We start from the raw sequence: 51,669 nt of genomic DNA, 5'->3' as shown, positions 1-51,669 counted from the left end.
GCTGGCTGCCTAATAAAAATTTTTATTCAGTTTACAAGTAATTAATATTCAATTCCAGCTTTTTGGGTACACACCAGCACCGAATCCGGCAGCTTGGCTTTTAGTTTGCAAATTAAGCTTTGGCATCCCATTCCAAGAAGAACTCATTTAAAAAGTCTTCCATGATCTGCTGACGATGAGCGGCTATTTTGCGAGCCGTTTCTGTATTTAGCATGTCTTTGATCTTCAGCAGTTTTTCGTAAAAATGATTAATGACAGTCTCATCGCGTTCCGTGCGGTATTCTTCACGATTCATGTGTTCACGCGGCTTGATCAGCGGGTCATAGATGCGCTCGCCATGGCTGCCACCGTAATAAACAGCTCGCGTAATGCCAATACTGCCCAGACCATCCAGCCAGTCGGCATCCTGCACGATCCGTCCTTCGCGCGATAAGGTTGGTCGTGCATCGCCCAGCGTATCGGCAAATGACATATTGGAAATGATATCCATGATTGCTTGAATCTGTTCATTAGTTAGATCAATGCGTCGCAAAAAATCCTCTAATTCTTCCTCGGCTTCTTGCACGCTGATTACCAGTTTTTCATCAATCGTATCATGAAGGTAGGCCGCGGCAACGGCAATAAACTCATTGGCAGCCTCGGTTTCGATCAGCTTTTTGGTCATCCGTACCACGCGCATGATATGGTCAAGACCATGACCGGTACTGTCGCTGCCCAGTTTTTGAATGGTATAGCGTTTGATGGCCTCCAATTGTGCTGCTTGTTCCATAAATCTTTCCCTCTTAAATAAATAATAAAATCGCAATTGTCACCATTCGATCGTAAGCCAATTTAAACGGTTTGACAAGTAGAACCTTGAATTGAGGCAACGAGATTGGCCAGCTGTTAAATTGGTCTAAGAAACGTTTTACAGTATTTGCTTCGTGCAAAATCTGTCTGGTCATCTAAAATGGAACTAATAGCTGTTATGAGGAGTGAACATTTTGAATCTATTGTTTTCAATTGATGATCGATTTTGGCGTCAAATGCTGACGGTCCTGAATTCGATCCGACTCAATTCACAATCGCGCCAGATTGACGTGTATGTGATTCAATCACAAAAACTGGCCCATACCAAGGAAATCAAGCAAATCTGCGAGCTATGGGGAATGCATTATCATCCAATTGTGATTAAAGACGAGGAATTTGACCAGGCACCGGTTACCGACCGTTATCCTAAGACCATCTATTATCGTCTACTGGCTCATCAATACCTGCCAAAACAGCTGCACCGCATTCTATATTTAGATGCCGACGTATTGTGCATTAATGATGTTGGATCGCTTTATGATACTGATTTAGATGGCTACCTGTATGCTTCGGCAATTCATACCGGCTTAACTGGCACAACAGAAGTCATCAATAAGATTCGGCTGCAGAATTTTGACGCGGATGGCTATTATAATTCCGGAGTGTTATTGATGAACCTGGATCTGATTCGGCAGCGAGTTCATGCCGAAGACATCTACGAATACATCCGCGAACACGTCTTGCTGCTGCCTGACCAGGACGTGTTGAATGCGTTATATGGCAAGGATATCAAAACGGTTCCCGATCAGCTTTATAATTTTGATGCCCGTAAAGGCCAGACCTATGAGACGATCAGCTTTGGCGAGTGGACGCTGGACTGGGTCATCAAACATACGGTAATTCTGCACTATTGCGGTCGTCATAAGCCATGGCTCGTTGATAAGAATACGGGACGCTACACGGCGCTTTATAAGAATTATTTTCAAATGACGCAGCGGGTGCTCAAGCAAGTGGCCATCAGTCAAAATAATCCGACTGTCACTGTTCTACAGCCGGATTAGCGATGGTTTGCAACTATTCGCAGCGATAAAAGACCAATCACTGACGCTTTTAAGGATGATAGAACGGAATTGGCTGTTGGAAGACTAAAAATTTGTATTTATGCTTACAAAAAGTTAGTATAAACTAATGGTAAACCACTAGTGCAGCTGAAAGGAGATTGCAATGAAAGTTTTTATCGCTGGAGCTACGGGACGAGTGGGGCAAGCTGTAGTTACCGAACTCCAAAAAGCAGGTCATGAAGTAGTCGCGGGGGCTCGCCACCCAGAAAAGATCAATCAATCGGACGTGCTAAAAGTGAAACTAGATCTGCACGCCTCCGTTACGGAACTGCAAAAAGCACTGGGTCAAGTGGATGCGGTAATTTTTACAGCGGGATCTCGTGGCAAGGATCTGCTGCAAGTTGATCTAAACGGCAGCGTCAAACTGGCAGAAGCAAGCCGGCAAAATGGCATCAAACGCTTCATTCAGCTGAGCTCTGCGTTCGCGCTTGAACAGGATAAATGGGCGGAGATTCCGGCCTTAAAAGCCATTACTGATTATAATATCGCCAAGTTCTATGCGGATCGCTGGCTGATTGATCATCCGGGATTGGATTGGACGATTATCCAGGCGGGAATCTTGGATGAACGTCCAGCTACGGGGATGGTTGCTTTGAATGATGGCAATTCAGGACATAACGCGATTCCTGATGTTGCTACCGTATTAGTAAAAACCCTTAAACATTCGAATACGATTGGCAAGGTGATCATGATGCACGACGGCAACCAGCCAATCGATACCGCATTAAGCAGTTTAAAGTAGTCAGATCGCCATAGCTGTTTTTGTGAGTAGCACGGTATTACCTGGGAGCTCTGATTATGGATGTATATTCGTTAGGGCGATTCTTGATGGAACAGCGATTCATTCTTGATTGTGCGTTGGCTTTACAGGAAACCGGATTTAGGATCATGAACGTTCACCCAGCTATCAGTGTTTCTGTCGGCTCGGTTAGGCAGATAATTGACAGATTACGCGACGTGTCAATACTGTTCGATCCAGAGAAGGGAGATTCGTGACTGTTTTACCTATGATTTTGAATTTTTTAGCCGATAGTAGGTAGTTGCATAATCGTTTTGAAGTGCAAGACAAAATCCGGACAAACTTTTAAAATTAAGCTGCCAGTTGTTCATTCCGATATTCAACGATGCGCTCAGGATTGCGGCCAAGAGTATTCAAAACTTAGATGTCATAAGGTCGCATCGTCATTCCTTGTGATGCCGTGCTGTTTATTTGCCCCATAAAAACTTGATCAAGATTGCGTCGACTTGTGGATTGCGGTGCAAGAGCTCATGTTTGGCATTGGCCCCCGTGATGCGCTGTTCCTGATATGATTTGGCCCGACCAACGACTAGGTACTTCAAGGCTTTGGATGATTTGTTGTCTACCTGACTGTCGGTGCCATCGCCCAGATCGCCATAGATGTTTAAGACACGGGCGGTGGTGGGATAGGTACGGCGCAGTTTTTTGAGTTTCTGATAGGATTTAGTGGCTGGCGTGGCTTCGCCGGTCTGCTCGTTATACTGCAGGTTAGCGGGTTGATTCCAGCCAATCACGCCATCAAAGGTACCCGCCATGGCGACTTCTTTTTGCAACTTAGGAAACTTAGAATTATTGGCGTTTTGCAGCAGACAATAAAGAAACGCCATGTTGCCCATGGAATGCGCCTCAACCTGGTATTTTTTAAAATGATAAGTTTGGCAGACCTTTTGAATAGCAGCGGCAACGTAATGACCGTCTGTCGTGTAGTTTGAGTTTTCATTGTCAATCAGATTGACTTCAATAATTGGATTGATTGCACCATGGGGAATCTTTCCTTCCAGATCAACGCTGCCATTTTGCGCGACATTGGCCACGATGACGGTTTTGGTTACGCCGGCATCAATCGCGGCTTGAGCCATGTGACGTTCGGCATGCGCCCCGCTGCCCCAGCCATGAAAGAAAAAGGTTGGCGTAGTTGACTGAACGTATTTTTGAGAATTCAGTGCGGTTGCTTTGACCGATGAAACCATGGTCATCATCAGACAGATTGTCAGCATAATTTTAAGCCAGAATTTATATTTCAAGTTCGTCGCCTCGTATCAATGTTGATGATGTTATTCTAAGTCGCTTTGGTGAATTTGACCATTTTATTGTCAATTTTCTGCAAAATATGTTAAATTGATTAACGCTTGATATTTTAAGGAAAGAAGGTTGTGCTATGCATATTGAAAAAGCCGAAATGAAGGATCTGGACCGCATTGTCGAAATTCTGCGTGATGGCCGCAATCAGTTGGCGGAAAGTGGAATTGATCAATGGCAAGGCGATTATCCAAACGTTGAACATATCCAAGAAGATATCGAACATGGCTTTGCATACCTGGTACATTCCGACGATCATGAAACGGTGGGAGCTTTTGCAATCGTAACAGCGCCTGACCATTCTTACGATGAATTGGATGGCAAATGGCTCGTTGATACTGATGACTACCTGGTTATTCACCGAGTTGCCATTCACTCTGACCATGCCGGCAATGGCTACGCTTCCGGTTTATTTAAAAACGTAATCGACTACGTTAAGGAGAATCCAAAGGGCATCAAGTCACTGCGGATCGATACTCACGAAGACAACCAGCCAATGCAGCATCTGATTGAAAAGTACGGCTTTACGCGCGTGGGAACTCTGCATGGCGTTTATCGTCCTGAAGAAACCTCATACGTCTACGAAATGCCAATTCAAGAAAAGTAAATAAGTATGATAAAATCGACTCAATAGGTCATACCGATCATTGAAGTCGTTTTTTATTTTGAGGTGAAAGAATGGATGCAAACGCTCAGTTAACGGATCAGCAACGAGTTGAACTGGCCGGTTTGGAATATCAGCCATTAGGTGTTGGCGACCATGTTAGATTATCTAATGGTAAGCGAATTGGCCGTGTTAAACGAGCATTTTATAAGCAGGATGGTCTGCGAGGGACAATTATCGTCAACCATCATCAAGACCATAATGAGATAACGGTGCTTTTTCGGGGGTCATCTGGCTTAAGACATGGTAACCCAACGACTTGGTCTAATGAATGGCTGGCCACTAATCTGCCGATTGGTCGCTTAATCGTTGAGCATCGTGTTGGCGAGATCCCTTCCCAGCTCAAGTCGGCAGCAGGTTTGTTGAACCATTTGATGCAGCAGGATTTAACGGCACATTACTATATTTATGGTCATTCGCTAGGTGCAATCAATGCCCAGTATGCCCTTGCCAATTGCATCTACCCAGCCAGTCTAAACGAAGCCTGGCTTTACGAGGGACCAAACGTTTATTGGCTGCTTAACGATCAGCAGAAAACACAGGCGGCCGTTCTTCGTAACAAAATCAACAATTACGTTGATTCGTTAGATATTGTGACGCTAGGCTATACTGATCTGCATCATGCCATTGGTCGCGTTCGCTATGTGCAATCGATTCTGCTTGATCCGATCAGTCAGCATATGTGGGGCGGGTATCAGTTTGATCAAAATGGCAAACTTTATACCAAGCCAGTAGCGGAATACCGTGAAAAAATCGATCGTGAACTGATTGAACATGTTAGCCAGGCCAGCAGCAGTTGGCATCAGTGGCGCCAGGAACAGGCAAAAAAACGGCAGGAATTGAATCGCTGGCTGCCTTATCGCTAGTTCGCTTCTTGACAGTATCAGTCTGATCTTGTAGCAGTGCCGAAATCAAAAATCTCCGACTAATGTCTGCGGTTAATGCTGCGGATTGCTGGCTTGCTTGATCAAAATCAGGCAACAACCGTATCTTGCTGGCATAATCGTGTTGACGTCAGTTTGGCAATAATGCATAAAATGTCTTAATAATAAAAAGTCCCTGTTAATCAATAATAGCTTGCGTTACAATTAATCTCTGTAATTAATTATTCACAGGGGAGAGGAAAATATGCAAGCATCACCACCGGCAACGCACCAAGAAACCGTGCGCTTTGCTTTTAACAGTTCGTTACCGATTTTTTTCGGTTATGTTATCTTAGGAACCGGCTACGGATTATACATGCACAACCTGGGCTTTGACTTTTGGTTTCCCACGATAATGGCAGCGGTAGTATATGGGGGCTCCGTTGAATTTATCCTGGCTTCCATGCTGGTTCAGAGCTTTCTGCCGGGCAATGTTGTTTTGATAACTTTGGTTGTTGGCTTTCGACAGTTCTTTTATGGCCTTTCAATGCTGAAAAAGTATCGTGGTGCGGGCTGGCGCAAGTTCTTTTTGATCTATGGCTTGACCGATGAGACTTTTGTCGTCAACTATAGTCTATCGATTCCTAAAGAGTATGATCGCTACTCAGTCTACACGCTGATTTCGCTGTTTGATCACAGCTACTGGATCTTGGGCGCTTTTTTAGGCGGCGCGCTGGGCAGTTTGGTCGGCAAACAGATTCCCGGAATGGATTTTGTTATGACGGCGCTGTTTATTGCCCTGGCTGTTGATCAGTTTCAAAAGGAAAAGGACCATCTCAGTTCAACCAGCGGCGTGATTGTGACGATTGCCTGCCTTTTGGTGTTTGGCAAGACTTACTTTTTAGTAGCTACCTTGCTGGTTTTGGTAGTTGAATATGCGATTATCTACTGGCGCCGAGAAAAAAGGGGAACTAAAAATGACGCTGACTGAGCAGATCATCTGCATTGCTTTAGCCGCGCTGGCGAACTTTGCCACCCGGTTAACACCATTTCTGCTTTTTAGAACGGAAGCCGCCACGCCTGATTTCGTAACGGGACTGGGCAAGTTTTTACCGGCCGCGATCATGGGGATGTTAGTCATATACTGCTACCGCAACGTCAATTGGCTTGGCGGGACGCATGGCCTACCGGAAGTCATTGCTGGTGTGGTGACGGTGATCGTACATTTATGGAAGCATAGTCTGTTTTTAACCTTGATCGTAGGGACGCTTTGTTACATGCTGCTGATCAACTTTGTCTTTTAAAGAGCAAGCTGAAAAGGCCACAGAAAAAATGCTGTCGCAGGCTTTTGATGAGTCGGCGACAGCATTTTTGTTTTATTATAATTTGCGCAGCCAGGCCGCTAGATTATTTGCTTTAAACTGACGGGACCCGTGAGTCGTGATGTGAAAGCCATCAGTGACCTGCAGCCGGCCAGCCCATTTAACGAAATTTTTTTGATAATGGTCAGAATCGCTCCAGGCAGTCGAAAATGGTGCAATCAAACCTTGATATCCTTGAATGGTTCTCAAAAACTCAATCACTGGTGCCGCTACGTTGTCGTTCCAGACTGGGCCACCGACCAGAATAACATCATATTGATTCAGTTTTGGTAAGGAATTGGTGAGTGTGGGGAGCTGGTGTTGCGTTAGCTGCTTTTGGTAGATTCGATCAGTAGCTTCCATATTATTTGGATAGACGCTGTCGGCTACGTGCAGACGCAACGCGGAAGCCTTAGTCGCATCTTGAATTAATTTAGCAAGTTTAGTGGTATTATTGAATTGAGAATAATAAACAATGAGTGCTTGTTTGACCATCATTTACCGCTCCTTTAATCGAGTTTTCCACTCTGATTATAGCAATGATCGTTCAGCACACTCAAATAAAAGGAAGTGACAATGATGAAAAACGGTTCAAACATCAGTGAAAAAGCGCTCAATGTTTTTTTGTGGTTCATCGTGCTTTCAATGCTGATCTCGTTGGCGCTTACGACCAAAACGGCTTTGACGGCGACAACCACTAAAGCTGCGGGAGCGGCCTGGTTTCTGGATATTGAGATCGTGGCTGGCCTGTTGATCGTTATGCTGCCTAAGTTTTTGGCGCTTAAATTAAAGGTTTATCTGCCACCGCTGCTCTATAGCCTGTTTTTGATGTTTATCTATGGGGCAATCTATCTGGGGACGATTTATCATTTTTATAGTATTCCGTACTGGGACAAGGGCCTTCATCTAATCAGCGGTGCACTGCTGGCTGGCTTTGCGTTGTCGGCTTTTGGTGGTTTGATTCCTAATGAGGGGATTAAGCATATCCCACCGTTTTTTATCAGTATGTATGCGACAGCGTTTGCGGTTTTTTGCGGCGTTTTATGGGAATTTTACGAATTCACCTGCGACTCGTTTGGCATGAATCTACAGCGCTACATGAAAGATGGTCATTTACTGATGGGACGGGCTGCCTTGATGGATACGATGGGGGATTTATGCGCGGATTTCATCGGGGCCTTGATTTTTGCGGTGATTGCCTACGTAAGGCTGCGTAAGGATAGTCGCTGGATTGAGAAGTTCTTCTTCCACCGTAATCTATAATCGATTTAAGCAGTTGCTGAATATGCGGTTGAGGCTTATTAAGTCGTCAACCGTATTTTTTGTACTCTTTTTGGAACAATCAATCCATAAATTATTGACAGTTGGATCCGCTTCCGAGTTTGCGGTAGCATGACAAAATGCACTATAATACTTCTTATGTATCTTAATTGGTTTTAAGAATTTTTTAGTGAGAGGTAATATTATGCTGCGCGGCAAAAAAGGCTTGCTGTTGTTGATCGGTATCGTTTTGGCGGTTGCCGGTGGGAGTGGCTACTGGTATCATCAGCAGCATTCAGCACCGACAACGGTTCAACAAACTTCACAAAAAACGCGGGTCTTGAAACGGCGAGTAACTTTGGTCGCAATTGGGGACTCGCTGACGCATGGTCAAGGCGATGATAAAAACGAACAAGGCTATGTTGGCCGGATTAAAAACAAACTGCAAAAACACTACCATAATCGCGTGACTACGTATAATTATGGGGTAACTGGCGATCGGTCCGACCAGATGCTCAAGCGGCTTAACGAACAGCCTGAAATGCGGGCAAATCTAAAAAAAGCCGATGTGATCGTGATGACGGTTGGTGGCAATGACTTGATGCAGAAGTTGGAGAGCAACCTGCTGAGCAATTCAACCAATAAGATCGAGAGCAATATTGAGCAGGCAGGCACGACCTATCAGCAAAAGCTAAACGAATTGCTGACCGCGGTTCGCAAACAGAATGCTACCGCACCGATTTTTATGTACAGTATTTATGATCCGGTCTATACTTATTTCCCAGACGTCTCGGTTATCAATGAATCAGTCGCCAAATGGAATCAGATTACGCAACAGACCGTGGCACAATATGGTCCGTCCTATTTTGTTGATATTAATCATTTAATGTCATATGGGCAATATAAAACGGTTAAGCAGCGGCAAAAACTTTCACAGCAGGCCCAAAAAGCTAACAGCGATCAGGTTACCCAAAAACAGGTCATTGCGATTATGAATAATGATACGCATAATCTAAACAACTACATCTCAACTGAAGACAATTTTCACCCTAACAGCAAAGGCTATGATCGGATGACCGATGCTTTGTACAAGGTGATGCTGCAGCATGATGACTGGGAATATCAGCAAAAGTAGGATGATTTGAATGAATATGGAAGACAAAATTAAAAAACAATACAATGGCTGGAAGGCTGCTTTTTGGGTTTTGGTAATCGTCTTAATCGGCTCGCTGTTGACGATAGTTCATCTAGCCAGCGCACCGGTTAAGACGCCGGCTGAAACGGCAGCACCCAAAGCCAGCGATACGTCACTGGAATTGGTTTTGAATCAAAAGCAGGTCAATGCCTTAGCCAACAGCTACATTAAGAAAATTCAGAAAAAGTCCAAAAAGCCGCAATATCGCTTTATCGTTGGCAATCAGTACGCAACGGTGATCGGGCACGCTAAGTTTTTGGGGGTCAACGTGCAATACTCGATGAACTGCATTCCGGTTAAAACCAGCGAGGGCAATATTTTGTTGAAAGCCAAGGGACTGGCGGTTGGGCGGCTTAACCTGCCAATTGGGTTCGTCATGGGCTATATCAAAAAGAACTATCAGTTGCCAAACTGGGTCTACATCAACCAAAAGAAAAAGACGATTTTGCTGGATCTGAACAAGTACACCAAGAATAAGGCGGTACATGCGCAGGCCGATGAGATCAACATGGCTGACGGGGAATTTAAATTTTTGATTACCGTGCCGCAGGATAACTAACAGGGGGGAGACAGATGTTTCGTGAAAGCTTCTATCATTTTTTGATGACCTTAAGGCAGCCAAATCAGCCTACTGAGGTTGAACAGTTTGCCAACAATGCTTTTTTGGACTCAACATTTCCTAAGCAGTCCCAAGACTTTGATGAAATATCTCATTATTTGGAAGAAAATGCCGATTATCTGCCAGGAATGACAATTTTTGACGAGGCCTGGCAACTCTATCTAGAAAAAATGAATTAGAATTTAGGAGGAACTAAAATGGCAACAATTCAATGGTTCCCTGGTCACATGGCTAAAGCATTGCGCCAGATCAGAGAACAGATGCCTTTGGTCGATATCGTATTTGAACTGGTTGACGCGCGGGTGCCTTATTCCTCGCAAAACCCTGAAGTGGACCTCGCAGCTGGCGACAAGCCGCGTCTTTTGATTTTAACCAAAACCGATTTGGCGGATCCAGAAGTCACCAAAGAATGGCTGCAGTACTTTAAGGATCATGGGCAGCCGGTACTGGCATTGGACTCGCGCGCCCGCAGCGTTGCCAAGACGGTTACCAGCGCGGCTAAGCAGGTATTGGCTGAAAAACTGGCAAACGAGCAGGCTAAGGGAATGAAAAAACGGGCTATTCGGGCGATGTGTGTCGGCGTGCCAAATGTCGGCAAGTCAACGCTCTTAAATCATCTGGTCAAAAAGAACGTCGCAGCGACCGGCAATCGGCCAGGGGTGACGACTGGTCAGCAGTGGCTGCGCTCATCGGCTGAATTGGAGCTGTTGGATACGCCAGGTGTTTTGTGGCATAAGTTTGCGACTGAAAAGGAAGGCTTAATGCTGGCACTTTCTGGCGCGATCAAGGACAGTCTGTTTGCCAAGGATGACGTTGCGCTGTTTGCATTGCAATATCTACGGGCCAATCGGCTGACTGAGTTGAAGCAGCGCTATCACCTGACGGATGCTGATGTGGACGAAAGCGTGCCGAATCCGGATCTGCTGCTGACGATTACTAAGAAGATGGGCTTTCGTGATGACTACGATCGCGGCAGTGAGCGCTTGATTTTTGATCTCCGAAAAGGCAAGCTGGGTACGATCTCTTTAGAGAAGCCAGCTGACATCAATGACGAGGGCCTCAATGAGTAAGTTGAGCATCAAAGAGATCAAAGAACGCCTAAAAGACGTACAAGCGCTTGATGATCCATTTGTCCAGTCGCTGCAAGCTGATGAGCGTAAAGGCGTTCAAACCGCACTGGAACAGCTGAAACGCCGCTTGGAGCGTCAGGCAGCCAGTTATGCGGCATTTAAGAAGCGTTTTTACTATGAAAATGAGTTGTGGCAAAAAGGACATCAATATGTTGCTGGCATCGATGAGGTGGGGCGTGGTCCATTGGCGGGGCCGGTCGTTACGTGTGCGGTGATTTTAAAACCTGATTTTGATCTAATCGGAGTTACCGACTCTAAGCAGCTGACTCGCCATGAGCGTGAGCAGCTGTATCTGCAGATCGTCAATGAGGCTTTGGAAGTCAGCATTGCCGTTAATCCATGTACGGTTATCGATCAGCTTAACATTTATGCAGCCACGCAGCAGGCAATGATTCGTAGCGTTGAGTCATTGTACCATCGGCCGTCTCATCTGATTGTTGATGCTGTGCCGCTTGCTATTGATATTCCACAAACAACCTTAATCAAAGGTGATCAAAAAAGCATCAGTGTGGCCGCTGCCAGTATTGTAGCCAAGGAGTATCGAGATCATTTGATGAAAGACTATGACCGGCTCTATCCAGGCTATGGTTTTGCTGAAAATATGGGATACGGGACCAAACAGCATCTGGATGGACTGGCCAAACTGGGTCCATGTCCAATTCATCGTCACTCGTTTGCACCGGTTCAAAAATATTTGCATTAGCAGCTAAGCAATAAGTCAAATGAACAGCACCGGCTTGAGTTTGCGGAACTTGAGCCGGTGCCTTTTTGCATTATTTTGCTGAAAACAGCCAGTCAGGCAGTTCTTCTAAGATGTCCTGACTGCATAGAATCGGTCGCGCCCCAGCAGCAATCAATTCGTTGGTTCCAATTGACATTGGCGAATCGATTGGGCCGGGAACTGCGCCAACATTGCGATTATCCTGCAGCGCCAGGTTGGCCGTGATCAGACTGCCACTGCGTCGACTGCCTTCAATCACCAGACAGGCATGACACAAACCGGCAATGATCCGATTGCGTTCGGGAAAATTGCTCGGGTAGGGCGTGGTTGCAAGCGGATATTCGGTTAGTAAAAGTCCATACTGTGCGATTTGTTGTTGTAAGGTCGCGTTGCAGCGTGGATAGCTGCCATCCAGACCGGTGCCAATCACGGCAATTGCAGCCCCACCATCCAGTAGCGTAATCTGGTGAGCCAAGCCGTCAATGCCTTTGGCCAGACCACTGACGATTGCGGCTTGACTGCTGATAACGCCTGGCAATAATTGATTAATCGCTCGTTTACCATATGGAGTGGCGTTTCTTGATCCAACCACGGCTAGGCAAGGGTACTGCAATAGTTTTAGATTACCATGATAATACAGGACCAATGGCGGATCATAAATTTCCCGCAGGCGTTGCGGATAGAGCGCATCAAGTGGTGTTATGAATGGCATTAGCAGGTTTTGCTCAGTTTGACGCCGCAGTTTCTGGCTAGACCATTCATCAAACCACTGCATTCGTTTATTAAAGGTGATATTCAAGTGATCAGTCAATTTAGCAAGATTGGTAATTTGTTTTTGCTGAATAGCAGCCATCAAAAGTCGATATTTCATGCGCCGGCTCAAGCAGCTGCACAGACTCAGCTTTAGGATAAATTCACGCAGATGCATCGTTCTTCCCTCCTCATTATTGCTATATGCCAAAAGTTTAATCTGACACCAAAAATCCCGGCATTAATTTTTGAATTATTTTTTCGGTAAAATGATTTTATCGTTGCCTTGATTTTTTTAATAAACTCGATTATATTGATACGCTAGTTAGACCATTTTCTTTTTTGAATTAATCAAGGTCTATCTGATCGGTTCATTGCTGATTGAAATCAGTCAAGACGGGTTTGACCGTACAAGAAGCTATATAATAGTATAGAAGGTAAAACCGATCAAATTCATCATGATAGGAGCCTAATGATGGCAACTAAAACTGTAAAAACTACTACTAAAACAACTTCGGCCAAGACTAAGACTACGAAAACGGCCACTAAAACAACTAAGAAAACGACTGCCAAACGGCCTAAGACCGAGAAAAAACTGGTAATCGTCGAATCGCCTTCCAAAGCTAAAACGATTGGCAAGTATCTGGGGCGGACCTATAAAGTCGTTGCCAGTCTAGGACATGTTCGTGATCTACCAAAGAGTCGGATGGGGGTTGACATTGAAAACAACTACCAGCCTGATTACATCTCGATTCGTGGCAAGGGTGACGTGATTAAGGAACTGCGCAAGGATGCCAAACAGGCCAAAGCCGTCTATCTGGCATCTGACCCGGACCGGGAAGGGGAAGCGATTGCTTGGCACGTTGCCAATCTTTTAAAACTAGATACTAAAGACAAGAACCGGGTTACCTTTAACGAAATTACCAAAGACGCCGTTAAGGAAGCCTTTAAGGAACCACGTGAAATCAACATGGACCTGGTTGACGCGCAACAGGCACGGCGGGTTTTGGATCGTCTGGTAGGTTATTCAATCAGCCCGATTCTTTGGAAAAAGGTCAAAAAGGGATTGTCTGCCGGACGCGTGCAATCGGTTGCTCTATACTTGATCATTCAAAGAGAACAGGCGATTCGCGATTTTAAGCCCGAAGAATACTGGACGATTGATGGTCAGTTCAAAAAGGGCCGTGACGAATTTGCGGCATCTTTTTATGGCGAAAACGGCAAAAAAGTCGCGCTGCCTAATAACGAAGCCGTTCAAAAAGTATTGGCCAAGATTGATCGTCAGACGCCATTTACGATTGATGACGTTGTTCGTAAAGAACGTAAGCGGATGCCACAGCCGCCATATACTACTTCCACCATGCAGCAGGATGCCAACCGTCGTCTCAATTTCCGCACGCGCAAGACGATGATGGCCGCCCAACAGCTGTATGAAGGGATTACGCTCGGTCACGGCAGCGCAGTCGGTCTGATTACCTACATGCGTACCGACTCAACACGGATTGCTTCAATCGCCAAGCAGGAAGCCTCCCAGTTTATTCATGAAAACTATGGAGAACAATATGCCGCAATCAAGCCAGTTAAAGGCAAGTTGCCAGAAGGGGCCCAAGACGCGCACGAAGCGATTCGGCCAACTTCGGTCAATCGTACGCCCGCGGAGATGAAACAGTATCTGACGGCTGATCAGTTTAAACTCTACAGTCTGATCTGGAGTCGGTTCGTGGCCAGCCAGATGACGCCGCAGATTATTGATACGATGGCTGTTTCACTGAGTCAAAACGGGGTCGATTTCCATGCCAACGGATCCAAGGTTAAGTTTGACGGCTTTACTAAGGTTTACAAGCGCGGTCAGGAAAAAGACAATGTTTTGCCAGATCTGAGTCAAGGTGATCAAGTCCAAATAATCAGCGATGACCCAGCCCAGCACTTCACGCAGCCGCCTGCTCGCTATACGGAAGCGGCCTTGATCAAGACGCTGGAAGAAAACGGGGTCGGCCGTCCTTCCACGTACGCACCAACACTGGATACGATTCAGCGCCGCTACTATGTTCGGTTGGTATCGCGTCACTTTGAACCAACCGAGCTGGGCGAGATCGTCAACCAAATCATTGTTAAGCAGTTCCCAGAAATCGTTAATGTCAAGTTTACGGCCGAGGTTGAAGATGACTTGGACCGTATTGAAGAGGGCAAGGAAAACTGGGTCAAGGTGGTTGACAAGTTCTATCAGCCATTCTCTAAGGAAGTTCAAGCTGCCGAGGAACAGGTTGCCAAAATCGAGATGCATGATGAACTGGCGGGCAGCAATTGTGAGATCTGTGGTGCGCCAATGGTCGTTAAAATGGGACGCTATGGTAAGTTTCATGCCTGCTCGCGCTTTCCGAACTGCCGCAACACCAAGGCAATCGTCAAAGATATCGGCGTAACCTGTCCTAAGTGTGGGCAAGGGAACGTGGTTGAGCGCAAGTCTAAGAAGAATCGGGTCTTTTATGGCTGTTCGCGCTATCCGGAATGTGATTTCGTTTCATGGGACAAGCCAATTGGCCGCAACTGTCCAAAAGACGGTCATTTCTTGATTGAAAAGAAGGTCAAGAAGGGCAAGCAGATCGTTTGTCCTAATGGCGATTACGAAGAATCAGTCCAAAATTAAAAGATAGCCTTGCGAAAGCCCTCTCAATCTGTTATTGTGCAGATTAGAGGGCTTTTGGCATATACCATTGTCCGTTGAGAGTTTGAAAGGATGACGAGAGATGATTCAGATTGAAAACGAACAGCTGACGGTTCAAATTGATCCATTGGGCGCGCAGATGCACAGCATTAAACGCAATGCAGAGGGATTGGAATATTTGTGGCAGGGCGACCCAGCTTCTTGGAAACGGCAGGCACCGGTTCTGTTTCCATTTGTCGGCCGGCTCAAAGATGATCAATACGAATATCAAGGCAAAATCTATCATCAGACGCAGCATGGCTTTGCTCGCGATCGGGAGTTTCAGATCGTGGAACAAGACAGCGATAAGGTTGTTTTTGAGCTGCGCGATGATGAAAAAACGCGGGCAGCCTTCCCGTTTGCCTTTGTCTTAACGGTTGCCTACCAGCTGGATGGGGATCGTTTGCTGGTCAGCTATCGCGTTGAAAATCCAAGCAATGACCAGACGCTGATTTATGCCTTGGGTGCGCACCCTGGTTTTAACGTACCAGTTGATGAGCAGGGCAGTTTTGAAACGACTCAGTTCAGCGTTTCGCCGGCGATTGACTATCAACAGGTTAAGCTGGTAGCGCCTGGTCCATTTAATGACCTGGAACATCCAGAAGTTCTGCACATGCAGCAGCCTATCGCGCTTGATCATGAACTATTTGCTGAGGATGCCTTGATCTTTGCAACCAAGGGCATGCCATTTACGGCCACGCTGACGGAACCGCAAACCGGTCATGGGGTTCACGTGCAGGTAAATGGCGCGCCGTTTGTCGGCGTCTGGTCGCCATACCCAGCTCAGGCCAACTTGGTATGCGTTGAGCCGTGGTGGGGCATTGCTGACAGTATTCATAGTGATGGCAGACTTGAAGACAAGCAGGTCATGAGTCGCCTGGCACCTGGCAAGCATGAAGACTATGCTTTTGCCATTCAGCCATTCTAACAACATTCAAAGACGTGGTGAATTTGATTTGCCACGCCTTTTTGATTTTCAGCTAACTTCTGATTCACTATTGGAAAATATAATTTATACGTAAACTTTAGGAAACATTCGCTGGGCTGTTTGCTTATAAAAAGCCTATATACAGCTGTTAATGGTGATTATCAACTGATTAAATTAAAGAAAATTAGAAAAATTCTTGTTGAAATTATACTTAATGATGTTAAAAATAAATTTGAACGTTGTTTTTATTTAAGAGTAAAATCATTGAACTCACATTAAAAAGAGTATAAAAAAGCTTATTGTCAATTTTTAGAATATTTTAGTAAGCGATTAACAATTTGATTTAAATCCAAACCACAAATCCTCACTTCATTGTTAATAAAGGAAAATAGCAGTAGTATCTTGTTGATATCTGGTCTTTTAGTAATGATTTTTGGAATGGGTATCAAAAATTGACTAATTGATAAGGACTTTGAAGTGGGGAGGTCATTTGATTGGTTTCGAAAAATAACTATCAACAGATTACAAAAAAACTTTATGTTGAGAAACAGCATTGGGGACTAAGAAAGTTGAGCATTGGGGTAGCTTCAGTTTTGTTAGGAATGGCAATTATGGCACCAGAAGCCGTTCATGCCGATAATAAGACTACTACTCTAACGAATGGAATGGCCACTACCAGCGAAACTGCTTCTGATCAAGAGTCGCCGGCATCACAAACTACGGAAAACAATAACTCGGTAGTTTTGAAGACGAGTAGTGTTGCACCAGACAGTACCGTTAAGCCAAGTAGCGAAGTGCAGAATTCTTCAGCACCAACTAGTAATGAAAAAAACGAAGCAAATTCTGATCCGGAAGATGAGCCAACTGCGTCAAACAGCAGTGAATTAAACGTTAACAGTCTTACGGAATTGAATTTAAACGTTAACAGTCTTACGGAATTGAATCAAGCAACTGGTGCGGCGTTGAATACCAATCTGACGCAAGCAAGTGATGATTCAACGATCGTGAAGCCGTCAGCACCGATTACTGATGATTCGTTTAAGGGTCAAACGCTAGAAGGTAACAAAGCACTGATTGGCACTGGCAAACCTGAATCAATTCAACTTAATGATAATGCGTCACTAAGCATTAACAATAATGTTTTATTTGCAGGTGATACTGATAAAAAAGCTACTTTAACTTTTAGTGCTTCTGGATCGGCTGGCAGTAGCTACCAGATTGTTATTGATAAAAACCATGGGATTATACTGACTGATCAGGATATTGCTAAATTACCGTCAGCATACGGCACAACGGTGTTTGAAGAAACAAATGATCAATACATTATTACTGATCATTTCACAAATAATGGTAATGGCGGTACGATCAGTCAAGACATTTTTTTAAAACCAACAGATCCAAATATTGTATTTTCTTATGGTAAGACAATTACTAATATATCGTTAGTTAAGAACGATGATCCCAATAGCATCAAGACTTTAGCCGTAAGCGTAATTGCTCCTGAGCAGGACCTGAACGAGGTAGATTTAGATGCTGGAAACTTAGTTTATAACAATCGTAATGTTGAATATTCCGGTAACATATATCTGCTCAAATCAGGAACAACGTCTGATTCGTTGTTAAATCAGAATTTTGAAGAGCTCATAGTACAGTTGCCTGATTTATCGTATTTTACGCCAAGCACCTTAACTCTACAGAATGATAAAAGCGTGTCAGTGCGAGTTGTTGACGGAAAAGCAACGTTTGAACGCGATCAGCTGGATGAGTTGCTTGATGATGACACTTACACTAATTTTAAATTAATATTGCAAGGTAAGTTTAACGTACCGCAAGACCAGTTTAAGGATTCAAAATATGACGTTTCTGAGAATAGCAACTACGGTTTAAATCTGATATATAAAAATGGTTATGGCAGTATTAATGGACTTATTGTATTAAAAAACGTCACGGTTATTGACGATCAGACGCGGTTGACGGCTGATGTCGCTTTGAAATCCAGACAAAATTTTGATGCTCTTTTTGCTGATAATGACTACAGCAGAGATAAGATATCAGAAGACACTATTGAAGTTTATCAACAGCACAGTAATGATAATTATGATGATGTTCTCGTTTATTATTGTGGGATAAGAAATAATTTAGGAAATCAAGACTTAAAAAACGTCAAACTACATATTGAGGTTCCTGATGGACTTAATATTGATACCCTAAACATAGGCGGAGAAGGTAACGTAAATGTAAAATTGCAAGATGGTAAAAGTAAAACGTTGACTGCTGCTGATTTTAAACCTGACGATGATTTTTGCCTTGGACAGAATATTGTTGCAGTTGATGTTGAGATTCCAACTCTGTCAAGTTCGCAATATTTCCCAATTTGGCTTAAAAATAGTGATGAAAAGCCAATATCTAAAACGTACTTGAATGGGACTCCTACAAAAATAGGCGATTTACTAACTGGGAAAATGACGATTTCAGCAGACGACTATGATCCGATTACTGTTGATAACATATATGTTCGCTTGATTGATCATAATATTAAGCATGGAATAGACTTAGGAATAGATCAAGATCAGGAATCCACGACTCCAGGTGTTTTGAATGCAGGAAGGTTGAGTTATACAGCAAAGGATTATAATAGTAATTATTTAATGGATCTTAAAAGTCCGATAGTATATATTCAAATTCCGGAAAATGCGTCAATTCAAGATTTATCAAAAATTTATGTTAATGTTAATAATGGGGATTTGAAGCCAAAAGCAATTTCTTTATTAACGGTTGATGGGCACGAATTTCTCAAAGTTGATTTGTCAAATTGTGATCTGATTGAAAGAGAGCTTAATATTCAGGTACCTTACTCTAATATTCCAGATATTCAAACATCATCAAAGAATTCGGCGTTTTTGGTTGTTTCTGATAGTGTCTCTGATCAACTATTAGATTATAAAGCAAATCATTTTGATCCTAACTCGACAGATCCTGATGATGAGCCATTTAAGTCACTAGTACAACATGAGGGAATTGATCCGGCTAACACAGCGTATGTTAATTATATTAATTACGGGGAAAACTGGGAAATCCTCGTGTCTAAAGGAATGACATCTGCAACAATGACGAAAGGTAATGATAATCCTGGTCCATCATTGGATAGCACTCAGGATGATCACGCGGATCAAGCAGACACTTTTAATCTTTATGGAACAATTATTAATGCAACCGATACCCCTATTACCAATGCGGTGCAGGTTATTAATATTCCAGACACATCAGATGGCTACAGTCAGTTTAATCCGCAATTGACTGGTCCGATTCATATAATTGACGCTAATACTAACAGCAATTTGGATTCATTGGCAAAAGTTACGTATTCTGAGTCTGTCGCTAACTTAAGTGCTTCGGCCAAAGGCATTCCAAGCAATCAGCTGACTGCTGACCAGGTAACTGACTGGTCCAAGATTAAATCAATTACGATTAGAATGGACGTTCTCAAGCGAACTTCAGCCCGTGCCGTTTTAACTATGAACGACCCGCAGATCTATGATCACGTTGGCAAAACCGTTTATATGGCAAGCACTATTTTCAGTACTGGCACTGAAGGAGCCTCTGATGCAAGTGATGTTGTCCTCAAACCACTTACAATTGCGGCTGGCAGTGCTGCTTCAGCCAAACTGACCGTTAATGGACAATCAACGGTCAAGACGATCATTCACTATAAAGATGACAAGGGCGACGACCATTACATTGAATTGCCTGATAAAGCCAAGACCTATAATGAACTGCAAGACACGATGAACCGTTCAGATTTTCTGCAATCGGCTAGTGATTTGACGGATGCCGATAAAGCCCTGCTACCAACTGAAAACATTGATGGAACGGCCGTTAGAATGGTTTTAGGCTATGCTAATCCAACGATTAAAAACAGTAGTGAAGGGTATCTGGACCACTATCAAAATGGAACAGCTGACTTTGGTCAAAAAGTTAAGTATGATTTTGACCAGGACGCAGTAGTCTTTGAAGGTGCCGTGCCAACTCAAGTGCCGGACACGAAGACAGTCACTGAAACAATTCATTACGTTTATGAAGATGGTCCGAAGGCTGGTCAAACGGCCGCTAATGATGTGACGAAGTCGGTTAAGTTTGATCGTGTCGGTTTTAAGAATCCATTTACTGGTGAAATCAATTGGAATGCTTGGACACCATCAGCAACACAGAAATTTGCTGAAGTGCCAACACCTGCAAAGACGGGTTATACTTCAGACTTGCAAGTAGTTAGTGCTAAGACTGTTGGACCGACTGATGATAATCTTAAAGTAACGGTAACGTATACATCGGACACCCAAAACTTAGACGTTAAATTTATTGATGATTCCGATAACGGTAAAGTTCTGAAGACTGTTACTAAGTCAGGGGCAACGAATGCGGATGCGGGCTACAGCACTGAGTCAGATATTCAGAACTTTGAAGGCCAGCATTATGTCTTAGTCAGTGATTCATCAAAGGGCCAAGCATTAAAGTTTGATGATCAGACTGGGACTGATCAGCATTACGTTGTTCATTTGAAGCATAATACACATGCAATTAACGAACATCATGTAATTAATGAAACTGTTCATTATAAGATGAGTGATGGAACGAAGGCACCTGCTGATTATCAAGCTAAAGCCTTGAGCTTTAGTCGTGATGGCTTCAACGATGAAGTAACTGGCATTGATCACTGGAATGCTTGGACACCATCAGCAACACAGAAGTTTGCTGAAGTACCGACACCTGCAAAGACAGGCTATACGCCAGACTTGCAAGCAGTTAGTGCTAAGACTGTTGGACCAACTGACGGTGATATTAAAGTAACGGTGACGTATACACCGGATACTCAGAACTTAGACGTTAAGTTTATTGATGATTCCGATAACGGCAAAGTTCTGAAGACTGTTACTAAGTCAGGGGCAACGAATGCGGATGCGGGATATAATACTCAGTCTGACATTGACGGCTATAAGTCTCAGCATTATGTCTTAGTTAGTGATTCATCAAATGGTGCTGAATTAGTCTTTGATAATGATGATGCAGTTGATCAGCATTATGTTGTTCATTTGAAGCATAATACACATGCAATTAACGAACATCATGTAATTAATGAAACTGTTCATTATAAGATGAGTGATGGAACGAAGGCACCTGCTGATTATCAAGCTAAAGCCTTGAGCTTTAGTCGTGATGGCTTCAACGATGAAGTAACTGGCATTGATCACTGGAATGCTTGGACACCATCAGCAACACAGAAATTTGCTGAAGTGCCAACACCTGCAAAGACAGGCTATACGCCAGACTTGCAAGCAGTTAGTGCTAAGACTGTTGGACCAACTGACGGTGATATTAAAGTAACGGTGACGTATACACCGGATACTCAGAACTTAGACGTTAAGTTTATTGATGATTCCGATAACGGCAAAGTTCTGAAGACTGTTACTAAGTCAGGGGCAACGAATGCGGATGCGGGATATAATACTCAGTCTGACATTGACGGCTATAAGTCTCAGCATTATGTCTTAGTCAGTGATTCATCAAATGGTGCTGAATTAGTCTTTGATAATGATGATGCAGTTGATCAACATTACGTTGTTCATTTGAAGCATAATACACATGCAATTAACGAACATCATGTAATTAATGAAACTGTTCATTATAAGATGAGTGATGGAACGAAGGCACCTGCTGATTATCAAGCTAAAGCCTTGAGCTTTAGTCGTGATGGCTTCAACGATGAAGTAACTGGCATTGATCACTGGAATGCTTGGACACCATCAGCAACACAGAAATTTGCTGAAGTTTCAACGCCTGTTAAGAAGGGCTATACGCCAGATGTTCAATTAGTTGATGCAATCACTGTTAATCCGACTGATCAAGATATTAAACGAACGGTTACTTATGCACCAGATGCGCAAAAACTTGATGTTACGTTCATCGATGATACAACTGGTGAAGCTTTAAAGACCGTTGTTAAGAAGGGTGTTACTAATGCTGATGCTAAGTACAGCACTAAGTCAGATATCAAGAGCTTTGAAGACCAGCATTATGTCTTAGTCAGTGATTCATCAAACGGTGCTGAATTAGTCTTTGATAATGATGCAGCTGATCAGCATTACACTGTTCATCTGAAGCATGCTATTCATGCAATCAAGGAACATCATGCAGTCAATGAAACGATTCACTATGCTGCAGCGGATGGCTCAAAGGTACCGGCTGATCATACAGCTAATGTTCAGTTTGATCGTGACGGCTTCAATGACGAAGTAACTGGCACTGATCACTGGAATGCTTGGACACCAAAAGCTGAGCAAACATTTGCTGAAGTGCCAACACCTGCAAAGACAGGCTATACGCCAGACTTGCAAGCAGTTAGTGCTAAGACTGTTGGACCAACTGACGGTGACATTAAAGTAACAGTAACGTATGCACCAGATGCGCAGAAACTTGACGTTACGTTCATTGATGATACGACTGGCGAGACGTTAAAGACTGTTGTCAAGAATGGTGTTACTAATGCTGATGCTGGGTATAGCACTCAGTCTGACATTGACAGCTATAAGTCTCAGCATTATGTTCTTGTCAGTGACTCATCGAAGGGTCAAGCATTAAAGTTTGATGATCAGACCGGAACTGATCAGCACTACACTGTTCATTTGAAGCATGCTACACACGCAGTTAAGGAACATCATACGATTAATGAAACTGTTCACTACACTGCAGCAGATGGCTCAAAGGTACCGGCTGATCATACAGCTAATGTTCAGTTTGACCGTGATGGCTTCAATGATGAAGTAACTGGCATTGACCACTGGAATGCTTGGACTCCATCAGCAACACAGAAGTTTGCTGAAGTGCCAACGCCTGCAAAGACTGGCTATACGCCAGACTTGCAAGCAGTTAATGCTAAGACTGTTGGACCAGCTGATGGCAACATTAACGTAACAGTAACGTATGTACCGGACACTCAGAACTTAGACGTTAAGTTTATTGATGATTCTGATAACGGCAAAGTTCTGAAGACTGTTGCTAAGTCAGGGGCAACGAATACGGATACGGGCTACAGCACTAAGTCTGATATTCAGAACTTTGAAGGCCAGCACTATGTTCTTGTCAGTGATTCGTCAAAGGGTCAAGCATTAAAGTTTGATGATCAGACTGGAACGGATCAGCACTATGAAGTTCATCTGAAGCATAATACGCATGCAATCAACGAACATCATACGATTAAGCAGACAGTTCACTACACTGCAGCTGATGGCTCAAAGGTACCGGCTGATCATACAGCTAGTGTTCAGTTTGATCGCGACGGGTTTAACGACGAAGTAACTGGCACTGATCACTGGAATGCTTGGCAGCAAGGCAATACTCAGACATTTGCTGAAGTGCCAACGCCCGCTAAGAAGGGCTATACGCCAGATGTTCAGTCAGTCGATGCAGTCACTGTCAATCCAACTGATCAAGATGTTAAGCAAACAGTAACGTATGCGCCAGATGCACAGAACTTAGATGTTACGTTCGTTGATGATACAACTGGCAAGACTTTAAAGACCGTTGTCAAGAAGGGTGTTACTAACGCTGATGCTAAGTACAGCACTCAGCCAGACATCCAAAATTATGAAGGTCAGCATTATGTTCTCGTCAGTGACTCATCGAATGGTGCTGAATTAGTCTTTGATGATGATGACGCAGCTGATCAGCATTACACTGTTCATCTGAAGCATAATACCCATGCAATTAACGAACACCATGTAATTAATGAAACTGTTCATTACAAGATGAGTGATGGAACGAAGGCACCGGCTGATTATCAAGCTCAAGCCTTGAGCTTCAGTCGTGACGGCTTCAACGATGAAGTGACTGGCGCTGACCACTGGAATGCTTGGACACCAAAAGCTGAGCAGACGTTTGACAAGGTAGTTTCACCAGCAGTTGCTGGCTATGCTCCTGACATTGATCAGATCAATGCTCAGACAGTTAAGCCAACTGACACTGATCTTGAGTTTACTGTAACGTATACGCCGAATGTTCAATTAGCACATGTTAAATACATCGACGATACGAACCATAAAGTATTAACTCAGGATGACTTATCTGGTCGAACTGGTGAAACCAGTGGCTATCATACAGCTGATCGAATTGTTGAATTTAAGGGACAGCACTACGATCTTGTTTCAGATAACTATCCTGCTGATGGAATGACCTTTGATAATAATGATAAGGTTGATCAAAATTATGAAGTTCACTTTAAGCATGGAACACGAACTGATGAACAAGATGTTCAAGTTCCACGGACGATTAAGTATGTTTACCAAAATGGTCAGCAAGCTCAACCTGATCATAGTGACGCTTTGAAGTTCCATGAAACTAAGGTTGTTGATTTAGTTGATGGTCACACTGTTTCAGACGACTGGACACCAGCTCAAGACTTTGAGACTGTCGCAACGCCAGCAATTCAAGGCTACACACCAGATCGAACTGAAATTGCAAATGCTGGAATCAAGCATGATCACTCAGCAATTGCTGAAACGGTTACCTATAATCCAGATGCTCAAAAAGCAGTTGTTAAGTACATCGATGACACAACGGGTGAACAGCTTGAAGCCAAAGATTTATCTGGTGTATCTGATCAGTCAACTGGTTATAACACTAAAGAAACGATCAATGGTTATATTAACCAGCATTATGTACTAGTTAGTGATGACACTGATGGTAAGACAATTGTCTTTGACCATGATGACCGTCAGAATCAAGCGTATGAAGTTCACTTGAAGCATGGCACGGAGCCAGCTAATGAAAGTCGGATTAAGAAGATCACTGTTCATTATCAATATGCTGACGGTTTAGCACGAAGTGGTAAGGCGTCTGATGATCAAACAGTGACGAGCTTAACATTCAAGCGTACTGGTATTCATGATTTAGTAACTGGCAAGATTGCTTGGAATGCCTGGGATCAGCCTGCACAGACATTTGCTGAAATTGATTCACCAGTAATTGGTGGCTACACTCCAGATCAAGTTAAGATTAACAATGTTAGTGTCACTGCAGATTCGCCAGAAATGACGGAAAAGACAGTTGTTTATAATGCTGATGCACAGAAGCTAAGTGTTGACTTTATTGATGATACTACCGGTAAGACTTTGAAGACGGTTAATAAGATCGGTCATTCGGATGAAAGTGCTGGTTACGACGCTAAATCCGATATTCAAGACTTTATCAGTAAGCATTATGATTTGATTAGTGATCAAACGAATGGTGAAAACTTAGTCTTTGATCATGACGACAAGAGCGACCAGACCTTTGAGGTTCACTTCAAGCATGGTACGCAGGACGCAAGCGACAGCTGCACCAAGACGCTGATCGTACACTACCAGTACGCAGACAAAAACAAGGCGGCCGACGACCAGCAATCAGCTCCGCTGACCTTTACTCGCAAGGGAACGAAGGACCTGGTTACGGGCGATACGACTTGGCAGGCTTGGGATCAGCCGTCACAGACCTTCGCCACGGTCAAATCGCCAACGATTCCAGGCTACACGCCGGATCAGACGGCCATTGACGGCGTAGCGGTCAATGCCGATTCTCCAGCCCAGACTGAAAAGACGGTTACCTACACGGCCAATGCCCAAAAGGCTACCGTCAAGTACGTTGACGACAATGACGCGAACAAGGTCCTAAAGACCGTGCCGCTTAGCGGCAAGACGAATGCCAAGTCTGACTACACTACCGCCCAGGACATTCAAGCCTACAAGGATCTTGGCTACGTGCTGGTGAGCGATGACACCAAGGGTGCCGAAATCGTCTTTGACAATGACGACAAGCACGACCAGAACTTCGCGGTTCAACTCACGCACGGCACCGTCACTGTTACTCCAGATAATCCAGGCCAGCCAGGAACGCCGATCAACCCTGGGAAAGGCTCTGCCCACTACCCAGACGGTACTGACAAGGCTGGGCTTACGGACACTGTAAATCGGAACATCACCTACAAGATGAGCGACGGATCGAAGGCGCCAGCTGCAGTAAACGACCAGCTGTCATACACCGCTACCAAGGTAATCGACAAGGTTACTGGGGAAGTCATTAAGACTGACTGGAGCCAGAACCAGGACTTCAAGGACATTCCAAGCCCTGAGCAGACGGGCTACACGCCTGACAAGACGGTCGTTTCCAACAAGGACGTGGCACACGACGCTGCCGACATTACCGAAGTCGTTACCTACACGGCTGACGACCAGAAGGCTACCGTCACGTACATTGACGACACGACGGGCAAGACCCTGAAGACCACGCCGCTTAGCGGCAAGACGAAGGCCAAGTCTGGCTACACTACCGCCAAGGACATTCAAGCCTACAAGGATCTTGGCTACGTGCTGGTGAGCGATTCCACCAACGGTGCCGAAATCGTCTTTGACAATGACGACAAGCACGACCAGCCTTTCGAGGTTCACCTCAAGCACGGTACCGTCACTGTTACTCCAGATAAGCCAGGCCAGTCAGGAACACCGGGCGAGCCAATCAACCCAAGTGATCCTAACAGTCCAGTCTATCCGCCGGCAACCGCGCGCGAAAATCTGATTAAGGCAGCGACCCAAACGATTCACTACGTTGGAGTCGGCGATGAAACGCCAGCTGATAAGGTTCAGACCAAAGAAGACGCCTTTACGCGGACGGTAACGATTGACAAGGTTACGGGCAAAGTCCTTTCAACCAGCGACTGGCAAGGTTCTAATACTTTTGGTACGGAAGACACGCCGGTAATTGATGGCTACCATGCCGATAAGAAGACAGCGGGCGGACTGACGGCAACGGTTGAGAATCCAGACGTGGCAGAAACGGTAACCTACGCGCCAAACGGCAAGATTGTTCCAGTGGATCCAAACGGCAATCCAATTCCAGGCACGGATACGCCAATCTACCAAAACGACCCTAATGATCCAAGCAAAGTGGTACCAAATGAGCCGCTTCCGGATGTTCCAGGCTACACGCCGGTCGATCCAAGTCCGGTTACGCCAACCGATCCAGGCAAAGACACGCCAGTACCATACACGCAGAATCAGTATGGTTTGACGGAGCAGTTCGTCGATGAAGACGGCAATGAACTGTTACCGAGCGTATCCAAGGGTAGCTCCTACAAGAATGGCGATGCTTTTGACGCAACTGGGGATGCTAAGGTCATCAATGGCTACGTTCTGGCAAAACAGGAGAATACGAAGGGGACATTTGGCAATGGCGATGAAACTGCAAAGTTTGTCTACAAGAAGGTTGGTAAGATCGTTCCAGTGGATCCAAACGGTACGCCAATTCCAGGCGCAGGCACGCCAAGCTACCAAAACGATCCTAATGATCCAAGCAAGGTGGTACCAAATGAGCCAACGCCAACCGTTCCAGGCTATACGCCAGAAACGCCAAGTGTGACGCCGGAAGATCCAACGAAGGACACGCCGGTACCATACACCAAGAATGAAACGCCAACGACGCCGGCTAACCCGATGAACCCAAGCAAGCCAATAACACCGGGTATGCCAATTAAATCAAGCGATCCAAGCAAGGTGGTACCAAACGAGCCAAGACCAGAAGTGCCGGGCTATACGCCAAGTACGCCGGATGTAATGCCAGCCGATTCGGTTGAACCATTACACTCGCAGTCACCGGCTGTTCCAGATCAAACGACGCCAACCAACCAGCCAGCCGAATCATCAGCAGCAAGCGAGGCTAAATCAGCAACACTGCCGCAGACTGGCAATGATGCAAATGAGGCGACAGCAGCTGTAGGCTTAGGAATGGCTAGCTTCTCCGCGTTGCTGACGTTGCTTGGTACGCACAAGAAGCATCGTGAAGATTAGTATTTTGCTTTAGAAATTTACTGTCATAATAGCAAAAGGTCGAGTACTGGGAGGTTACCTGTGCTCGGCCTTTCTTATTGGATTTTTATATTCTTATTAAAATTAAAAACAGCGGTCGATGGATGTAATTCTACATAGTCGATCGCTGTTGATTTATATAATAATGTGTTTACCTTGCAATTCAAGCTAATTTTGTCAGCGCAGCAGATAACCGCCGTCGACCGGCAGCATCACGCCCGTTACGTAATCTGATGCCGGGCTGGCCAAAAATACCATTGGTCCCATTAGTTGTTCAGGGCGTCCCCATTCACCGGAAGGAATGTGTTCTTTAATCTCGGGTCCCCGGACTGGATCTTCGGCCAGCGACTTAGTCATGTCCGTTAAAATGTAGCCCGGCGCCAGCCCGTTGACTTGGATGTTGTACTTTGCGAGAGCATCAGCGTAGGCCTTGGTCAGACCCAACACGCCATGTTTGGCAGCCGTGTAGGGGAAGATGAACTTACCAGCGCGGTAGGACTGCATTGAGCCAATATTGATGATTTTGCCATGCTTTTGCTTGGCCATGTATTTAGCGGCCGCTTGGGACATGTGATAAAGAGCGTTAAGGTTCAAATTGATTACCTTATCCCAATCTGTATCCTTGAATGCTAAGACGTCATTGCGAATCTGAATACCGGCATTATTGACCAGAATGTCCAGGCCACCCATTTCTTTGACGCATTGCGCGATGATTTCATCGGCACAGCCTGGTTCAGTGATATCACGTTGCAGAAACCCGATCTTTTGTCCATTTCTTTCGACCGCTTGACGAGTTTCTTCCCAACCGCGCTGCGAGTTTGAAACGACGAAAATGTTCGCGCCGTAAAGCGACAGCGCCTTTGCATAGTTTTGGCCCAGACCACTGGCCCCACCAGTGATCAGAGCAACCTTGTCATTAAGCTGAAAACTTTGTTGATTAAATGAACTCATAAAAAGCACCTCGATATTAGTGATTGATTTTAGGAAATCGTTACACCTAATTATAAGCGCTTACAATGTTTTTGCAAGGGGTGCCGGGAAAACGATTGCCTAAATTATCCCAAAATAAAAATCGCATTCAACTCGGCTTTTGCTGCCAAATAATGCGATCACAAGCTTAATTATTTTTGATTCCTTTTTTGCCGCCGCCGATAGCCTAATCCGAAATGAACCAGCGATTCGGTACCATTGAAGATGCGTTTGATGTTGGCGCGGTGCAGCCAGATGATTACCACCGTCAAGAATCCCGCAATGGCTGCCAAGACCCAGTCGTGAATGCATAAGGCAATGACGAAAATCGCGGTAATACCGACCATACCAGCCGCACTGGCCATGCTGGTCAATAATAATACCGTCAGATAAATGACCCAGGCAACCAAAAAAAGCAGCGGGTTATATGCCAGCAAGATCCCAGCACTAGTTGCAACAGCCTTGCCACCATGAAAATGATCAAAAATCGAGCAGGTGTGCCCCAAAACGGCAAATAAGCCAATCAAAAGCGGGTTGACGGTCTGACTGCAGTGAAAGAAGTATGGTTGACAGGCTGCCAGGGTCCCCTTGAACATATCAAGAAACAGTACGGTTACGCCTGCTTTAGGTCCCAAAACACGCAGGGTATTGGTCGTGCCGATATTACCACTGCCGAACTTGCGAATATCCTTATGGTAGAATGTCTGACCAATCCAAAGCCCCCAAGGAATCGAGCCCAAAAGGTAGGCAACGGTCGCCATTAAACAGATTTTAAAAATCATAAATCATTCAAAACTCCCTCGATAATGATTGCATAATTGTTATAATAGCACATTGAGTGGCATCGGCAACCTTACTTTGATATGTTAAAATAATGGGGCACAGATGTTTGCAAAATTTCTTTGATAAATTTTGCCAAATCAGTTATATTAAAAAACGTTACTAAAAAATCATGAGGAGGGCCTTTCGTTGGCAGAACAAGAATATCAATATGATGCATCCTCCATTAAAATCCTTAAAGGGCTGGAAGCAGTGCGCAAACGGCCGGGGATGTATATCGGTTCAACGGATACCTATGGCCTGCACCATTTGGTATACGAAATTGTCGACAATGCAGTCGATGAGGCTTTGTCTGGCTTTGGTGATGAGATCAATGTCACGATCGAACCTGACAATTCAATCACAGTCCAGGATCATGGTCGTGGGATGCCAGTAGGAATGCATGCTTCAGGCAAACCGACGCCTGAAGTCATTATGACCGTGTTGCACGCCGGGGGTAAGTTTGGTCAAGATGATGGCTACAAGACATCTGGTGGTCTGCATGGGGTTGGGGCCTCGGTCGTTAATGCCCTGTCTTCCAAGCTGACGCTGACGATTGTGCGCGATCACGTTCGCTATCAGGAAAAATTTGTCGACGGCGGTAATCCAGTCGGTACCCTTAAAAAACTGGGCAATACCCGCGCTGGATCGGGGACCACGGTAACCTTTAAGCCGGATCCAAAAATCTTTTCAACGACGGTCTATAACTACGACACTTTGGCCAGAAGGCTGCGTGAGTCGGCTTTCTTGCTCAAGGGGCTGAAGATTACGCTGACCGACAAGCGTGCTGGTCAGGAAAAAGAAGAGGTCTTTCAGTTTGAAGATGGCATCAAGGACTTTGTCGACTATTTGAATGAAGACAAAGATACCCTGGGTCAGATCATGTATTTTGATGGCAAGCAGGATGGCGTTGAGGTAGAGGTCGCGGCTCAGTATAATGATGGCTATTCAGAAAACGTCTTAAGCTTTGTCAACAACGTGCGCACTCCAGATGGCGGCACGCATGAAGCCGGTTTTCGCAATGCCTGGACCAAGACTTTCAATGAATATGCCAGAAAAGTCGGTTTGCTAAAAGAACGCGATAAAAACCTGGAAGGATCTGATGTACGTGAAGGCTTGACGGCAGTCGTATCAGTACGAATTCCAGAACGGCTTCTCCAGTTTGAGGGCCAGACCAAAGACAAGCTGGGGACGCCAGAAGCCCGGAAGATCGTTGACTCAATCGTCAGCGACCAGCTAAGCTACGTGCTGATGGAAAATGGCGATGAAGCCCAACAGCTGATCCGAAAAGCACTCAAGGCACGTCAGGCACGCGAGGCTGCGCGCAAGGCTCGTGACGAATCACGCGGATCAAAGCGTAAAGGTCGCAAGGAACGCAATCTGTCAGGTAAACTGACCCCGGCTCAATCCAAAGATGCTACCAAAAATGAACTGTTCTTGGTCGAAGGTGACTCAGCCGGTGGTAGTGCCAAGCAGGGGCGTGACCGAAAGTTCCAGGCAATTTTGCCATTACGTGGTAAAGTCCTGAATACAGAAAAGGCTAAACTGGATGATGTCTTGAAAAATGAAGAGCTCAATACGATTATCTACACGGTTGGGGCCGGCGTCGGCAGCGAGTTCAACGTTGCTGATTCCAATTACGATAAGATCATTATCATGACTGATGCCGATGATGATGGGGCCCATATTCAAATTCTGCTGCTGACGTTTTTCTATAAGTACATGCGGCCAATGATCGAAGCCGGCAAGATTTACATTGCTTTGCCGCCACTTTATCGAGTGCAGTCTGGCAAGGGTGCCAAGACCAAGATTCAGTACGCTTGGACCAACGACCAACTGACGCAACTGACCAAGAAGATCCGTGGTGCACAATTGCAGCGCTTTAAGGGTCTTGGTGAGATGAATGCGGATCAGCTTTGGGAAACCACGATGAATCCAGATACGCGGACCTTGATTCGCGTACGGATCGAGGATGCTGAGCTGGCTGAAAAACGCGTCACCACTTTGATGGGTGATAAGGTAGCACCACGGCGGAAGTGGATTGAAGAAAACGTTCAGTTCACGCTCAGCGATGATGAAGAATCCGATCAGTTGATGGAAAATCGGGGGCAAAAATCCAAGACGCCAACGATTACGACTTGGAATCAAAAGTAAGGAGTGATAGTCAATGAGTGAGCCAAAAATCGAAAACATGACTTTGGAAGACTTGATGGGCGATCGCTTCGGCCGGTATTCCAAGTCCATCATTCAAGAACGGGCCCTGCCGGATATTCGCGATGGCCTCAAACCGGTTCAGCGCCGGATCCTGTTTGCCATGAACAAGGATGGCAATACCTATGATAAAGGCTTTCGGAAGTCAGCCAAGTCAGTTGGTAACGTAATGGGTAACTTCCACCCGCACGGCGACAGTTCCATTTATGAAGCACTGGTACGGATGAGTCAGGATTGGAAGCTGCGTGACCCATTGATTGAAATGCACGGCAACAACGGGTCGATGGATGGTGATCCACCGGCTGCCATGCGTTATACCGAGGCTCGTTTAAGCAAGATTGCCGGTTTGATGCTCAAGGATATCGACAAAGATACGGTTGATATGACGCTGAACTTTGACGATACCGAAAAAGAGCCGACTGTCTTGCCAGCCCGCATTCCCAATTTGCTGGTCAATGGTGCAACTGGGATCTCAGCCGGCTATGCCACGGAAATTCCGACGCATAATCTGGGCGAGCTGATTGATGCACTGATCTACCTGCTTGGGCATCCCACGGCCAGTCTGGATAAGCTGATGGAATTCGTGCCTGGTCCTGATTTCCCAACTGGCGGGATCATTCAAGGCAAGGAAGGAATCAAAAAAGCCTATGAAACTGGTCGGGGACGCATCGTCGTACGGGCTAAGACCAGTATCGAGACGTTGCGTGGCGGTCGGCAGCAGATCAATATCACGGAGATTCCATATGAAGTCAACAAGGCCCAGCTGGTCAAGCGAATCAACGACCTGCGTCTGGCCAAAAAGGTTGAGGGAATCGCTGAAGCTCGCGATGAGACTGACCGCAGCGGCCTGCGCATCGCGATTGAGCTGAAGCGCGGCGCCAATGCCGAGGGGATCTTAAACTATCTGCTAAAAAACACCGACTTGCAGATCAACTACAACTTCAACATGGTCGCCATAGATAATCAACGACCAATGCGTGTAGGTTTAAAGCATATCTTGACCTCTTATTTGAGTTTTCAAAAAGAGATTATCATGCGGCGGACGCGCTTTGATCTGAACAAAGCACAAAAGCGGCTCCATATCGTTGAAGGGCTGATCAAGGCACTCAGTATGCTGGATCAGGTCATCAAAACGATTCGGGCTTCTAAAAACCGGGCTGATGCTAAGCAGAATCTGATTGAATCGCTGGGCTTTGATGATCCGCAAGCCGAAGCCATTGTTACCATGCAGCTGTATCGGCTGACCAATACTGACGTGACGGCGCTTGAAGATGAGCAAAAGCGTCTGAATGATCAGATTGCCGAATATCAGCTGATTTTAAACGATGAAAAAGAGCTGGCTAAAGTGCTGCGCCAAGAAATGCGGACGATTAAAAAAGAATTTGCGACGCCGCGCCGGACTGAGATTCAAAGCAAGGTTCAAAAACTGGAGATCGACACTAAGGTTACGGTCGCTAAAGAAGACGTGGTCGTATTGGTTTCCAAAGCCGGCTACATCAAGCGCAGCAGTCTGCGGTCATTTAAGGCTTCCAATGTTGAAGAAGACGGTTTGCGCGAAGACGACTATCCGCTGCTGATTCAAGAAACCAGTACGCTGGCGCACCTGTTCATGTTCACCAATCTTGGCCATCTGATCTATCGGCCGGTGCATGAATTGACTGATGTGCGCTGGAAGGACGTTGGTGAGCATATTTCACAAACGATCGGCCTGGCCGCGGGTGAAGAGATTATCAAGGCACTGATTTTTGATCGGCTGGATATGCCAGGAACGCTGCTGATGGGAACCAGCGATGGTCAGGTCAAGCAGACTGAGTTCAAGGAATATCAGCCAGGATCCCGTTATAAGAGCACGGCGACGGTCTACATGAAGCTCAAGAGCGATGACGCTCAAGTCGTTAACGTAATGTATTATGAGCCAAAAGATACCGCGCAGTCGCTGCTGGCAATCAGTCATGAAGGCTATGCCGTTCGCTTTGACGTAGCTGAAGTACCGATTGCCGGGGTCAGAACGACGGGGGTACGGGCCATTAATCTGCATGACGATGACAGAATGGTTGACCTGCAGCTGGTTGATGAGGATCAGCATCTGGCCATGGTAACTCAGCGCGGGGCCTTTAAAGAAATGGCCGTAGCCGACATCAAGCTTGGCGCACGGGCAAGACGCGGCGAACTGGTGCTGCACTGTTTGAAGAAGCTGCCGCACAAGCTGGTCGACTTTTTGCCTTATGATGCCGACTATCAAGGCGCCGTTGAGATCATTACCGATCGGCCGCTGTTCCAGGATGTTTTGATTACGGATCACCATTTGGGAACGGCTCATTCAAACGGTACTTTTGTAATTGATACCGAAAGTCAGGGCATTCCGGTTAAGCTGCGCATCAAGCCCCAGCTGACCGAAACAGCGACAAGCGAGCAGCTCGATCTGACGGATTCAATTTCATAGTCTGCATAAATATGCACCTGAAATGAAATTAGATTCCCATTTAAGAGCTGGTCGTGCTAAAATAAAAGGGTATAATTAATTTGCGAAAACGTTGCAGCAAACGTTTTACGTGATGATTGAATCAAAGGAGTTGTCTTTATGAGCAAGGAATTAGTTTTTGGTCATCAAAAGCCAGATACTGACGCCATTACGGCCGCAATGGCATTTTCATACTTTGAAAACGAACTGGGCTACGAAACGGAAGCCGTTGCCCTGGGCGAACCAAATGATGAAACGAAGTACGCTTTGAACTACTTCAATATGGAAGCACCACGGGTCGTTAAGACGGTTGCCAACGAAACTGACAAGGTAATGCTGGTTGACCACAATGAACCACAACAATCAGCTGCTGATATCGATCAAGTTACGGTTACGCACTTGGTTGACCACCACCGGATCGCCAACTTCAACACGGCACAGCCACTTTGGATCACGGCGCGCCCATACGGCTGTGTTTCCACGATCATCACGGAACTGTTCCAAGAAAAGCACATCGACATTCCTGCCAACCTGGCTGGGATGATGATGTCAGCTATCATTTCCGACACGCTGTTGCTGAAGTCACCTACGACTACTGATCACGATGGCGAAGCACTGAAGTACCTGGCTAAGGTTGCTGGGGTTGAAGACTACGAAGCTTATGGTATCGAAATGCTGAAGGCTGGTACTAACCTGGCTGCCAAGTCTGACACGGATATCGTTGACGGCGATGCCAAGACGTTTGAACTGGGTGGTGCCAAGCTGCGGATCGGTCAAGTAAACACGGTTGATCTGGACGATGTCTTCTCTCGTCAAGCTGACCTGGAAAACACGATGTCCAAGCTGAACGAAGAAAACGGCTACGACACGTTTATTCTGATCGCTACCAACATCTTGAACAGCGATTCTGATCTGCTGGTCGTTGGCGGCAACACGGAAAAGGTTGAGCAGGCATTCGGCAAGAAGCTGGGCGACAACCACCGTATGAACCTGCCAGGCGTGGTTTCACGTAAGAAGCAAGTTGTACCTCCATTGACGGACGTCTTTGAAGGCTAATCACGCTTAACCAAAAAGCACTCCGCCATTGCCGCGGGGTGCTTTTACTTTACATAATTAAATCAATGAATGCTTTGATGGAGGAAGCAAGATGAAAATCTGTCCAAACTGTGGCAGTGAAGTTTTAGAAAATGCCGAATACTGCACGCGTTGTGGCTGGCATTTTGAAACAAATGCCAATCAAAATGCTGATAAAACGGTTGGCGAAGAAATTCAGCCGGCTTCGATAGCTAAAGAAAACAGTCAGTCATCGGCAGCTGAACCAAGCAGCGAACAACGGTCATTAATGGATGCGGCTGAACGGCCCCAATCGACAGTGACACAGCATGAATTGAAAACGGCAACTGATGCTGACCATTCACGAAGGGCTGATGAACCGCTCCAGAGTGCCATGACCCCTAGCCGCGATGATGTTTCAGATAATCAGACAACAGCGGAACAGCGGCATCCCTTGGTTGATGATCCGGCATCAGGAAACAGCAAGCCCGCTAAACCCGATCAAAAAGCAGCAGTCAGCGCGGCTGGAGAAGCCAAAGTCAATCATGAGTCGTCGTCATTCAAGAGTCGTGCGGAAGCCAGAAAGCAATCTGAATCAAGTACGGATGGAGATTCATTTGAACTGACGCTGGATCTTGAACATGCCAAGCAGGGCTTCAAGCGCGCCTGGGACTGGCTGATCGAATCGTTAAGGCATCCTGGCGAGTATGAGCAGCCAAGCTGGCGCTGGACCGGATTGACGATACAGATTATCGAGGCGCTGCTTACGGTCGTGACGCTGAGCTGGCTGGTTGATCATCTATCGGCTAAGCTTGCCCAGCTAGCGTCTGGCTCGTCAATCGTCTTTCACATCAAGGCCATGACGACGGGAAGTTTTTTGCTGCTGTGGCTGTTGATCTTGATTGCTGCCCTGTTGATGAGTGCCGTGGCGTATGTCTTTAAACGCTATGTTAATGGTGTTAAAGGTGGCGACTATCTTGACATGATCAATCGTTTGACGTGGACCAGCAACTTCAATGTTATTTTGCTGCTGGTCAGCCTATTGCTGGCTTCATTAACCGGCTCGCTTGGCATGATGACTCTGATTGGTGTGATTTTGCTGACTGCTTTGGGCATGTTTGTATTGGCATTGGCTGATGTGATGCTTGAGGCTGGTCCGCAGAAATTCGATCGCATGTACGGCGCGCTGATTGTCTTGGTCATCAATGGTCTGATTGTTTTCGCCGCGATCTCAATAGGCGGCAGGCTCATCAAAGAAATGATCATGGCGCTGATGCTGCGGCTGTTTTAGCATAAATCCAGATAGAATTTAACCCCCAACCGATTCGCGGGTATATTGCGAATCAATTGGGGGTTTTAGCTTAAATAAGCTTGGCTAACGTCTTGCGAATCGTAGTTGCGGTAATGCCGGGGAAAATCGACTGCATTCTGATGTTGTCGGGTTTGGCCATATATTCAGCCAATGCGTCCAGCTGCTCGGCCTGGGTAATACCAAGGTCAGCTAATGACAAAGGCAGGTCAACGCGTGGATAGTAGGCGCGGATTTCTTTGATCAACTTGATATCGTTTTCCAGCGTGACCTGAAACAGATTGCCTAAAGCAACGATCTCGCCATGCGTGAAGCGTTGGGGACCGATGATTTTGACATAGGCGTTGTAAAAAGTATGGGCGGCCACGCTGCGTCCATCCAGATCGGCAAAGCCATCCACCAGTGAAGCCAGCAAAAAGATCGTATCGATGAAATTCTGCAGGTCAAGACCGTTAAGCGACCGTGGATCATTTACTTTCAGCATTTCTTCACGACACCGTTCGATCATATCGCGTGCCAAAGACAGCGAAAGTGAGTTCATTTTGTCATCAGTCAGACGTCGGCGAATTTCATAGTATTTGGCCAGCGTGTCGCCGATTCCTGAACGCAGATATTCAAGCGGCGCGTTTTTCAATAGCTCAGGTTCCAGAACAACGGCATCAACGGGCTTTTTTTCGCGGATGCTGGCAATCATCTCGTGAGTTGGAGAATAGACGATGCTTTTAGTAGTAAAGGCCGCGCAGTTGGAGGGGACGGTCTGGACGTTGATCAAGACAATGCTGAGACGGTCACTGACGATTTTGGCCGTATCCATCAGCTGTCCACCACCAAATGCGATAATGCCGTCAGCGGTTTTCAGCCGTTCGGTTAGGCGATCGATTTCGGCAAACTCGCAGCTGCCATTAAAGATTTCGACTGGATAGTGATTCAGAAAATCAGTCGGCAGATATTGGGGGATGATTTTTAGAACGGTTTGGTCAGTCAAGATGACTGGGCTTTTAAGTACAAATTCATTGATCAGTTCGGGCAGTTTTTTTAATGCACCGGGTTCATTGACATAAATACCGGGACTAAGCCGGATTGTGCGATTAAACATTAAATCATTCCAATCTATAAAATTAACGGATAATTCAAAACCGGCCCAGCATGGTTCAACGCCTGCTTGAGCCGGTTGTTTTACTGGTTTTGCTGCCAGACAGCAGGGTAAGGATCATCGATGAAGCGGTGTGTTGACAGCTGACCATTTTCCACCTCGCCAAGCTGCAGCAGATATGATGCAATCCCGGCTGCGCCATCATAAAAACCTAAGGCCGCGGTAATATTTTGCGGATTCTTCCGTTCAAAGGCCTGCTGCCAGTAAGCAAACTGGTCGTCTTGGGTTGCCCGTTCAACCAAAAGCTTGGCGGTCTGCTGGGCACGTTCAAGATAATCAGGATTGCCTGTTACGAGATAGGCACCGGTAAACAGCTGCAGGATGCCAGCCGTACCGCAGCAATAGTTGTCGGTTTCCCAATAGCCAGCCGAACGCTGTTGGGGTGCCTGCACGCGATCAAGTCCCGCGATGGCGGCTGCAAAATCATCTACGGCATATGCATCAGCGGTCTGCTTGGCTAATTGATAAAAATAGCGCGCCGTTCCCACGGGGCCACCACAGTAGCCGACATAGCAGATATGTTCGGTATCAGGGTGATAGTGTGGTAAGAGCAGTCCTTGACCGTGATTATAGAATTCGTAAAATTCGCGAATACCCTTGGTGCCATCAATAAAACGATTTTCTCCTGTCAACTCGGCTAATTTAAGCAAGGTGAATGCCACGCCGGAAGGACCCAGTGGAAAGCCGGTATTGAACTTGCCGATGGGGCCGCCGACGAATTTAGGATCCAAGCCGACATAAAAAGCCTGGCCATTTTCGTCAACCTGCTTGTGAGCCAAAACATAGTCACCAAATTTGATCAGAGCTTCTTGCCAGTTAGCAGTTCGATACTTTGCGCCAAGGCGTCCCAATAACAGCGCGGTACCACCGTCAGCCACGATGCCAATCTGGCCGCTCCAGGAGCCATCCTGCTTTTGCTCAGTGACGATGCCGTTTAAAATTTTGGTAATTGCCTGATCAAAAACAGTCTCATGATGTTCTTGATTGATCCAGTCCAATGCCTGCGCCACGCCACTGAGCCCAGTCGTAAAGGCATAGCGGCTAAAAGCCTTATCCAGCTGCGGCTCTTTTGCCAACGCGCGGGCAGCCAGCTCGTGACCAGCCGCGACTGCGGTATCCAGGTAGCGTTGGTCGCCGCTGATTTTGGCCAGTTCCAGGTAAAATTTAACGATTCCGCTGGCGCCGGCATACATAGAGGCCTCGTCATAGTAGCGCCAAGGGCCCTTGAACGACTTACTGATGTCCCAGGTAATGCCGTTTGCAGTCTCAACGATATGCTCATCAAGCCAGTTAGCGGTTTTAATCGCAATTGGCAGATACTGATTCTTGCTCATTTAGGCAGCCTCCTCGCCAAAACGACGTGCCAAGCGTCTTTCTAATAATTTCTGCAGCAGCGTATAGACATAGATCATGATCACGTACCAGATTCCAACGACCAGGTAGACATCGAAGTATTCAAAGTTTTCCGTTGCCAGCAGTTTACCGGCCCCAAAGATTTCGGTCACGCCGATTGAAAATGCCAGTGACGTTTCCTTTAGCAGGCCGACAAAGGTATTGCCAGCCGGCGGGATAATAACGCGAATGGCTTGCGGGATGATGATCTTGCGGTAGACCAGTGATTTGGACATTCCTAATGCCAAGCCGGTTTCCAGTTGGCTTTTAGCTACCGATGCAATTCCCGAACGGAAAATCTCGACCAGGTAGGCGCCTTCTTTTAGCGCTAGGCAGATGGTCGCGGCAATAGAAGCCGGCACTAGGGAGCGACTGTGCAGCAGCTGTGGCAGTCCGTAATAGCCAACGAAGAAGATAACCAAAGTCGGGAAACCGCGAAAGATTAAAACATAGAAGTCAACCAACCAGCGACTGGTCTTATGATGCTGACCAATGCTTAGGATCGCCGCGACAATGATGGCAAGAATCATTGCCGACACTGCCATTAAAAGGGTTACTGGAACATATTTGCCGATTTCTGGAAAAACCTTAAGCATATAGGGAAAATCCATTTCTATTCCTCCGTTGTTTTTGGCTTAGTCGTTGCTGATCGATTTTTTGGTAACGTCCTCGCCGTTGTAGTACTTCTTGGAAAGTTTTGAAAGCGTGCCATCCTTTTGCAGCTTGCGCAAGGCCTTGTCAAATTTCTTTTGCTTCGCCTGGGCTTGACTGTTTTTTGCAAATGGGAAGGCTGATTTGTTCCAGCCAACTACGCCCTTTAAAATTCGCAGATCGAGGTTTTGCTTTTTGATGGTTTCTTCCAGGAACTGCCGCTGGTTCAAAACCCCAGCAACCGTGCCATTGTTGGCGTCCGTAAAGATAGCGTTGCGATCATCATATTTTTTGATTTTGATCTTAGAGTCGTACTTTTTCAGCAGATCGATGTTGGAGGAACCAACCGTTGCGGAAACGGTTTTTCCTTCCAGATCTTTAACCGTCTTGTACTTGGAATCTTTTTTAACCGCGATTTGGGCCGGGTAGTAAGAGTAGACTGGCGAGAAATTGTATTTCTTTTGACGTTCAGGCAGGACCGTTACCGAATTGGCGATCGTGTCAATGCTGCCCTTGTCTAATTCACCGAAAAGACTAGGAATATCGCCAACAACCTTGAACTTGACCTTATCGCCCATTTCTTTGGCTACGGCCTTGGTAACGGCAACATCAAACCCAGTCAGTTTGTCGCCTTTTTTATATGAGGTTGGATAGGTTTGTGCCGTAGTACCAACCGTCAAAGTCTCAGCATGAGCAATAGGCGCGGCAGCAACGGTTCCACCTAAGGCAAGCGCGGCAACGAACAGTTTGATCTTGGAAAATTTCATATTTAAAAACCCCTTAAAAATTGAATAATAGCAGTAACCAACAAAAAAGGCCGTGACTCCATCGAAGGAATCACGGCCTGGTTGCCTGTCTGGATATGGCAAGCGTTTGTAGAGGATCAACGCCCAATTACACAAGTCCAGATTGATTCAATGATGGCATGTCAAACAGTGCGCGGCACATTACAGTACAGCACATGCATTGACAGCACATCATGGAATCAAACTTGATCATAGCGTTTAAATTCTCCTTTCGAAAACCATTGCAAACAGCTTACCGGTTATTAGTGACAATTGTCAACAATAAAATTATAATTTTCAAAGAATTATGCAAGGCAACAGTCCTAAAAAGTCCAGTATAATCGGAAGACAGCTGCCGGTTTCGTGTTACAAAAAAATTATTTTGTCGTTTTTAACAAAGACAGATTATTTTACGTCAGCAGCTTCTTTAGGTGTGACGAAATCACGTTGAATCCAAAGTGAAATCAGCATGGCGATTACATCGATCACGATAAAGGCCAGCAGCGTTACGTAGTAGTTGTGCAGTACTTGATGTGTAAAGGAAAGCAGTACGGGACCGACCATGCCGGCAACCGCCCAGGCCGTCAGCACGTAACCATGGATGGCGCCCAATTCCTTAGTACCAAAAACATCACCAAGGTAGGCCGGGATGACGGAGAAGCCAGCGCCGTAGCAAGAAAGCAGCAGGCACAGAGCGATGGCAAAAATTGCGGGTACCTGACAGAAAATCAGAATGATCAGCATAATAATGTCGATAATAAAGATCAGGCTGTAAGTCAACGGACGACCGATCCAGTCAGAAAGCGTGGCCCAGGCAAGGCGACCAAATCCGTTGAACAGACCCAAGATACCAACCATTACGGCTGCCGTGGCCGCGCTCATTTTAGTCATTTCTTGGGCCATTGGTGAAGCGGCGGAAACCAAGCCGATTCCAGTCGTGATGTTGATAAAGAACATCAGCCACAGGAAAGCAAAAGTTCGGGTTTTAACGGCTTGGTTGGCAGTCAGCTGCTGACCGTTCGTCAAGCTGACCCGAGAGGCTTTTTGGGCAATCGCGGTTGGCAGTTCGTTTGGCCGTGGCTTCTTGATGAACTGAGCGGCAATCAGCATTACAACCAGGTAGAAGGCGCCTAAGACGTAGAAGGTAACGGAAAGACCGATGCCAGCCATCAGCTGCTGAGCAATTGGACCCGTCAGCAGCGCGGCAAAGCCAAAGCCCATGATGGCCAGGCCAGTTGCCAAGCCACGCTTATCGGGGAACCAACGAATAATCGTGGAAACCGGCGTCACGTAGCCAGATCCGAGGCCCAAGCCACCGATAACACCATATGCCAGATACAGCAGCCAAAGTTGGTGCGTGTGAATGGCGACCCCGGTCAGCATGATCCCTGATCCGTATAAAACAGCAGAAATAGTACCAGTAACGGTTGGGCCGAACTTTTCTACCAGACGTCCCATGAAGGCAGCTGACATCCCCAGACAAAAGATGGCCAGGCTAAATGCAAATGATACCGAGGCTTCCCGCCAGCCAGTTTGTTGAGCGATCGGCTTGGTAAAAACGCTCCAGGCATAGACGCCGCCAATCATTAAGTGCAAGACGACACCAGCGAAGGCGACGCCATAACGATTCCTTGTCTTAGTCATAGTATTCTCTCTCCCTTATTTCTTAAACACGAACATTAATAAAATTAAACTTTATAAGATTCGGTGTATTGCTACATTAACATGCTGAAGTGGCAAAATCAACGGCAAAAAGTGACTTCTAAGCGAACCTTAATCTGAAAACCTTTCCATCGGCTGATCAAGGACGAATTTGCTAAAAAAAGAAAGCTTTTCTATAATTTGACAAAAATAATAATGAGGTGAGCAGCAAATTGAGTCTTCGTTTTGAGACGGCCAGACATGAAGATCTGCGCCGAATTGTCGAAATCTATAATCAAATCATTCCTTCACGTCTGGCGACAGCTGATCTGGAGCCGTTAATGACTTCAGATCGCGAGGCGTGGTTTCATAATTTTACGCCAACCCATCCATTATGGGTCATCAGAAGCGATACCGATGAGATTTTGGGGTGGGTAGGCCTGGAGCCGTTTTATGGGCGGCCGGCTTATGAACACACAGCCGAGGTTAGCATTTATATCGATCAAAACGCGCGGCATCAAGGCCTGGGATCGCAGGCACTCGAGTTTGTGATTGCCCAGTTGCCCAGTTTAAACGTGACTGCGTTGGCAGCTTATATTTTTGGGCATAACCAGCCAAGTCTTGGTTTGTTTAAAAAGTTCGGCTTTAACCAGTGGGGATGGTTGCCAGCTGTCGCGGAACTTGATGGTCAGAAACGCGATTTAGTAATTATGGGGCAAAGATTCGACTAGCAAATCAGATTTTATTAAAAAGCCTGAGTCGTAGCAAAGAAACGGCTCAGGCTTTTTATGTATGGCTTGAAAATAGAAGGTTTTTAATTTATCAGTTGAATAATTAATTATTTTTGAGTAAATTCTGGAAGCGATAAGATTTTGAAGAGCACGGTAAGATAGTATTTGGCTTAAGACTACAGATACTAGTTTTTGACGGATATTTCGAAAGAATGGCAAAACGTTTATCAAAAAATTTATCGCAATAAAGAAACCACTTTGGTAAACACTTAATATATTTATTAGTATTATATGTAAATACTGTCACCATGATTGTTGCAAATGGTAAAATTTCTCAAAAGCCGGTTCTGTCAGTTATTCCGGATCATCCTAAGAACCTTGCTGTACCAAGCAATTCAACGCTGCCACAAACCGGTAACGATAATAATCAAGCAAAAGTTGCCATGGGACTGGGCTTAACCAGTTTAGGCACAATGATGGCAATGTTTGGTCTGAAGAAACGTCGTCATAATTAATCGCAAAAAACGGAGCATCCAGTAAACTGGAACGCTCCGTTTTATTTTTTGAATTTAAAATGCTTGCATGTTCGGTAGTAGTTGCTATCCGGCATGTTTTTGTTTTTAGAAAAAATTACTATATGCATGGTTTGGTGTTTATAGAGAAATGCTTTTTTACAAATTTTAAATGCATATAGTTTAACCTTTTACTCATTTTGAAAATTTATTAAAAATAAAAAAAGGTGAGACGGGGCAAGAATGTCTCATTTCACCTGGGATTTCAAGGGAACCAAGTCTCGTCGCCGCGAACGAGTAAATGATAAAAGTCAAACTTGGTAATCTATGTCGGGCAACGGCATCTTTGCTATGTCACCACAAAAATGGGAATTTAGCGGCTTAAACTGCGTTGATGCGTTGAGGTGGGGTGCTTCATAACTCAGAAGTTACGAACCCCATTTTATAGGCATATATACACATGAGATAGAAATAAAATAAATTCTTTGATAAGAAGGAACCATTGAACCCTAACTCTATGAATCATATAGCTTCTATACCTTTAAGCTTAATGTTTGTCGATTATTAAGTCAATGCTTTTCTTAACATTTGTGCCAATCACTTAAAAAAATTTTTGCAATCTTTAACAATTCATAACTCCTGAGAAATGGAATCGCTCAGCAGTTGGTAAAAATAATTGAAATAGGATTGTTGGAAAAATTGATCGTGATAAACTTGTCTAAAAGAAATCGATAAACTAAAGCGAGGAAAGGCAATGAGTTTAATTTATGTTACCAGAGCAACTCAGAATGATATTCCAGCAGTTGCAGCAATTTTTGATCAAGCCAAGGCATTTTTAAAGGCAGCCGGCAGTCCACAGTGGCAGGCAGGCTATCCTAATGCCGATACGGTTGCCCAAGATTTGGCCAGTCAATCATCATGGGTGCTTAAAGTTGATGGCAAGGTTGCCGGCTATGCAGCAGCCGTAATTGGTGATGATCCAAACTATCAGAAAATCGATGGTGCCTGGCAAAATAATGATGCCCCATATGCTGCTATTCATCGCTTCGCACTGAGTCAAGACTATCGCGGCCAGCATTTGGCAAAATACTTTATGAGTGACTTGATTTCGATTTTAAACGAGCAGGGAATTCATAATTTCCGTGTCGATACGCATGATCTGAATCAAGCAATGCAGCACGTTGCCACCAGCAATGGTTTTATTAGACGCGGTCACATCAACATTTTGGATGAGCCCAATGATCCATTGCGCTGGGCGTTTGAATTAAATCTATAATGAAAGGCTCTGCAGCTGGTAGCTGTGGGGCTTTTTTTGTTGCCTGACAAATTAAATGGCGCTAAAAAAGAATTATCTATCAAAAAATCCTCGCACCAGCAATTGGAACGAGGATTGATGTTACTTGTCATATTTATCAAGATTGAATTTCTTGATAGCATAGATCAGCTCATTGGCATAGTTGGGATCGGTGGCATAGCCGTCTTTTTGCAGTGCCCAGGCGGCTTCTTGGTAATTTTTGGCATTTAAGATATCCTTAAATACGTTTGGCTTGGCCTTGGTTCCATGAGCGAGCAGTTCAGCATGGGCCTTTAGCGAAGCATCCCAGCTGTCATATACGGCAAAATATTGTTTGACCTCGACCGTTTTGCCATTGATGTTTTCCTTAGTGTACATGCGCACGCGATTCTTTTTGGAAGTTGCCTTAATCCCAAATAAATTATTGTACTTGTAAGCTAATTTACTGCGACCCCAGTTTGATTCCGTGCCAGCTTGGGCGATGATGATACTGGCAGGGATGTGGTATTTCTTTTGTTCTTTTTGAGCAATTGGCGCAATGGTTTTAATGAACTGCTTAACCGTGATCTTAGATGGATGAGTCTCTCGCTGCGGCTTGGCAGACTGACTGGATGAATTGTGGAAGTAAATTCCCAATCCGATTGCTAGGGCGATTACAATTGCGGCAATTCCTGTCCACAGCCATTTTTTAGATTTAATGTTCATATTTCCCCCTGATTTAGAATGTATATTTTTTTAGAAAAATTCAGTAAAGCTTTAAATGTGATTATAAATATTTTTTACTGTTGATCATAGTAAAAAGGTAAATCTCCATAAAATAACCAAAAAGAGTTCATATTTGCATATCTGATGAGTTGATCAGGAGGTACGTTGTTAATGTCAAATTTTTCATGTATTCAATCGATAAATCGTTAAAAATTTTTACTTTCTATCAGTAGGTTATTCAGTATCTTTGTTGCTGTTATTAAAAAACACAAATCAAGTTTTTGTTTGATTTTACAAAAGCTGAGAAAGTCCTTAATTTATTCTGGAAATTTTTCGATGGATAACATAAACTAGTACTTGTGTATACGCTTTATTACTTAAACAGTGTAAATGATTATATTTGTTCTTAACATATTAACTTATAATACGGGTAAAACTTTTCTTCTCGATTGCTATGAATAGATGTCGATTTATGAATCATGATTTAGCGATCATTCTTATTTTTTAAAATTAATAAGCATTCATTAGCCAAATGACATTTTTGCGGACAATATTTAATACATAAAGGAAGATTAACGTGCAAACAAAAAATGTTCGAAACAAATCAAAAGTTGATGAAACCGAACGCGTAAAACTATATAAGACGCATCGAGGCTGGTGTAGCTCATTGTCACGCTTTTGGACTTTTTTGAAAGCGGCTTCGGTTGATGAGGATGATGAAACCTCATATGAAGATTATCTCAAGGCAATCGCCACCATCGGAACCATTGCCGGGGCCACTATGCTGATGCCTACAACTGCAATGGCCGACAGCACGCAGCTGCAGAAAACAATGGATTCGCGCCGCTCAATGGCAATTGGTCTTTCATCGAATTCTCAAAGCGAATCAACAAGTGGCTCGACCGATAATTCAAAAAGCTTGGATTCGACGGACAGTACGACTCAATCAGAAACGGTCAACGGTACTGACAGCCGCTCAACTGAAAGCTCATCAGCCAACTCAAATGAGGCTTCAACCAGCTCAACTAGCAGTGAAGACAGTCAAAGTTCAGTAGCTGATTCTAAACAATCATCCGAAAACAGCCAAACGGCATCAACTGCTTCAACAACTGCCAGTGAAGATGCTGTAAACAGTTCAACAACGACTTCAAACAGTTCATCAGCTCACGACTCACAGTCAAATACCACACCAGACTATGGTCAACAAACTGACAGTCAAGCTACCAACACGCTAACGGCAGCCAGTGTCGATCCTCAGGCAGCGGCTGCCAATTACCTGCAGGATATTTTAAGTCAGCTGTGGGCAAAGCAGTCTAATCAAGTGATCTATTCAAATACGATTTTGGATGATGAGTATTTGAACAACGAAAACTCATACACGTTTGACTGGAGCCATATATTTAACGACAGTTTGGGTGAACTGTTTGATGGTATTTTTAATCATGATTGGGGATCATTTTACAACTTTATCCAAAATTATCATGGCAACGGTACGCTTGATCTGGCATCGATTTTTGGGACGTTTTCCAATCACCTTAAGATCAACGCAGATTATCGTGGCAATCTGGCAACTGGCGATTATCAAGGTGGCAGTGGTTTTGGAACGCAGGATCGTATCAATGGGAATCTCACGACTGGCGATGTTGACTATATCCAAAAGATTAGTGGTCAAATCGGCAGCAATGCCTTTTCTGATCCCAAATATAACCGGATTGTTTTTGGTAATGGCGTCAATGCTGAAATTGGACGAGACGGTAACCTATACATAAACGGTAATCGCATGGATCATGTACATATTGGTTACAATGCTGACGTTTTTAAAGATAAAGCCGACAGCAATTATATTGATTTTGAACAGATCTTTAATATTCTGAACGGCAATGCTCAATCGTTAAGTCAACAAGGCACCACGCCTGGTGTTCGCCAAGGCTACTACAATAATCCAGAGTATGGTGCTCAGCCTAATAATTCGGACTACATGATTGATGTTTCAAAAGCACAACCGGATGCAAACAATCGAATCTATGTTAATGTTCCATATGAATATTTGACGGGCTCAAGAACCACAACGATTAGGGGATTGACTGAATCAAATTATGGTCCAGTTGTCGTTATTAACGTTACGGGCATTCCAGAAGGTCAGACTATTGATATTTCCCGTCAGCTTCAGCTACATTACGATAATTGGCGTAGCTTGTTTAACAATGGTGATGTCTGGAGATCAGAGCCTAACCACTTGCTGTGGAACTTTGGTACTACCAGCGATACGATTAGGTTTGATAGTGCCTTTGTCGGTAGCGTGCTGGCACCTAATGCACATATAATTACCAGCTCTGACTTTGCAGGAAACATTGCAGCCGACACGATTGAGAACAATGGTACGTTTAGACGCTGGGACTTGAATGGCCAGCTGGTCTCAACTCCAGAAATGCGTTCGCTGAGCACCAGCATGAGTACGTCGAGTATGTCAGAATCGATGTATAATTCCGCGAGTGACAGTATCTCGGTATCTAATTCAGAGGTTAAGAGCCAGTCTGAGGCTGCATCTGCTTCAACCAGCGAAATTACGTCAACGAGTAATTCAGCTTTGACTAGTACAAGTAAGTTTGAGTCGACGAGTAGCTCAACTTCGGCATCGACATCAAGGGATGAATCTATTTCAGCCAGCGAATCGGAGTCCACTTCAGAATTAGAAAGCACTTCGACGAGTGAAAGCGAGTCAGCCAGTGAATCGGAGTCTACTTCAGAATCTGAGAGTACGTCTGAATCAACCAGTGAATCGGAATCTACATCCGAGTCTGAGAGCACCTCAACAAGTGAGAGTGAGTCGGTAATTGAATCCGAATCTACTTCAGAATCTGAGAGTGCGTCTGAATCTGCTAGTGAATCGGAATCTACATCCGAGTCAGCAAGTGAATCGACTTCGACGAGTGAATCTGGGTCTGTCAGTGAATCCGAGTCCGAATCAGAATCAGCCAGCGAAAGTGAATCTGAATCGGCATCTCAGTCAGTAAGTAAAGAAGCTTCAGAAAACAACTCGACGTCGAAATCAATTGCTGATAGTGAAAGTACTTCTGCAAGTCAGTCAACCTCGCGGAGCGTTGCTGAAAGTGAATCAACGTCTAAATCTCTTGCAGATAGTGAAAGCGTATCTCGTTCAGAGAGTGAACTTGCATCAAAGGACCCAGAAGCTAGCTTAAGTTTGCAAGACCGGGATGCATCAATTTCTGCAAGCAAGGAAGACTCACAACTTGCTTCACAAAGTGAGAGTGCGTCTACTAGTGCTAGTCAATCTGAAGCAGAAGAAGAGTCTCTTTCAAAGAGTGCTTCAGAATCTGTTTCAAAAGAAGAAGCAAGCGAATCTGCTTCACTTTCAACTAGTGTTGCTCAATCAGCATCAGCTTCAGCTGAAAAGTCTGCATCTATTGCTGCTTCTGTTAGTGCTTCACAGAGTACGAGCAAGTACCGTGCAGAAAACTACTCATTGAGTACTGCTGACTCCATGAGTACCCTGGCTAGCCAAGTTGCAGCAAGCAAGGGCTTTTTGATCTATGACATGAAGATAACCACCATTAATAATGGTCCCTATGCTCCTCAGACTTTGTCAAACTTAAAAGGTTACCTAAACCTGAGCACTGGTGTCATTACTTGGGAAGTTACTTACATGCCAAAGTCTACTAATGGTTCCTCTTACTTTGGTTTCTTTGTAAACAGTATGTCAGGGCTTGAGGGGGCAGATACGATCACTGTCTACTCAAATGCCTCAGGTGCCGTTGTTGCTGCTTACGATGCTGCAGGGACTAATAATACGATTATTAATATCAATAATTTGTATAATGGCACCCAGCGTGATGGAAATGGTAAAATCCAAAAAACTGCTCTGGGTTTTAATGTTAATGCTAGCCAAGTAAATGATAAGAAATACGCAAATAAGCGTTATTGGGGGGATGCTTTTTCTACTACCAATAAAATTGATACTTCTCAAGGGTTAACAGTTACTTTTACCACTAAGATTCCATCAGAAAATCTTGTTGACTTTGCATCAGTTGTTAATAACGTTCTTGTTGAAGTTCAAGCAGATGAAAGTGCAACGACTAAGAATGTAAAAGCAACTGTTAGTGAAAGTAACACTAACAAGGCAAACCTTGGTGGTATTATGGCTGGCGCAGCTGTTAAGGGCGCATACAACAGTAATGCCTTCAGTGAATCAGCCAGTCAAGTAACTTCTCAATCTATCAGTGAATCTGTCTCAGAATCAGCAAGTGAGTCTGAGTCAATTGAAAAGAGCAAGTCGGCTTCAACAAGCAAGAGTATTGTTGACAGCAACAGTGACAGTAAGTCCAAGTCAATTGAGGAAAGCTCTGCAAATTCTGCCTCAAATAGCGAATCTGCATCTAAGTCTGCCGAAGAATCAGCATCAATTAGTGCCTTTGACAGTGCAAGCAGATCTCTGTCCAGAAGTGAATCTCAGTCTAAGCGTGACTCCGTATCAGCCTCAATTTCAAGTAGCAAGTCTGCATCTCAGTCAGCAAGTGAATCAGTTTCTGAGTCTGAGAGTGCAAGTGCAAGTAAGTCAGTCAGCGAGAGCAATTCTGTTAGTGCTAGTGAATCTGCATCAATAAGTAAGAGTATTTTTGACTCGCAAAGCGCTAGTGAAGCAGACAGCATTTCAAATAGTCTTGCGTCAGAATCAGATAGCGAGAAAAAAGAAAGTGCGTCAAAATCTGTTGCAGAAAGTCAGAGTGAAGCTGCTTCAAAGAGTATTAGCGAATCTATCAAAGAATCTGAATCGGTTTCTCAATCAGAAGAGATTTCAAAGTCAACTAGCACGAGTTTGTCGGAATTGAATAGTAAGAGCTTAAGTGAATCAGCATCCACTTCAAAGTCCACAAGTGAGTCCGTTTCAAAATCAGCTAGTGAAAGTACTTCCGCATCTAAGAGCACTTCGCTATCATTAAGCACTAGTGTTTCTGAATCAGCAGCTTCACGGAGTAAGAGTTTAAGTGAATCTGCAAACACTTCAAAGAGCTTATCAGAATCATTAAGTAAAGTGAGATCTGAGAGTGTATCAGAAAGTCTATCTAAGAGCTTGTCGGAATACAATTCAGAGATTCTTTCAATTAGCGAAGAAAAGTCTAAAATCAAATCTGAATATGCTTCTGACTCAGAAAAAGTTTCTGAACGGATTAGTACTATCGAATCGAATAGTCTTTCTACAGCTATTTCAAACAGTACGATTACGGAATCGGATGCCGACTCTATTCTTTCTAACTGGGATAGTCAGTCAAAATCTGTCTCCGCAAGTAAGAGCGCAAGCAAGGCTGCAAGTGAGTCAGCAAGCACGGCTGCAAGTGAGTCTGTAAGTAGATCCGAATCCGAGAGTATTTTAACTAGCGAGTCCGAAAGTACTTCGACTAGTGAATCAGAATCAACCAGCGAATCCGAGTCTGCTAGCGAATCTGAAAGCGCCTCAGAGAGTGAATCGGAATCAATTAGCGAGTCAGAAAGCGAATCCGAGTCAGCTAGTGAATCTGAAAGCACTTCAGAGAGTGAATCGGAATCCGAAAGCGCCTCAGAGAGCGAATCAGAATCAACCAGCGAGTCAGAAAGCGAATCCGAGTCAGCTAGCGAATCTAAAAGCGCCTCAGAGAGTGAATCGGAATCAACCAGCGAGTCAGAAAGCGAATCCGAGTCAGCTAGTGAATCTGAAAGTGCCTCAGAGAGTGAATCGGAATCAATTAGCGAGTCCGAGAGCGAATCCGAGTCTGCTAGTGAATCTGAAAGCACTTCAGAGAGTGAATCGGAATCCGAAAGCGCCTCAGAAAGCGAATCCGAGTCTGCTAGTGAATCTGAAAGTACCTCAGAGAGTGAATCGGAATCAATTAGCGAGTCAGA

At 45.0% G+C, this 51,669-nt stretch carries 35 protein-coding genes; 23 read left to right on the top strand and 12 right to left on the bottom strand.

The genetic code is table 11. The features are described from left to right. Window positions 1-112: 112 nt before the first annotated feature. The gene (locus HF864_RS06935; protein WP_169462262.1) at window positions 113-769 is read right to left on the bottom strand and encodes an HD domain-containing protein; all 657 of its coding nucleotides are present in this window, start codon (window positions 767-769) and stop codon (window positions 113-115) included. A gap of 214 nt (window positions 770-983) precedes the next feature. On the opposite strand from HF864_RS06935, the gene HF864_RS06930 reads away from it, so the two are divergent. Both HF864_RS06930 and HF864_RS06925 read left to right on the top strand, forming a co-directional pair. Next, the gene (locus HF864_RS06930; protein WP_169462261.1) at window positions 984-1,850 is read left to right on the top strand and encodes a glycosyltransferase family 8 protein; all 867 of its coding nucleotides are present in this window, start codon (window positions 984-986) and stop codon (window positions 1,848-1,850) included. A gap of 163 nt (window positions 1,851-2,013) precedes the next feature. Continuing rightward, window positions 2,014-2,652: an NAD(P)H-binding protein gene (locus HF864_RS06925; protein ID WP_169462260.1), complete on the top strand. Its 639-nt coding sequence runs from the start codon at window positions 2,014-2,016 to the stop codon at window positions 2,650-2,652. A 464-nt stretch (window positions 2,653-3,116) separates the two neighbouring features. Here HF864_RS06925 and HF864_RS06920 read toward each other — a convergent pair whose 3' ends face one another. Next, window positions 3,117-3,953 carry an alpha/beta hydrolase gene (locus tag HF864_RS06920; RefSeq protein WP_169462259.1) on the bottom strand — a complete coding sequence of 279 codons (837 nt, stop codon included), beginning with the start codon at window positions 3,951-3,953 and terminating at the stop codon, window positions 3,117-3,119. Window positions 3,954-4,087: 134 nt separating this feature from the next. Between HF864_RS06920 and HF864_RS06915 the strand changes: the two genes are divergently transcribed. The 4 genes from HF864_RS06915 to HF864_RS06900 all read left to right on the top strand — a co-directional run bounded on the left by HF864_RS06915 (window position 4,088) and on the right by HF864_RS06900 (window position 6,839). Beyond that, entirely contained in the window at window positions 4,088-4,615 is a 528-nt protein-coding gene (locus HF864_RS06915; RefSeq protein WP_074505094.1) for a GNAT family N-acetyltransferase, read from the top strand. Window positions 4,616-4,686: 71 nt separating this feature from the next. Continuing rightward, window positions 4,687-5,538 (top strand): DUF2974 domain-containing protein, encoded by an 852-nt coding sequence (locus tag HF864_RS06910; protein WP_169462258.1) that lies wholly within the window; start codon window positions 4,687-4,689, stop codon window positions 5,536-5,538. Window positions 5,539-5,800: 262 nt separating this feature from the next. Beyond that, window positions 5,801-6,526, top strand: a complete 726-nt coding sequence (locus HF864_RS06905) for an AzlC family ABC transporter permease (RefSeq protein ID WP_169462257.1) — start codon at window positions 5,801-5,803, stop codon at window positions 6,524-6,526. Continuing rightward, on the top strand, window positions 6,513-6,839 hold the full coding sequence (locus tag HF864_RS06900) for an AzlD domain-containing protein (protein WP_169462256.1): 327 nt from the start codon (window positions 6,513-6,515) through the stop codon (window positions 6,837-6,839). The genes HF864_RS06905 and HF864_RS06900 overlap by 14 nt, the downstream gene beginning before the upstream one ends. A 75-nt stretch (window positions 6,840-6,914) precedes the next feature. Here the strand turns inward: HF864_RS06900 and HF864_RS06895 are convergent, their stop codons facing one another. Beyond that, window positions 6,915-7,391 carry a flavodoxin gene (locus tag HF864_RS06895; protein WP_169462263.1) on the bottom strand — a complete coding sequence of 159 codons (477 nt, stop codon included), beginning with the start codon at window positions 7,389-7,391 and terminating at the stop codon, window positions 6,915-6,917. 84 nt (window positions 7,392-7,475) lie between these two features. On the opposite strand from HF864_RS06895, the gene HF864_RS06890 reads away from it, so the two are divergent. The 6 genes from HF864_RS06890 (at window position 7,476) to HF864_RS06865 (ending at window position 11,803) form a co-directional block, all read left to right on the top strand. Beyond that, window positions 7,476-8,159: a hypothetical protein gene (locus HF864_RS06890; RefSeq protein WP_240936893.1), complete on the top strand. Its 684-nt coding sequence runs from the start codon at window positions 7,476-7,478 to the stop codon at window positions 8,157-8,159. Between the two features lie 202 nt (window positions 8,160-8,361). After that, window positions 8,362-9,291, top strand: coding sequence for an SGNH/GDSL hydrolase family protein (locus tag HF864_RS06885; protein WP_169462254.1), 930 nt, complete (start codon window positions 8,362-8,364; stop codon window positions 9,289-9,291). Between the two features lie 16 nt (window positions 9,292-9,307). Next, window positions 9,308-9,910 carry a YpmS family protein gene (locus HF864_RS06880; protein WP_169462253.1) on the top strand — a complete coding sequence of 201 codons (603 nt, stop codon included), beginning with the start codon at window positions 9,308-9,310 and terminating at the stop codon, window positions 9,908-9,910. A gap of 14 nt (window positions 9,911-9,924) precedes the next feature. Further along, window positions 9,925-10,149 carry a YozE family protein gene (locus tag HF864_RS06875; protein WP_169462252.1) on the top strand — a complete coding sequence of 75 codons (225 nt, stop codon included), beginning with the start codon at window positions 9,925-9,927 and terminating at the stop codon, window positions 10,147-10,149. Between the two features lie 18 nt (window positions 10,150-10,167). Next, window positions 10,168-11,040, top strand: a complete 873-nt coding sequence (ylqF, locus tag HF864_RS06870; RefSeq protein WP_169462251.1) for a ribosome biogenesis GTPase YlqF — start codon at window positions 10,168-10,170, stop codon at window positions 11,038-11,040. Further along, a complete protein-coding gene (locus HF864_RS06865; RefSeq protein ID WP_169462250.1) occupies window positions 11,033-11,803 on the top strand; it encodes a ribonuclease HII in 771 nt (256 codons plus the stop codon). The genes ylqF and HF864_RS06865 overlap by 8 nt, the downstream gene beginning before the upstream one ends. 70 nt (window positions 11,804-11,873) lie before the next feature. Here the strand turns inward: HF864_RS06865 and dprA are convergent, their stop codons facing one another. Continuing rightward, entirely contained in the window at window positions 11,874-12,749 is an 876-nt protein-coding gene (dprA, locus tag HF864_RS06860; protein ID WP_169462249.1) for a DNA-processing protein DprA, read from the bottom strand. A 297-nt stretch (window positions 12,750-13,046) separates the two neighbouring features. Between dprA and topA the strand changes: the two genes are divergently transcribed. The 3 genes from topA (at window position 13,047) to HF864_RS06845 (ending at window position 28,070) form a co-directional block, all read left to right on the top strand. Continuing rightward, window positions 13,047-15,218 (top strand): type I DNA topoisomerase, encoded by a 2,172-nt coding sequence (gene topA, locus HF864_RS06855; protein WP_169462248.1) that lies wholly within the window; start codon window positions 13,047-13,049, stop codon window positions 15,216-15,218. 100 nt (window positions 15,219-15,318) lie between these two features. Then, a complete protein-coding gene (locus tag HF864_RS06850; RefSeq protein ID WP_169462247.1) occupies window positions 15,319-16,203 on the top strand; it encodes an aldose 1-epimerase family protein in 885 nt (294 codons plus the stop codon). 494 nt (window positions 16,204-16,697) lie between these two features. Then, window positions 16,698-28,070, top strand: a complete 11,373-nt coding sequence (locus HF864_RS06845) for a YSIRK-type signal peptide-containing protein (RefSeq protein ID WP_169462246.1) — start codon at window positions 16,698-16,700, stop codon at window positions 28,068-28,070. Window positions 28,071-28,265: 195 nt separating this feature from the next. Here HF864_RS06845 and HF864_RS06840 read toward each other — a convergent pair whose 3' ends face one another. Then, complete coding sequence (locus HF864_RS06840; protein WP_169462245.1) at window positions 28,266-29,039, bottom strand: SDR family NAD(P)-dependent oxidoreductase; 774 nt, start codon at window positions 29,037-29,039, stop codon at window positions 28,266-28,268. 170 nt (window positions 29,040-29,209) lie between these two features. Then, window positions 29,210-29,839 (bottom strand): glycerol-3-phosphate 1-O-acyltransferase PlsY, encoded by a 630-nt coding sequence (gene plsY / locus HF864_RS06835; RefSeq protein ID WP_169462244.1) that lies wholly within the window; start codon window positions 29,837-29,839, stop codon window positions 29,210-29,212. Between the two features lie 187 nt (window positions 29,840-30,026). On the opposite strand from plsY, the gene parE reads away from it, so the two are divergent. From parE to HF864_RS06815, 4 genes are all read left to right on the top strand, one after another. Further along, entirely contained in the window at window positions 30,027-32,030 is a 2,004-nt protein-coding gene (gene parE, locus HF864_RS06830; RefSeq protein WP_169462243.1) for a DNA topoisomerase IV subunit B, read from the top strand. A gap of 13 nt (window positions 32,031-32,043) precedes the next feature. Beyond that, entirely contained in the window at window positions 32,044-34,530 is a 2,487-nt protein-coding gene (gene parC, locus HF864_RS06825; RefSeq protein ID WP_169462242.1) for a DNA topoisomerase IV subunit A, read from the top strand. Window positions 34,531-34,668: 138 nt separating this feature from the next. Continuing rightward, window positions 34,669-35,604, top strand: a complete 936-nt coding sequence (locus tag HF864_RS06820) for a manganese-dependent inorganic pyrophosphatase (RefSeq protein ID WP_169462241.1) — start codon at window positions 34,669-34,671, stop codon at window positions 35,602-35,604. Between the two features lie 91 nt (window positions 35,605-35,695). Further along, window positions 35,696-36,892: a zinc-ribbon domain-containing protein gene (locus HF864_RS06815; RefSeq protein WP_169462240.1), complete on the top strand. Its 1,197-nt coding sequence runs from the start codon at window positions 35,696-35,698 to the stop codon at window positions 36,890-36,892. A gap of 70 nt (window positions 36,893-36,962) precedes the next feature. Here the strand turns inward: HF864_RS06815 and HF864_RS06810 are convergent, their stop codons facing one another. From HF864_RS06810 to HF864_RS06790, 5 genes are all read right to left on the bottom strand, one after another. Further along, window positions 36,963-38,006, bottom strand: coding sequence for an iron-containing alcohol dehydrogenase family protein (locus HF864_RS06810; protein ID WP_169462239.1), 1,044 nt, complete (start codon window positions 38,004-38,006; stop codon window positions 36,963-36,965). Window positions 38,007-38,086: 80 nt separating this feature from the next. After that, window positions 38,087-39,397 (bottom strand): lanthionine synthetase LanC family protein, encoded by a 1,311-nt coding sequence (locus tag HF864_RS06805; protein WP_169462238.1) that lies wholly within the window; start codon window positions 39,395-39,397, stop codon window positions 38,087-38,089. Beyond that, the gene (locus HF864_RS06800; RefSeq protein WP_169462237.1) at window positions 39,398-40,066 is read right to left on the bottom strand and encodes an amino acid ABC transporter permease; all 669 of its coding nucleotides are present in this window, start codon (window positions 40,064-40,066) and stop codon (window positions 39,398-39,400) included. A gap of 24 nt (window positions 40,067-40,090) precedes the next feature. Further along, window positions 40,091-40,873, bottom strand: a complete 783-nt coding sequence (locus tag HF864_RS06795) for a transporter substrate-binding domain-containing protein (RefSeq protein ID WP_169462236.1) — start codon at window positions 40,871-40,873, stop codon at window positions 40,091-40,093. Between the two features lie 423 nt (window positions 40,874-41,296). Beyond that, window positions 41,297-42,535, bottom strand: a complete 1,239-nt coding sequence (locus tag HF864_RS06790; protein ID WP_169462235.1) for an OFA family MFS transporter — start codon at window positions 42,533-42,535, stop codon at window positions 41,297-41,299. 230 nt (window positions 42,536-42,765) lie between these two features. Between HF864_RS06790 and HF864_RS06785 the strand changes: the two genes are divergently transcribed. The 3 genes from HF864_RS06785 to HF864_RS06775 all read left to right on the top strand — a co-directional run bounded on the left by HF864_RS06785 (window position 42,766) and on the right by HF864_RS06775 (window position 45,051). Then, complete coding sequence (locus HF864_RS06785) at window positions 42,766-43,263, top strand: GNAT family N-acetyltransferase (RefSeq protein WP_169462234.1); 498 nt, start codon at window positions 42,766-42,768, stop codon at window positions 43,261-43,263. Window positions 43,264-43,571: 308 nt separating this feature from the next. Further along, window positions 43,572-43,778: an LPXTG cell wall anchor domain-containing protein gene (locus tag HF864_RS06780; RefSeq protein ID WP_169462233.1), complete on the top strand. Its 207-nt coding sequence runs from the start codon at window positions 43,572-43,574 to the stop codon at window positions 43,776-43,778. A 751-nt stretch (window positions 43,779-44,529) separates the two neighbouring features. Then, on the top strand, window positions 44,530-45,051 hold the full coding sequence (locus HF864_RS06775; RefSeq protein ID WP_169462232.1) for a GNAT family N-acetyltransferase: 522 nt from the start codon (window positions 44,530-44,532) through the stop codon (window positions 45,049-45,051). A gap of 120 nt (window positions 45,052-45,171) precedes the next feature. On the opposite strand, the gene HF864_RS06770 is transcribed toward HF864_RS06775, so the two are convergent. Beyond that, entirely contained in the window at window positions 45,172-45,774 is a 603-nt protein-coding gene (locus HF864_RS06770) for a glucosaminidase domain-containing protein (protein WP_169462231.1), read from the bottom strand. 577 nt (window positions 45,775-46,351) lie between these two features. Here HF864_RS06770 and HF864_RS09550 point away from each other — a divergent pair. Continuing rightward, window positions 46,352-51,669: serine-rich glycoprotein adhesin (locus tag HF864_RS09550; protein WP_169462230.1), on the top strand; the 5,318-nt coding region annotated here is incomplete at its 3' end.

Origin of the sequence: Lactobacillus sp. MRS-253-APC-2B, assembly GCF_012843675.1 — a bacterium.
Classification (GTDB): domain Bacteria; phylum Bacillota; class Bacilli; order Lactobacillales; family Lactobacillaceae; genus Limosilactobacillus; species Limosilactobacillus pulli.
Note: the sequence above shows the minus strand (reverse complement) of the source record. Positions and strands in the feature narration are given on the sequence as shown.

Coding starts and splice junctions, on each gene's coding strand:
- HF864_RS06935 (WP_169462262.1), bottom strand. CDS start 769: ATGGAACAAGCAGCACAATTGGAGGCCATCAAACGCTATACCATTCAA.
- HF864_RS06925 (WP_169462260.1), top strand. CDS start 2,014: ATGAAAGTTTTTATCGCTGGAGCTACGGGACGAGTGGGGCAAGCTGTA.
- HF864_RS06915 (WP_074505094.1), top strand. CDS start 4,088: ATGCATATTGAAAAAGCCGAAATGAAGGATCTGGACCGCATTGTCGAA.
- HF864_RS06910 (WP_169462258.1), top strand. CDS start 4,687: ATGGATGCAAACGCTCAGTTAACGGATCAGCAACGAGTTGAACTGGCC.
- HF864_RS06905 (WP_169462257.1), top strand. CDS start 5,801: ATGCAAGCATCACCACCGGCAACGCACCAAGAAACCGTGCGCTTTGCT.
- HF864_RS06900 (WP_169462256.1), top strand. CDS start 6,513: ATGACGCTGACTGAGCAGATCATCTGCATTGCTTTAGCCGCGCTGGCG.
- HF864_RS06895 (WP_169462263.1), bottom strand. CDS start 7,391: ATGGTCAAACAAGCACTCATTGTTTATTATTCTCAATTCAATAATACC.
- HF864_RS06890 (WP_240936893.1), top strand. CDS start 7,476: ATGAAAAACGGTTCAAACATCAGTGAAAAAGCGCTCAATGTTTTTTTG.
- HF864_RS06885 (WP_169462254.1), top strand. CDS start 8,362: ATGCTGCGCGGCAAAAAAGGCTTGCTGTTGTTGATCGGTATCGTTTTG.
- HF864_RS06880 (WP_169462253.1), top strand. CDS start 9,308: ATGGAAGACAAAATTAAAAAACAATACAATGGCTGGAAGGCTGCTTTT.
- HF864_RS06875 (WP_169462252.1), top strand. CDS start 9,925: ATGTTTCGTGAAAGCTTCTATCATTTTTTGATGACCTTAAGGCAGCCA.
- ylqF (WP_169462251.1), top strand. CDS start 10,168: ATGGCAACAATTCAATGGTTCCCTGGTCACATGGCTAAAGCATTGCGC.
- HF864_RS06865 (WP_169462250.1), top strand. CDS start 11,033: ATGAGTAAGTTGAGCATCAAAGAGATCAAAGAACGCCTAAAAGACGTA.
- dprA (WP_169462249.1), bottom strand. CDS start 12,749: ATGCATCTGCGTGAATTTATCCTAAAGCTGAGTCTGTGCAGCTGCTTG.
- topA (WP_169462248.1), top strand. CDS start 13,047: ATGGCAACTAAAACTGTAAAAACTACTACTAAAACAACTTCGGCCAAG.
- HF864_RS06850 (WP_169462247.1), top strand. CDS start 15,319: ATGATTCAGATTGAAAACGAACAGCTGACGGTTCAAATTGATCCATTG.
- HF864_RS06840 (WP_169462245.1), bottom strand. CDS start 29,039: ATGAGTTCATTTAATCAACAAAGTTTTCAGCTTAATGACAAGGTTGCT.
- plsY (WP_169462244.1), bottom strand. CDS start 29,839: ATGATTTTTAAAATCTGTTTAATGGCGACCGTTGCCTACCTTTTGGGC.
- parC (WP_169462242.1), top strand. CDS start 32,044: ATGAGTGAGCCAAAAATCGAAAACATGACTTTGGAAGACTTGATGGGC.
- HF864_RS06820 (WP_169462241.1), top strand. CDS start 34,669: ATGAGCAAGGAATTAGTTTTTGGTCATCAAAAGCCAGATACTGACGCC.
- HF864_RS06815 (WP_169462240.1), top strand. CDS start 35,696: ATGAAAATCTGTCCAAACTGTGGCAGTGAAGTTTTAGAAAATGCCGAA.
- HF864_RS06810 (WP_169462239.1), bottom strand. CDS start 38,006: ATGTTTAATCGCACAATCCGGCTTAGTCCCGGTATTTATGTCAATGAA.
- HF864_RS06805 (WP_169462238.1), bottom strand. CDS start 39,397: ATGAGCAAGAATCAGTATCTGCCAATTGCGATTAAAACCGCTAACTGG.
- HF864_RS06800 (WP_169462237.1), bottom strand. CDS start 40,066: ATGGATTTTCCCTATATGCTTAAGGTTTTTCCAGAAATCGGCAAATAT.
- HF864_RS06795 (WP_169462236.1), bottom strand. CDS start 40,873: ATGAAATTTTCCAAGATCAAACTGTTCGTTGCCGCGCTTGCCTTAGGT.
- HF864_RS06790 (WP_169462235.1), bottom strand. CDS start 42,535: ATGACTAAGACAAGGAATCGTTATGGCGTCGCCTTCGCTGGTGTCGTC.
- HF864_RS06780 (WP_169462233.1), top strand. CDS start 43,572: ATGATTGTTGCAAATGGTAAAATTTCTCAAAAGCCGGTTCTGTCAGTT.
- HF864_RS06775 (WP_169462232.1), top strand. CDS start 44,530: ATGAGTTTAATTTATGTTACCAGAGCAACTCAGAATGATATTCCAGCA.
- HF864_RS06770 (WP_169462231.1), bottom strand. CDS start 45,774: ATGAACATTAAATCTAAAAAATGGCTGTGGACAGGAATTGCCGCAATT.